The sequence below is a fragment of the Micromonospora noduli genome (assembly GCF_003264475.1).
Taxonomy (GTDB): domain Bacteria; phylum Actinomycetota; class Actinomycetes; order Mycobacteriales; family Micromonosporaceae; genus Micromonospora; species Micromonospora noduli.
In genome coordinates this window covers 170,307-227,977 of sequence record NZ_PYAC01000041.1, presented here as the reverse complement: position 1 = coordinate 227,977, position 57,671 = coordinate 170,307, and the positions used below count along the sequence as shown (strand labels likewise).

Genomic DNA, 57,671 nt, shown 5'->3' with positions numbered 1-57,671 from the left:
TGGTACGGGTGAACCGCGGGTCGACGTGGAAGACCTTCGCCCCGCGACGCTTGGCCTCCATCACCCACTGGAAACCCACCGGGTGCGCCTCGGCCATGTTCGAACCCTGAATGACGATGACGTCAGCGTTGGCGATGTCCTGCTGGAAATCCGTCGCACCGCCACGACCGAAGCTGGCCCCCAGACCGGGGACGGTAGCGGAGTGTCAAATACGGGCCTGGTTCTCGATCTGAAGAGCCCCCATCGCGGTGAACAACTTCTTGATGAGGTAGTTCTCCTCATTGTCCAGCGTCGCCCCACCCAGACTGGAGAAACCCAGCGTCCGGTTGAGCGGCCGGCCCTGCGTGTCGACGTCCTCCCAGGTCTGCTCACGAGCCGCGAGCATCCGGTCGGCGATCATGTCGAGCGCGGTGTCGAGCTCCAGATCCTCCCACTGCGTCGAGTACGGCCGGCGATAGCGGACCGTGGTCTGCCGCAGCGGACTGGTGACCAGGCTCTTGCTCGCCGAACCCTTCGGGCAGAGCCGACCCCGCGAGATCGGGCTGTCCGGATCACCCTCGATCTGACTGACCTGCCCGTCCTTCACGAACACCCGCTGACCACAACCAACAGCGCAGTACGGGCAGACCGAACGGGCGACGCTGTCGGCGTCCTCGGTACGGGCGGTGAGCGCGCGGGACCCGTCGGACTTCGCCGCGGCACCCCGGCCCAGCGGGTCCGTGCCGGTGAGCTGGCGGTAGACCGGCCAACCCTCGATAAAGGTCCGTAGACCCAACCCCGACACCCCCTCCCACGCGAGCGACCCTCTGAAGATAGGTCAACTGAGGCAGGTTCGCGAACCGAGGAGGCAAGACAGCGCCGCCCCCGGCCGGTGGGCTGGGGGCGGCGCTGGTGTCGGTGTGCAGGTCGCCTCTCGGCGAGTGGCACGACGCGGCTCCAGCCGAACGGTATTCCGCGAGGGCGATATTAGGTGAGGCCCGGGGACACTGAGTCACACCGACACTGTCCACAACCAGCCCGCACCCCGCGTTGTTCCCACGCCCGCCTTGCCCACCCATACGATCGCCGCCCGGCCACAACGGAAAGGCCGCTGGCCGGCACCCCGGGTTGGGGGTACCGGCCAGCGGTCGGTGTCGTGCTGTGGTGTTGCCGTGCGGTGGTCGTGCGGTGGTGCTGTGGTGCTGTGGTGCTGTGGTGTGGGTCAGCTGTTCCAGTGCTGGCCGACCAGGTCGGTGGCCTGCTGCTCCCACTGGGCGTAGGCGTCCGGGTAGGCCGATACCTGCACGGTCTGCGCGGCGTCGGTCAGCGGCATGTCCTGCCAGCCGTCAACCTGCTTCAGGCCCTTGAGGAACGCGGTCGTCGAGTACTCCGGGTTCGTGATCTGCTCCGGCGTGCCCCAACCCGAGCTGGGGCGCTGCTGGAACAGGCCCAGCGAGTCGTGGTCGTTCATGTCGCCCAGGTGGCCCAGGTTCTCCAGCTTCGACTCCTGCAGGCTCGTCGCGATCGAGATGACCGCGGCCCGCTCCGGCAGACCGGCCTTCTTCGTCGCGGCGATGATCGCCTTCACGTTGGCGGTCTGCTCATCGTTCAGGGTGATGTGGGACTGCTCGCCCTGCGGCTTCGGCGCCGACTGCACAGCTGCGGCGACCGGCTTGGCATCGACCGGGTTGGCGTGGGCGGCGATCGGACCGGCGAACACACCACCGGCGAACGCGAGACCAGCAACAGACAGCATGCTCTTACGGAAGATCGTGTTCATGAGGGGTAGCTCCTTCGGGGGTAGAACACCCACACACACCGATCGGGGGAACGGCAGTGAGGGTGTGAGCACCTCGTCCGGCGCTGCACAAACAAAGGGGAAAAGTTTGGGGGTGACGCCCTGTCGGGCGTCGGGGTCGGCGTACCTGCGAGCGGGGGCTCGTGGCGCCGGGTCCCTGTGTAACGACCGGCGGGCCGAAGTCATTCCGGGGTTGGCCCACCCGTCGGCACCCTCATCAAGGCGGTGCCTGCGGTCGTTCGTGGGGACTGCAACGACCGGGCGCGGGCTGGCATTCCGGCCTGCGCGACCAGCTCCCAGGGGTCGGGCGGCGGGTCGGTAGTACTGCGATCGTCAGGGTATGTAACGACCCCGACCCCGCCATGATTCCGGCCCACGGGTGCGCCCGGTCACCACCCACACACCCCCACCAACAGACAAACCGCCCACGCGACGCCGGGCTCGCAGCGCCGAACCGGGCCTCACCGGGTGATCGACTCGGGTTCACGGAAGTCGGGGCATCCCGGAGGCCCGGACACCCCGACTTCATGAAACCCGAGTCGATCACGACAGGCCGAGCGCACCACCTCGCCGCAAACCGGACAAACTCGGAGGTGATGAGGGCCAGGCCGGCGCGCCTGGAGCAGCGCTCCGGGATCGACCTGAGCGACACCGGCTCTGGTGGGCGTTACCCTGACACCATGCAGGCCGTCTCCCCCACCGCGACCGGCGTGGCCTATCTGGCCCGCCCGGGTCGCCCCGCTGTGGTGGCGCGGACGCTCGCCGAGCTGGCCGGCCCCACCCGAGGTGTGGTGGAACTGCCGGTACGGCTGATGTGGAACGCCGAGCGCACCTTCGACCTCGGCGACCCCGACCAACTGCTCTGGATGTACGAGAACGTGCTCCGCGAGACCACTCGGGCCGACGATCTGCGCGCTCTGATCAACGGGCGGACGCTGCGTCGGGTGTGGCGACTGCTCAACCTGCCTCGGGGCGTACGCCAGGCGTGGGAGAGCCGGCACCGCGGCCTGCGCGCGGCGTGATCGAACCTCATCTGCACGAGTTCTACCGGGAGGTGGCCCGGGTGGCGCTGGCCGCCGCCGGGCCGTACCGGTTCGTTCTGGGTGGTGGGGTGGCGTGGGCGGCGCACGGGCTGGTCGCCCGACCGACGGAGGACGTGGACCTCTTCGCGGACGTGGAGGGCGCTGCGGCGGCGGCGTCCGCCGGGGTGCGGGTTGCCCTGGAGCGGGCCGGGTTCATCGTCAGTGATGCCGACCCGGACAGTGAGCTGGCCGAGCTGTTCGACGGGTACGAGCAGGACATGAAGGACTTCGTGGTGAGCCGCGACGGACGACAGATCCGGCTCAGCCTCGCCCGGTTGGACCGCCAGCAGAGCCCCGTGGTGATGGACCTGGGCCCGGTGATGGACGTTCGTGACCTGGTAGCGAACAAGATCGCGGCGTTGGTCAACCGGCGGGAGGTTCGCGACTTCATCGACGTGGCAGCGGCCCTCGACCACTACGACGTGACCGAGTTGTTGGTGCTGGCACGGCAGGTCGACCCCGCGCTGGACCCGGACGACGTGCGCGCCGCCGGCCGCTACCTGGACCGGCTCTCCGACCAGCGCTTCGGCCGGTACGGCCTGGGCACCGCCGACGTCGCCGAGATCCGGCAACGCTTCGCCACCTGGCCACGCTGACCAGCGAGCCACGCGAACAGGCCGCACCAACAACGGGCCGCGCGAACAAGCTTCACCACCAACGGGCCACGCCAATAAGCCGCACCAACGCACGGCCGCGTGAACAGGCGACGCGAGCGGGCCACAGCGTCGGGTGGGCATCCCGCGCGGGCGCCCACCCGACGGCGGGTCACTTGGTTGGTCGACCGCCCGTGACCCCCAGGATCTCGCCCGTCACGTAGCTGGACTCCTGCGAGGCGAAGAAGACGTACGCGGGCGCCAGCTCAGCGGGCTGCCCGGGACGCCCCTCCGGGGTGTCGGTGCCGAACTGCTTCACCTTCTCCTCCGGCATCGTGGACGGGATCAGCGGCGTCCACACCGGTCCAGGTGCGACAGCGTTGACGCGGATGCCCTGCTCGGCCAGGTCGGCGGCGAGGGCCTTGGTGAAGTTGGCGATCCCCGCCTTGGTGGTCGCGTAGTCCAGCAGCTGCGGTGACGGGTCGAACGCCTGGATCGACGACGTGTTGATGATCGCCGACCCCTCGGCCAAGTGGGGAATGGCGGCCTTGCAGAGCCAGAACATCGCGTACAGGTTGGTCTTGAACACCCGGTCGAACTGCTCGGTGCTGATGCCGAGGATCCCCTTGTCCTGCGACATCTGGAACGCCGCGTTGTTGACCAGGATGTCGAGACCGCCCAGGTCGCGCACCGCCCGGTCGACCAGTTCCTGGCAGTGCGCCTCGTCGGTGATGTCACCGCGTACCGCGACGCCGCGCCGGCCGGCGGCCTCGACCAGCCGGATCGTCTCCCGGGCGTCGGCGTCCTCCTCCTCGCCGAGGTAGGAGATGAGCACGTCAGCGCCCTCCCGGGCGAAGGCGATCGCGACGGCCCGGCCGATCCCCGAGTCACCGCCGGTGATCAGCGCCCGCTTGCCGTCGAGCTTGCCGCTGCCCCGGTACGACTCCTCGCCGTGGTCCGGCTTCGGGGTCATCTCCCCGGTCGAGCCGGGCGCCGACTGCTGCTGTGCGGGCTGACCGGACTGCTGGCCGTACTGGCTGGTCGGGTCCTGCTGGGTGTGCTGGTCCTCGCTCACTGAAATCTCCTCGCTGCGCGCGGGAAGCGGGACTCTCCCGCGAATGCCGTCGCTGACCGCCCTACCCTGCGTCGGCCTGCGGAAACCGCTGCAACGATCGGGGCTGCCGTGGCAGCAGTGACTGATGCTGGTTATGGTGCGCAAGGCGCTCACGAGGCGCGTCCACCCCATGGAAAGGCACGTCATGACCTCTCCCTCCGGCCCGTCGCGCCGCCAGGTGCTCGTCGCCGCGGCGGCCGCGGCGACCACCCCGCTGATCGCCGCCGCGCCCGCGCAGGCGGCCGGCGCGGCGCGGCCGCGCACCTGGGACCTCACCCTCCTGGGCACGTCGGACACGCACGGCAACGTCTACAACTGGGACTACTACCGCGACGCCGAGTACGACGACAGCAAGCAGAACGACATCGGCGTGGCGAAGCTGGCGACCCTGATCAACCAGATCCGTCGGGAGCGGCGCGGCAAGGCGACGCTGGTGCTCGACGCCGGCGACACGATCCAGGGCACGCCGCTGGCCACGTACTACGCCAAGCAGGAGCCGATCACCGCCACCGGGGAGAAGCACCCGATGGCACGGGCCATGAACGTCATCGACTACGACGCGGTGACCCTGGGCAACCACGAGTTCAACTACGGCCTGCCGTTGCTGGACCTGTGGATCCGCCAGCTCGGCTTCCCGGCGCTCGCCGCGAACGCCGTCAACGCGAAGACCGGCAAGCCGGCCTTCCTGCCGTACGTCATCAAGAAGGTCTCCCTCGGTTTCGCCGCGCCGACCCTGCGGGTCGGCATCCTGGGGTTGACCAACCCCGGTGTGGCCATCTGGGACAAGGGCAACGTCGAGGGCAAGCTGCGCTTCGACGACATGATCGCGACCGCCGCGAAGTGGGTGCCGATCATGCGGGCCCGCGGCGCGGACCTCGTGCTGATCTCGGCGCACGGCGGTGACAGTGGCACCTCCAGCTACGGCCCGGAGCTGCCGAACGAGAACCCGGTGGCGCTGATCGCCCAGCAGGTGCCGGGGATCGACGCGATCCTCTTCGGTCACGCGCACAACGAGGTGGTCGAGCGGTTCGTCACCAACGAGCGCACCGGCACGCAGGTGCTGCTCTCCGAGCCGTCGAAGTGGGGCCAGCGGCTCACCCGGATGGACTTCACCCTCACCCGTGAGCATGGCCGGTGGACGATCACCAAGAAGGCCGCCACCATGCTGAACACCAACACGGTGGTCGAGGACCCGAAGGTGCTCGCCGCCGTGCGGGCCCAGCACCAGAAGACCATCGCGTACGTGAACCAGGTGGTGGCCCAGGCCACCGTCGAGATGTCCACCGTGGAATCCAGGTACAAGGACACCCCCATCCTGGACTTCATCAACCACGTCCAGGCCGAGACCGTCACGAAGGCGCTGGCCGGCACGCAGTACGCCGACCTGCCGGTGCTGTCGCAGGCGTCCCCGTTCAGCCGCACCGCGGTCTTCCCCGCCGGGGACGTGAAGATCCGTGACGTGGCAGGGCTCTACGTCTTCGACAACACGCTCGAGGCGGTCGTGCTCAGCGGCGCGGAGGTGCGCACCTACCTGGAGTACTCGGCGAAGTACTTCCGGACCCTCGCCCCGGGCGCCCCGGTCGACCCGGAGCAGATCAGCGACTCGCCGGCGGTGCCGGACTACAACTACGACGTGATCTCCGGCCTGGACTACGACATCGACATCTCCAAGCCGATCGGGCAGCGGATCACCCGCCTGGTGCTGGCCGGCACCGACACTCCGGTGGCCGACAACGCGCAGTTCGTGGTGGCGGTGAACAACTACCGGCGCAGCGGCGGCGGCAACTTCCCCGGCATCGTGAAGACCCAGGTCTACAACGCGCAGCAGGAGATCCGTCAGCTGCTCATCGACTGGGCGCAGGCCAAGGGGACGATCGATCCGGCCGACTTCTTCCAGCCCAACTGGCGTCTGGTCCGCGAGGGCGTGCCCGTCTTCTGACCGGAGCGCATCACGAACGGGCCGTGGGTGGCGACACCCGCGGCCCGTCGCGCGTTTCTCAGCCCTGCACGTTCCAGCGGATCGGGTCCTCGGACTCCTCCGGCCGGTCGCGCCCGGGGTCGGTCTCGGTCAGGGCCACCCGCTCGTCGGGACGGACGGCGGGCGGCAACTCCCCGAACCGCGCGTGGCGCAGAAACGCGTACTCGTCGTCGGTGAACGGCTGCTCGGTCATCAGCGCCTCCTCCTGCTCCACTGTGATTGTCCGGCGGCCAGGCCGGTCGACACCAGTAGCCGGGCGCACACCCTGTAAGGCATCCTAGGATCCTGGGTGAGCAGTGGTGGCCTGGCGCGACGAGTGGGACAACCGGTCGAGCACCGCAAGGGCGGCCCGGATGGGGCGGCGGCGCAGCATCTCGTCGAAGCTCGCCCGCCCCTGGCAGAACTGCACGAACATCCGCCAGCCCGGCGGGGTCGCCAACAGGGCGTGGAACACGTCCGGGCGACGGGTGAACACGTCGAGCAGCCGGAACCCCGCCCGCATCTCCGGCAGCAGACGCTCGGCCACCGCCCGCTCGTACCCGGCCAGGTCACCGTCCGCGACCGCAGCTCCGGCCAACTCGCCGGAGCGCAACGCGAAGCTGATGCCCTCCCGGCTCCACGGCTCCAGCAACCCCGCCGCATCCCCCACGACCAGCACCCGACCGTTGCGCAACGGTGAATCCTCCGCCCGACAACGGGTCAGGTGACCGGAGTCGTGCTCCGCCGGCAACCCGGTCAGACCCAACCGGTCGACGAACCGCCGCAGGTAGTCGCGGGTCCCCTCCCCCGCCCCCCGCGCGGCGATCACGCCGACGGTCAGCCGGTCACCCTTGGGAAAGACCCAGGCGTACGAGCCCGGCATGGCACCCCAGTCCAGCAGCAGCCGGCCCCGCCACCGCTCCTGCTCGACGGGCGGCACCGGAATCTCCAACTCCAGACCCAGATCCACCTGCCGGTAGCGAACCCCGACGTGCCGGCCGGTCACCCCCGACGAGCCGTCCGCCCCGATCACGGCACGAGCCGCGATCGTCGTACCGTCGGCCAGCCGCAGGCGTACCCCCTCGGGGTCCTGCTCGATCGCGCGGACCGCGACCCGCTCCCGCAGCTGCGCGCCGGCGGCGACCGCCGCCGCGCGCAGCCGGTCGTCGAACTCCTCGCGGCGCACCATCGTCACCACCGGACTGCCGTTGCGGCGGGTGAACTCCCGACGGCCGTCGCGTGTGAATGTCACCCGGTCCACCCGGTCGTGCGCGGGCACCTCGATCCGATCCTGAACGGCCGCCAGTGAGGTGCCGATCAGGCCACCGCCGCAGGTCTTGTACCGCGGGTGAACTGCTCGCTCGACGACAAGGGTGGAGACGCCCGCACGGGCAGCGGCGTGCGCCGCGGACAGCCCCGCGGGGCCAGCGCCGACAACGACGAGATCCCAAACGATCACGGAAGCAGCCTAGGGCACCTCCCCGGCCCGACCGCCGGACCCGCCCGCCGTCGCGACCGCCCGATCGGGTGTGCATCTTCGGGCACCGAGGGGGTAACCGGCGCACGGCAGCCGCCACCGCAGTGGCGGACGAGCAAGAGGAGGAACCATGCAGCAGGTGCAACTGTCGGAGGCCGAGCAACGGGTGTACCAGGCGGTCACCACCCTCGAAGCACGCGGGCAGGTGCCCTACCCGGACCTGATCGCCGAGGAATCCGGACTCACCCAGGAGCAGGTGGGCAGCCCCCTGCACCTGCTCACCGAGAAGGGCCTGCTGCACCGCGAGGACTCGCCGATGGCCGGCCTCGACTTCGGTCCCCGGTTCTGCGCCCGCCAGATGGCGTGACCCACGGAACCAACCGGTACGGTTCGCCCCCCGAAGACCCGGGTAGCGGTCAACCATGCATGACCGAGGGTCGACGGGGGGCACGATGAGCGCGGCGCAGACGCCGCAGCCGGTGACCGCGGCCGAGAACCGACGACGCTGGCAGGCGGTCGGGGTCGGACTCGTCGCCGCCTTCATGACGCTGCTCGACGTGAGCATCGTCAACGTGGCCGTGCCCTCCATCGACCGGGCGCTGCACGCGTCGTCGAGCGACCTGCAGTGGATTCTCTCCGGGTACGCGCTCACCTTCGGCCTGGCCCTGGTGCCCGCCGGCCGGTTCGGCGACGCCCGCGGGCGGCGCAACGCCTTCGTCTTCGGCATCGCGCTGTTCACCATCACCAGCGCGCTCGCCGGCCTCGCCACCTCCCCGACCTGGCTGGTCATCGCCCGACTGCTGCAGGGCGCCGCCGCCGGCGTCGTCAACCCCCAGGTCATCGGACTGATTCAGCAACTGTTCCGCGGGCCCGAACGCGCCCGCCCGTTCGGGCTGCTCGGCGCCACCATCGGCATCTCCACCGCCGTCGGGCCGCTGCTCGGCGGACTGCTCATCGCCATCGGCGGCGAGGAACACGGCTGGCGCTGGGTGTTCTTCGTCAACGTGCCGGTCGGTGTCCTCGCGGTGATCCTCGGCTGGCGACTGCTGCCCGGCCGCCCCACCGGTCAACCCGGCTGGCATCGACTCGACCCCGTCGGCGTCCTGTTGCTCGGCATCGGTGTCGTCCTCGTCCTGCTGCCACTGGTACAGGAGCAGCAGTGGCGGACCCCCTGGAAGTGGGCGCTCATCCCGGTCGGCCTGGCGGTGCTGGTCGCCTTCGGGCTCTGGGAACGACGGTACGCACGCCAGCACCAGCCCCTGTTCGACCTCCGACTGTTCAGCTTCCAGTCGTACACGCTGGGCTCGATCCTGGCGCTCGTCTACTTCGGCGGCTTCACCGCGATCTTCTTCATCTTCACCCTGTTCCTGCAGATGGGGCTCGGCTACAGCGCCCTCGTCGCCGGCCTGGCGATCACCCCCTTCGCCCTGGGTTCCGCGGCCGCCGCCGTGCTCGGTGGCCGCATCGTCAACCGCTTCGGTCGACCACTGGTCGCCATCGGACTGCTCACCGTGGTGGTCGGGCTGGCCGCCACGGTGATCGCACTGCGCCTCTTCCCGGACGCTCCGGCGCCCTGGGTCACCGCCGGCCCACTGCTCGTCGCCGGCATCGGCAGCGGACTGGTGATCGCCCCTAACCAGACGATCACCCTCTCCGAGGTGCCGGTCGATCAGGCGGGCAGCGGCGCCGGCATGCTTCAGACCGGCCAGCGGATCGGCGCCGCCGCCGGCATCGCCGCCGTCGGCTCGCTGTTCTTCTCCACGTTGGCCGACAGCCGCGGGGACTGGACCAAAGCCTTCGAACAGTCCCTCATGCTCGCCACCGTCATCATCGCGCTCGCGCTGATCACCGCGCTGATCGATATCTGGCGGAGCCACAACCACAAAACCTGACCGGGGTACGCCCGCTGGCCGGAACCCCGCGTGTGAGTGCCGGCCAGCAAGTCGGTGTCGTGGTGCGGTCTGTGCGGGGGGCAGGGCACGGAGATGCCGCTGGCCGGCACCCCGGGTTGGGGGTGCCGGCCAGCGGTCGGTGTCGTGCAGTGGTGCTTAGTGCGCTGGTTCTGCGATGTGGCGCGGGTCAGCTGTTCCAGTGCTGGCCGACCAGGTCGGTGGCCTGCTGCTCCCACTGGGCGTAGGCGTCCGGGTAGGCCGACACCTGCACCGTCTGCGCGGCGTCGGTCAGCGGCATGTCCTGCCACCCGTCAACCTGCTTCAAGCCCTTGAGGAACGCGGTCGTCGAGTACTCCGGGTTCGTGATCTGCTCCGGCGTACCCCAACCACTGGACGGGCGCTGCTGGAACAGGCCCAGCGAGTCGTGGTCGTTCATGTCGCCCAGGTGACCCAGGTTCTCCAGCTTCGACTCCTGCAGGCTCGTCGCGATCGAGATGACCGCGGCCCGCTCCGGCAGACCGGCCTTCTTCGTGGCGGCGATGATCGCCTTCACGTTGGCCGTCTGCTCATCGTTGAGGCTGATGTGGGACTGCTCGCCCTGCGGCTTCGGCGCCGCCGACTGCACAGCCACCGCGACCGGCTTGGCATCGACCGGGTTGGCGTGCGCGGCGATCGGACCGGCGAACACACCACCGGCGAACGCGAGACCAGCAACAGACAACATGCTCTTACGGAAGATCGTGTTCATGAGGGGTAGCTCCTTCGGGGGTAGAACACCCACACCGCCAAAGGGGGACGGCGGTGATGGGTGTGAGCACCTCGTCCGGCGCTGCACAAACAAAGGGAAAAGTTTGGGGGGTGGCGCCCGTGTTGGGCGCCGGGCGGCAACCTGCGAGCGGGGGCTCGTGGCGCCGGGTCCCTGTGTAACGACCGGCGGGCCGGGGTCATTCCGGGGTCGGCCCACCTGCCGGCACCGGCACCCTGATCGGGGCGGTACCAGGTGGTCGTTCGTGGGGACTGTAACGACCGGGGGGCCGAGGTCATTCCGGGTGGCCCAACCCGTCGGCACCCTCATCAAGGCGGTGCCTGCGGTCGTTCGCGGGGACTGTAACGACCGGGTGGAGGCTGGCATTCCACCCTGCGCGACCAGCCCCCAGGGGTCGGGCGGCGGGCCGGTGGTACTGCGATCGTCAGGGACTGCGATCGTCAGGATATGTAACGACCCCGACCCCGCCATGATTCCAGCCTGCGGGTGCGCCCAGTCACCTCCCACAAACCCCACCAACGGACAAAACACCCACACAACGCCGGGCTCGCAGCGCCGAACCGGCCCTCACCGGGTGATCCACTCGGGTTCACGGAAGTCGGGGCATCCCGGACGCCCGGACACCCCGACTTCATGAAACCCGAGTCGATCACCAACGGGCCGACCGCGCAAAGGCCGCAAGACGGACACGGCGCGCCGAAAGTCGTACCGGCGCATGTCGACCTCGCTATCGGCGGGCATGGCGGACCGACGACGACCCTAGGGACGGTGCCCAGGGCCGTCTCTCTGAACAGGCTGGCGCCCGTCGGAGTGTTCCGACGGGCGCCAGCTTCGGTGCTATCCGGGCGCAGCCCGGTGGTGTGGATTAGTGCGCCGCACCACCGAAGCGCTGGCGGCGACGCCAGGCCAGGGTCAGCAGCAGCATCACTGCTCCGGCGCCGACCAGGCCGCCACCGAGCTTCATGGGCGTGCCGAGGCTGTCGCCCGTGACGGGCAGCGGCTGCTTCTTGTGCAGCACCCGCAGCTCGGTGGTGGCGGTACGGCCGGACTCCCGGCCCGTGGCGGTGAAGGTCAGCAGACCCGTCACCGACGGCTTGTAGGTCTTGGTGAAGCGGCCCTGAGCGTCGGTGTACGCCGTGAAGTGCAGGGGCGCGCTCGCCTGGTAGGCCACCGGAGCCATGGCCACGGTGCTGCCGTCGCTGCGGCGAGCCGGAGCCGCGCCGCCGGCCGGAGCGGCCTGCGGAGTGACCGTCACGGTGATGTCGACGGTCTCGTTCGGGCCGAAGTTGGTACCCGTCAGCACCACCGTCTCGCCGAGGTAGATCGTCGGCCGGTTGACGGTCAGCGACGCGGCGGTCGGCGGGTACGGCGGCGGTTGCGGCGGGTCGGTGGTCGCGCTGGGCGTCGGCTGCGGCTGTGCCGCCCCCGCTGCCGTCGGCACGGCCACCACGGCCAGGCCGACCGTGAGCGCCATGATGATGCGGGATAGCCGCATGATTGGTTCCCTCCTACTGATCACAGCTTGGTGCGGAATGAACTTGGGTGGTCCAGGGGGTGGCGGTGGGGGTGAGCCACAGCTCGGCCTGCCCGACGCCGGTCTTGGCCGTCAGCACTGTGACCTCCAGTGCCCGCTCGGCGCCGGGGCCGACGTCGACGCTGGCCGTCGCCACGTGACGGCGGCGTTCGGTGCCGCTGCCAAGTGCCGTCTCGGCCCCGTCCAGCCGGGCCTCCAGCACCGCTCCACCAGCCGGGCTGAAGATCGACACCAACGTGCGGGCGGTGTACGGATCGCCAGCCAGACCGAGGCCGAGCACGGATTCGCTAAGTCCGGACTTCGGCGCCGTTGAGCGCAGAGTCACCCGCAGCCGGAGCTCGCGGCGGCCGTCCGACCGGCATTCGCCGACCGTCAGGTTCGCCGTCGGCCGCAGGTAGTAGCCGAGCTTCGCGCCGCTGCCGTCGTTGAGGAACACGCCGACAGTTGGCACGGTGTCCTGTTCCGGAAGCGTCCCGGCCATCCGGCTCTCGCCGAATGTCCGCTGTTCCTCAGGTCGGGCACTCCAGAACAATATCCGGCGTTCGGTGACAGCACGGTCAAATGCGGACAACAGCACCCGTGGGTTGACATTCTTCTTGAAGAAGGTGTCGAACACCGAGGCGGCGGACGCCGCGAAGAAGTCGTCCTGCTGTTTGACGTCGAGGCGCTGGTAGCTGTCGTTGAGCAGGGTCTGCACGACCTTCTCGCTGGCGAGCGGGACACCGCCGGGCACCAGCACCGGACCGGTCGCCTTGAGCAGGTACGACAGCACCACCGGATCAACGGCGAGCACGCCGTCGACAGTGGTGCCGGTCTTGCGCCGGAACATCTCGCGGTACAGCGCGGCGGCGGTCGGGAAGTGCGGAGACAGGTTGACGTCGGCGGGATAGATGCCCGGCAGGTCCGTCCAGAGGGCCCGGGTCTCGGCGGGCACCTTCAGCGCCGGGGTGAACCGGCCGAGCGAGGCACTGCTGCCCTGCTTGCCCATCTTCACCTTGCCGTTCTCCGCCTCGATCATCGCGTACGCGCCGAACATGCCGCCGGTGGCGCGCAACTCGGCGAGGTTCTGCGAGACGAGCAGGTAGCGGCGTGGGCCGTTCGCGCCGAGCAGCGGCGGGAGGAGGCGGGCTCCCTGGGCGGCGGCCGTGGTGAGGCTGGCCAGCCGGTCGATCTCGTCGCGCAGGTCGGTCAGCGCCTGCCGGATCTGGCTGACCAGGCTGTCGGCGGGCACCGCGGCCAGGTTCTGGCGGGTACGTTGCACCGACTCGTGGGCCGCGGTCAGCTGCGTGGAGACGGCGGCGAGTCGGGCGAGGTCCACCCGCCCGCCGGTCGGCACCAGGCTGGTCAGGTCCGCCCGGAGCAGGGTCGGAAATGCGTGTCGGGCCAGTTCGTCGATGGCGACGGCGATCTGCGCGACGGCGTCGAGGTCGTCGCCGGCGATCGGCGTACGTCGCCCGAGGTGCCATGTCGGATCGGCCGTCGCCGCGCGGGCCGCGCCGGCCTGCTCCTGAAGGGCGGCGAGCGTCCGCAGGGCGCGGCCGGTGTCCCCACCGACAGTCTGGGCGCTCAACTCTCGGGCCAGGCCAGCGGCGTTGAGCAGGTGGGTGCGCGCCTGCCAACCGCGGAAGCCGACCCACCCGGCGGTCGCCAGCAGCAGCGAGCCAACCACCAGGGCGCCAAGGAGGGCCCGTCGCAGTCGGGCACGCCGACGACGCCGGGACCGGCTCCGCCGCCGGATCGGTCGTTCGCTCACCGTCACACCACACTCCCATTCACGGAACCGGACAGAAGGTCGATTCCCTGACGTTCTTAGCACGCATCAGGGAAGTTCGTACCGTTATTGCGCTTGTCGTCCTTTAAGCGAATTTCCTTCGTGGTTCCGTGGCGGGCTGTGCGACCCGTCCGGCCGCCTCGTGCAACAGCCGTTCGATCTGGTCCACGCCGGCGGGCAGCGACATCTCTCGCAGGTACGCGGCCCGACCCCGGCGACCCATTTCGGTGCGGGTGGGCGGCGAGATGGTGGCGGCCAACCAGAACCGGTCGGCCAACGCCGCCCAGTCCTCCGGCGGGCAGGACAGCCCAGCCCGCGCCCGTTCGACCAGCTCGGCCGTGTCCCCGCCGGCCGACGCGATCACCGGCGCGGCGCAGGAGAGCGCGGCCTGGAGCTTGCCGGGCACCGTGCCGCGCAGCTCCGGAAGGTCGCGCAGCATGACCAGTTGGTAGTCGGCGGCGGCGTACAGCTCGGGCATGTCGACCGGCGACCGCCGCTCCAGGAAGCGGACGTTCTCCGCGCCCAGCTCGGCGGCGAGCCCCCGCACCCGCCGCTCCGCCGCGCCCGAACCGACCAGGACAAGATCCATCGTCCGGTCCAGCGCCGCCGCCGCCCGGACTGCGGTCTCCAGCCCCTGCCGCTCCCCAATGGTCCCGGCGTGCATCACCACGCACCGACCATCTCGACGGACCAGCTGGCGGGCCGCCGCACTGGGTGTCGCCGGGTGGAAGATCCGCTCGTCGGTCCAGTTCAGCACCAACCGGACCCGGGCCGGGTCGGCGCCAGCGGCGACCACCAGGTCCCGCATCGACGGCGCGGCGACCGCGATCCGCGCCGCGGTCCGGTAGATCCGGGTCATCGTGCTGCCCATCCGCGCCGCCCAGCGTCCCTCGCCCCCCTCGTCGGCGCCGTCGCGGGCCCAGACGTCCTGCACGTGCAGCACCGCCGGCACCCGCCCGAGCAACCGGATCACCCCGGCGGCGGCGAACGTCGTCGCCGGCAGTTGAAAGACGTAGAGCACGTCCACGTCGCCCAGGAACCGGCGCGCGACCAGCCCCGCGCTGCCGGCGAAGGAGAGGTAGCTGGCCATCCGGCCGCCGACCGACGCGGTGCCCCCCGGGTACCGGGGCACCCGTCGGACACTCAGCCGTTGGCTGTGCGTCTCGTGGTGCCACCGCTGTCGCCAGCCGGGATAGACGTGCCCGCCGGGGTAGTCCGGAAAGCCGGTGAGGACCCGTACCTCGTGCCCACGCGCGGCCAGCTCCTCGGCGAGGCTCCCCGGGATGAAGGCCGGCTCGGGCGGAAAGTGGTACGACAGGATGCCGATCTTCACCGGTACGCCCCCGTCCCACAGAGATCGCCGGCGGCCGGCGCGGCACCACGACCGGCGCGCGTGCGGCCCGCGTACGATGCCGACAACCCCTCCCCGCGCGGCCACCGGCGTCGACGCACCGCCCTCGCGGTGCGAGCGCCCGTGTCCGTACCGATGAGAGGGGCACCGATGGCTGATCGCGTGTTGTTCGTCTGCCACGCCAACCTGTGCCGGTCACCGATGGCCGAGTACCTGGCCCGTCGGCTGCTGGCCGACCGACCCGTCGAGGTGGCCAGCGCCGGCACCGACGCGATCGACGGGCTGGCCATGCACCCGTACGCCATGGAGGTCGCGACCGAGAACGGCGCGGACCCGGCCACGTTCCGGACCCGTGGGTTGCGGCCCGAGTACCTGGTCGAGGCGACGCTCGTGCTGACCGCGACCCGACGCCAACGCTCGGTCTGCACGGCGTTGACGCCGGGAGCGCTGCACCGGACGTTCACGCTGCGCCAGTTCGGGCGGCTCGCCGCGGCGGCCGAGCCGCCCGCCGACTCGGCCGACGACCCGTTGCGGGCGGCGATCGCCGCCGCCGCCCAGGCCCGGGGACGGCTGCAACCCGCCGCCCCGGACGAGGACGACCTTCGGGACCCGATCGGCGGTACCGCGGCCGACTTCCGACGCTGCGCGGAGGAGATCGAACGGTCGTTGCGACCCCTCGCCGCGCTCATCGGGGCAGCCGGGTGAGTTCCTGGGTGTGGTCGGGGACGCCGTTGACCCCGTCGGCGGTCGCGCTGTGCCGGCCGGACGCGGCCCGGTCGGCCGGCACCGACGCCTCGGGCGTCGAGGCGACCACCCGGTAGGCCTCGTACTGGTACGCCTCGGCCTTGGCCACCTTGGCCATGTTCAGCACACAGCCGAGCAACCGGACCGAGACCGAGTGCAGCGACCGGGCCGCCGCGGCGACCTGGGTCCGCGAGGTACGGCCCTGCTGGGTCACCAGCAGCGCGCCGTCGGCCTGCACGGCCACCACCACGCCGTCGGTCACCGCGAGCAGCGGCGCGGTGTCGATGATCACGATGTCCGCCGACTCGCGCAGCGCCAGCAGCAGGTCCGACATGGCCTTGGAGCCGAGCAGCTCGCTCGGGTTCGGCGGGGCCGACCCGCTGGGCAGCACCAGCAGTGACTTGTCGCCCCAGCGTTGCACGACGTCGCCCACCTTCACGTCGCCGACCAGCACGTCGGTCAGACCGACGCCGGCGTCCAGGCCCAGGTAGTCGTCGACCTTCGGTCGGCGCAGATCCGCGTCGACCAGCAGCACCCGCCAGCCGGCCTCGGCCAGTGCGATGGCCAGGTTGCAGGAGAGCGTGGTCTTGCCCTCGCCCTGCAGGGCGCTGGTCACCGCGATGACCCGGGCCGGCTCGTGGACGTCCACGAAGCGCAGGTTGGTCCGCAGCTTGCGGACCGCCTCGGCGCGCGCCGAGGTCGCGGCGTCGCCCACGATGAGAGGCGCACTGCGGGCGTTGGCCTCGAACGGAATCTCACCGAGCAGCGGGCTGCCGGTGGCGCGTTGCAGGCCGGCGGCGTCGCGGAGTCGGACGTCGGCGACGCCCCGCAGGATCGCCAGACCGATGCCGAGGATCAGGCCGACCAGACCACCGAGGGTGAGGTTGCGGGCCGGCTGTGGCGAGACGGGGTCGGCGCTGACCCGCGGGCCACTGACCACTTCGATCTTGATGGGCGCCTTGCCCTCCGGGGTCGTCTCGACCTTCTGGACGAGCTCGACGAACTTGTTGGCGAGGCTCTCCGTCACGCGCAACGCGCGGGTCTGGTCGGTGTCGGTCACCGACGCCCGCAGCAGAACGGTGCCGGTCTCGGTCGAGGTGCTCACCCTGCGCTGCACCTCGTCCGCGGTGAGGCCGACCGGAGTCTCGGCCACCACGCTCTGCGCCAGCCGATCGCTGCTGAGCAGGTCGGCGTACGACTTGACGCGCTGCTGGAGGAAGAGCCCGCCCTGGTAGGCGTCGCTGACGCCGGTGTTGGGGGTGGTGACGAAGAAGGTCACCGAGGCGACGTACCGGGGTTGGGCCCGTACGGTCAGGAACGCCGAGACGCCGAGAGCCACCATGACCGTGACCAGCGCGACCCACCAGTGCCGACGCACGTGGCGCAATTGGCGGAGCAGGTCCATCAGGAGTGCCCCCATGCCGGTCCGGTTACGGCAAAGAACTTCACGAAAACCCCCAAGGTCGTCTCTAAACTCGTGAAACCATTAAAGCGGCTCATGCGGCTTATGTCCGGAGTTATGTATTTTCCGGCGGCGAGATGTGCGCCCGCATGACCAACCCGACAAACGCCCATTCGGCTGCGGCGACAACGGGGAAAAAGTCGGAGGCCGATCGGATGGCGTCCGATCGGCCCAGCTGTCGCCGCCGACCGCGCCGCCGGATAGGGTCGACAGCGGTGTGCCGGGAAGTCTGGTCGGCGAGTGGATTCCTGCCGTCCCGACTCCTGTAGGTGAGCCCGAAGTTGACCTCCCCCACCCCGCCATCCGGCCCGCGTCCGCCGAAGATCCGGCTGTTCTCCCGATCGTCCTGGCCGCAGGCCCGGCACCTGGCCGACGTGCTGCGTACCGAAACCGTCGGCGGCGCGCTGCTGCTGTTCGGCGCTGTGATCGCGCTGGTTTGGGCCAACTCCCCGTGGTCCGACTCGTACACCCGGCTCGGCGACGTGGTGCCCTGGCCCGGCGCGCCCTGGCACCTCGACCTGGATCTGGCCACCTGGGCGGCGGACGGCCTGCTGGCCATCTTCTTCTTCGTGGTGGGCCTGGAGCTCAAACGGGAGTTCGTCGCCGGTGACCTCCGCGACCCGCGTCGGGCCGCGCTACCGATTGCGGCCGCACTCGGCGGGATGCTGCTGCCGGCGCTGATCTACGTGGCGGTGGTGCTGAGCGCGGGCGGGGACGGCCTGCGCGGGTGGGCCATTCCGACCGCCACCGACATCGCTTTCGCGCTCGCCGTGCTCGCGGTGGTCAGCTCACATCTGCCCCAGGGCCTACGCGCATTCCTGCTCACCCTCGCGGTGGTCGACGACCTGTTCGCGATCACCATCATCGCGATCTTCTACACCGCCGACTTCCAGCCCGTTCCACTGCTCGCCGCGTTGGTGCCGATCGGGCTCTTCGCGGTGCTGGTGCAGCGGGGGCGTACCTGGTGGTGGGCGCTGATCCCCCTCGCGATCGCCGCCTGGACACTGATGCACGCCTCGGGCGTGCACGCCACGGTGGCCGGTGTCCTGCTCGGCTTCACGGTCCCGGTGCTCGCCCGTCGACCGGCGGGCGGCAAGCAGCCGGCCACCGCCAGCGCGGAGGCGGGCGAAGGTGGGCTCGCCGCCCGCCTGGAGCACCGCTGGCGGCCGGTGTCGGCCGGCTTCGCGGTGCCGATCTTCGCCCTCTTCGCCGCCGGGGTCACCCTGCGCGGCACCGACCTGGGCGCCCTGCTGAGCGACCCGATCGTGATCGCCATCGTCGCCGCCCTGGTGTTCGGCAAGACCATCGGCATCTTCGGCTCGACGTACCTGCTGGCCCGGTTCACCCGCGCCGAGCTGGACGAGGACATCACCTGGGCCGACCTGCTCGGGATCGCCCTGCTGGCCGGCGTCGGCTTCACCGTCTCGCTGCTCATCGGCGACCTGGCCTTCGGGGCGGGCAGCACTGCCGACGACCGGGTCAAGGCGGCCGTGCTGCTCGGCTCGGTGATCTCCGCCGGGTTGGCCGCCACGGTGCTCAGCCGCCGCAACACGACGTACCGGAGGGTGGCGGAGAAGGAGCGGCTGGACGCCGACGGGGACGGCGTACCCGACGTCTACCAGCACCCCGACGCCCGCTGAACGCGCCGGTGCGGCCCGGCGAACGCGAAGCGCCGAGGGGCGGTGCGGCGAGCGCGGGTCCGCCGTCGTGCCGCGCCGCCGCACCCACCGCGCGGGCTTGCGCTCAGTGGCGACGATCGGCGGGCGGCAGGTCCTCGGTCTCCTCGACCAGCGCCTCGGCCGCCGGCCCGGTGAGGTCGTCGCCCGGCACCGCCACCGCCTCGACGCGATCCTGCTCATCGGGCTTCCCGCCGGGCGGCGGCTCCGGGGCGGTGGCACCGCCGGCGTAGCCGTACTCGTTCGGTTCGTCGTGCCGGCTCATGTGGTCATCCTCCCGCTTTTCCCGTTTCACCTGTCGAGGCCAACGGTAGGTGGTGATCGTCCTCAGCGCAGCGCGCCGGGGATTGTCGGCCGGACCATGCTGGTGGGCGGCTGAGCGCCACCCCGAGCAGCTGACGCAGGGCGATGATCGATACCGCGCCGGCCAGGCCGTTCCAATCCGGCTCGCCGGCGAGCCGGATCAGACCGGCCGCGGTGAGCAGGTCCAGCAGTATCCGGACGCCGCTGCGCACCGCCCCGGTGGTGAGCGTGGTGAGCACCCCGGCGAGCAGCGCCAGGGCGGTGACCGCCGTGACCAGGGTGGCCGTCACGGTCGACGCTCCCCCTCGGCCACCTGACGCTGCTCCTGCCGGATCTCGCGGCCCAGGAAGTAGTTCAACGCCGTTCGGATCGTCGCGATGGCGGCCAGTTGGCCGATCTGCGTGAACGACGGGGACACCGCCGTACGCAGCACGTCGGCCGCCAGCTGGAATTCCAGGCCGAGAGTCAGAAAGCGGCCCAGCGAGAGCCGGATCGGCGTGAAGCGGGCGGCGCTGCGGTGTCGCAGCCCCTCGACCACGAACCGCACCGCCGCCCACACCGCGCCAACGAAGATCACCAGCGCGCCGGCCACCTCCACCACGGCAACCAGCACCTGGTCGCCCTGGCGCAACAACTCGGCCGGCTCCACCCCGGGCCGTTACCCGCCCACGCTGCGGCTAGTCGGCGCTCAGGTCAGCTCGTTCACCGCCTCCAGGATCAGCCAGAGACCGGAGATGGCGAAGAGGATCGCGGCACCGTACCTGATGGTCTTCTCCGGCAGCCGCCGACCGAGCATCCGGCCGACCAGGATGGCCAGCGCATCCGCGGCCACCATGCCGATGGTGGAGCCGAGCCAGGTGCCGAACCAGCCGTACTTGGTGGCGAGCGTGATCGTGGCGAGCATCGTCTTGTCGCCCAGCTCGGCGAGGAAGAACGCCACCGACACCGCCACGATCGCGGTCTTGCTGGTCTTCTCCGCCTTGCGCTTCTCCTCCTCGGTGAGCTTGTCCCCGCGGAGCGTCCACGCGCCGAACCCGAGGAACGCCACACCGGCCACCAGGGAGATCCACTCGGTTGGCAGCACCGCCCCGAGACCCACGCCGATGGCGACCGACGCCAGGTGCACCACCGCGGTGGCGACCGTGATGCCGATCAGCACCGGGATCGGTTTGAACCGCGTGGCGAAGGTCAGCGCCATCAGCTGGGACTTGTCCCCCAGCTCGGCGACGAAGATGACGCCGAAGCTGATGACCAGCGCGGCGAAAAATCCCTCCATGACGTCCTTCCCATTCACGCCGGGAGGAGGTACAGGGGCGCCCTCGACCCGGCTGCAACAGCCTGAGTCGAAGGTCTCGCCCGCCCCGAGGGAACCGGGGCCGCGTGGCCGGATGCGGAACGCACCAGTATGTCGACCACGACATTGGGGGCTACTCCCCTTCGCGTGATCAGCCTATCGGATCACCGCCCGGCCCGGCCGCGCCGGGTGAACGGGCTCACCGCGCCCGCGCCAGCGTCACGCCGAAGAGCCCGTCCGGGTCGGTCCAGAACTCCGCCGTGGCGAAGCCGGCCGAGGCCAGCTCGGCGGCGACCCCCTCCCGGTGGAACTTTGCCGAAACCTCGGTACGCAGCTCCTCCCCCGCCGCGAAATCGACTGTCAGCCCCAGCACCCGCACGCTCATCGGCCGGGTCGCCCGCAACCGCATCTCGATCCACTCGTGGTCCGGATCCCAGACGGCGACGTGCTCGAAGGCGGCCGGGTCGAAGTCGGCGCCCAACTCCCGATTGATCACGTGCAGCACGTTGCGGTTGAACTCGGCGGTGACCCCGGCGGCGTCGTCGTACGCCGGCACGATCACCGACGGGTCCTTCACCAGGTCCGTGCCGACCAACAACCAGTCGCCGACCTCCAGCGCGGCGCGCATCGCCGTCAGGAACTCGGCCCGCTCGGCGGGCAACAGGTTGCCGATGGTGCCGCCGAGAAACACCACCAACCGCCGACCGCCGGTCGGCAGCCGGTCCAGCTGCCGGGTGAAGTCCCCCACGATGCCCCGAACCCGCAGGCGGGGATAGTCGGCCGCGATCTGGGCGGTGGACCCGCGCAGCGCACTGACCGACACATCCAGGGGGACGAACGTGCCCAGCCCACCCCGGCGGGTGAAGGCGTCCAGCAACAGCCGGGTCTTCTCCGACGAACCGGAGCCCAACTCGATGAGCGTCTTGGCCCCGGTCAGCGCCGCGATGTCGGGAGCGTGCGCCTCCAGCACGGCCCGCTCGGCCCGGGTCGGGTAGTACTCAGGCAGTCGGGTGATCTCCTCGAAGAGTTCGCTGCCCCGGGCGTCGTAGAACCACTTCGGCGGCAGCCACTTACGGCCGGCGCTCAGCCCGGCCCGGACGTCGTCACGCAGGCCACGCTCCAGGTCACCCTCTTCGAGGTAGATCTCCAGGGGTTCCGCGGTCATCGGTTCGCTCCTTTCGTTCGATCAACCGTTGCGTGCCTGCTCGGCGCGCCCACCGGGGCCGGCAGTGGACGTATCCGCACCTCACCCGCGGTGGCGACGACGAGGTGCCCCTCCGGCACCGACCGCCAACCGGGATCGTCGTCGTGCGGCTCGGAGGCGAGCAGCACCGAACCCGACGTCTCGCGGACCGACAACGCATGCCCCGCCACGCTGGCCACCACCCGGTGCCCATCGGTGAGCAGCAGGTTGAGCCGCGACCCGGGGGCGGCAGCGGCGACGTCGGTCACCGTCCGCCCGACCGCCTCGACCGGGTCGGCGCCAGCGCGCAACCGATGCCGCACCAGCGCCCAGAGCAGCGCCGAGTCGGTGGTGGCGTCCAGAGTGAGCAGGTCACGCACCGGGAGACCGGCGGCGAGCGGCACCACGGCGTCCGGCCAGCCGCGGATCACACCGTTGTGGCTGAACAGCCACCGCCCCTCGGCGAAGGGCGCCGCCGCGCCGTCGAGCACCGCCATCCCGACCGTGGCCGAACGCACCGCCGCCACCACCGCCGCGCTGCGGGTCACCGCCGCCAGTTGGGCGATGGTCGGGTCGCTCCAGATCGGCTGCGCCCGCCGGTACCGCACCGGCTCACCCTCACCCGGGTACCAGCCGACACCGAACCCGTCGGCGTTGATCGTGCCGCCGCCGCGCATGTCACGGGGCGCCCAGGACTGCCGCACCAGCGAGTGCGGAGGGTCGAACAACAGCTCGGCCAGGGTGACCGGCGGCCCCAGGTAGGCCAGGTGGCGACACATCAGCGCCCCCGGCCCGCCGCCGGGCCGCCGGTCGTGCGGCGACTCACCGGTACGACTCGTCCGGTCGCGCGTCCCGGGCGCAGCGGAAACCGCTGAAGATCTGCCGGCGGATCGGATAGTCCCAGTTGCGGAAGGTGCCCCGGCAGGCGGAGCGGTCAGTGCCGAACGAGCCACCGCGCAGCACCCGGTAGTCGCCGCCGAAGAACACCTCCGAATATTCGCGGTACGGGAACGCGGCGAACCCTGGATGCCCGTCGAACGCCGTCGAGGTCCACTCCCAGACATCGCCGATGAGCTGGTGCACACCCAAGGGCGAGGCCCCGGCCGGATACGCGCCCACCGGCGCCGGCCGCAGATGGCGCTGGTCGAGGTTGGCGTGCGTCTCGGTCGGGTCGTCGTCCCCCCAGGGGTAACGACGCGACCGCCCGGTCGTCGGATCCCACCGGGCCGCCTTCTCCCACTCCGCCTCGGTCGGCAGCCGCTTGCCGGCCCACGCCGCGTACGCCTGCGCCTCGTACCAGCACACGTGCACCACCGGCTCGTCGGCGCGGACCCGCGCCCACTGACCGAAGCGCCGATACGACCAGTCGTCGCCGTCGCAACGCCAGTGCATCGGGGCGCTCAGCTGCTCCCGAACCCGATGCTCCCAACCGGCCGCGCTCCACCAGCGCTGCTCGGTGTAGCCGCCGTCGGCGATGAAGGCCAAGTACTGGCCGTTGGTCACCGGGGCGGCGTCGATGACGTACGCCGGGAGGTCGACCCGGTGCGCCGGACGTTCGTTGTCCAACGCCCACGGATCGGTGTCGGTGCCCATGGTGAACTCGCCGGCCGGCACCAGTACCTCCGCGCCGACCTGGACCGACGGCTCGGGCGGCGCCGGAGCGTGCAGCACCGCCGGCCCCGAGCGCAGCTGGTGGGTGGCGAGCATGGTCTCGTCGTGCTGCTGCTCGTGCTGCACGATCATGCCGAAGGCGAACCCGTCGGCGACCAGCGGCCGCTCGGTGAAGGTCACCGCGTCGAGCAGGTCGTGCACCTTGTCCCGAACGGTGGCCAGGTAGGCGCGCGCCTCCGCGGGCGGCAACAGGGGCAGCGCGGGGCGGTCCCGGCGCGGCTGCTTGAACGCGTCGTACAACTCGTCGATGTCACACCGGACCGGCTCCCGGCCGCCGACGTCCCGGACCAACCAGAGCTCCTCCTGGTTACCGACATGGGCAAGGTCCCAGACCAACGGCGACATCAGGGGTGAGTGCTGGCGTGTCAGGTCGGCGTCGTCGACCACCTCGGTCAGCAACGCGGTGCGGGTGCGAGCCCGCGCCAACTCCGCCGCGATGTGGTCGCGCAACTGCTCGCCGTCGACCCGGCCCGCCCGCGAGGCTCGCACAACCGGCTCACTCCTCGCGCTCACTGAGCCGTCCTCCGTTCTCGACTGCGAGGCTCGCACAACCGGCTCACTCCTCGCGCTCACTGAGCCGTCCTCCGTTCGCGGCTGCGCGGGTCGCACAACCGGCTCGCTCCTCGCGCTCACTGGTCTCTCCTCTCTGCGGCTGCCAGCCGCTGGCGTATCCCTCGCCGGATCTCGTCATGGGTGCTGGCCGGCAGCTCCAGTCGGGGCAGGGTGGTCAGGGCCAGGTCGAGCAGGCCCGCCGCGGCGGCGGCCAGCGCCGGGTCGGCCAGGCCGTGCCGGGCGGCGGCCGACCAGCGGTGCGCCACCGGCGTGGCGATCGTGTACGCCTCGCGCACGGTGCCCTGGTCACCGAACAGGGCGGTCAGCACCGCCAGCGGCAGCCGCCAGCCGCGATCGGGTTGGGCGTCCAGGTAGCGCAGCTCCAGGTAGCCGCGCGGCCGCACCGGCGGAAAGAGGGTGCTGACGTGGTAGTCGAGGTCATCGGTGCTGGGCGGTTGTGGCAGCGCGCCGTCGAGCCAGTCGGCGAAGGTCACCCCGGGCGGCGCGGCCCAGTCAGCGCTGTGCCGGCGCAGACAGAGCAGCGGCGCGGCGAGCACGTAGCTGACCCAGGCGTCGGTCGGATCGTCCCCGGCCCGAGAGGGCGACCAGACCGGGCGGGTCCGGGCCGGGTCGATGGCCAGCCAGGCGGCCATCCGGGCGGAGGCCCAACCGGTGCGCCGCCCGGCGTGCCGAGCGGCGGAAGCGAACGCCGCGAGCAGTGGGGGCCCGACCGCGTGGGCCGCGGCCCAGCGGTCAGCGACCTGGTCCGGCTCACCGGCGTCGAGGCAGATCTGCAGGCCTGCGGTGCTGTACATCATCGTGCGGCCGGCCGGGCCGTGGCGGTCGAAGGCTCCGCGCATCGCGCGGTAACGGGGGGTTTCCACCACCGGGCGCGGCCGTCGGTGGGGGTCGATGCCGCTGCTGCCGAGGACCAGCCCGGCGGCGGCCAGCAGGTCGGTGACCTGGGCGATGTCGGCCTCGGTGGCACGGATCAACGCGGCGACCGAGGGGCGGGGCGGGGTGGAGATCTCCAACTGGCCACCCGGCTCCAGGGTGACCATGCCGCCGTGTCGCAGCGGCTCGGCCGGGCTGGTGGCATCCAGCGTGGCGGGGCTGTGCCGCCCCAGCGCCGCCCGCAGCCGCGTCGCGTCGACGGGGCGGGCGGGATCGGCGGCGTCGTGCACGGTCCATTCCAGTTCGACGCCGGTGTGGGTGGGTGGGCCGGTCTTGAAGCAGATCCGGGCGAGGTGTCGGACTGCGGCTGCGGACTCGCGCAGGATGGCGCTGCGGTCCAGGTCGGATGACGTCACCAAGGGTCGGGCCCCCTCTCCGTGCGCCGGGTCCGGCACACCGTGCCACCGTAAACCCACCCACCGACACCGTCGGGGGCGTGCACGGGCCACCAACCTCTGTCTAACAGACGAATTTCCGAAGCAGGGCGGAACAAACCGCTCCAACCGCCGACCGGTCAGCCGCCTACGGAGTGATCAGGTCGCGGCGGTGACGGCGGGGCTTTCCCCGATGGGGACTGCTTGCCCCTCGCCGAATCGGAGGGCGTGACCTTCGCCGGCTCGGACGGCTTCGCCTCGGGTACCAGCCTCTGGCAGTACGCCTCGACCTCGGCGGGGCCGCCGGCGGCGGTCACCAGCTTCTGGAAGGCCGACGTGCGTAGCGCCTTCTCCCGCTGCTCGGGCGCCTTCGCCCGCCACGCGCGGCACTGTCCGTGGATCTGGCCGGCGGTAGTGGGACTGGTCGGCGGCGTGGCGGTGACGGGCGGCGGCGCGCCCGGCGACGGGGCGCCGGGGCCCACCGACCGACCGGGCTCGGCTGACCGGGACACGCCCTGGTGCGGCGAGGGTGACGGGCGCGACGGTGCCGGTGCGACCGGGTCTGGCCCTCGGTCCCGGGTGACCGCGGCGAAGGCGGCCCCCGCGGTGGCGGTAGCTGCGACCGCTCCGATCCAGGCCACCGCGCCGGTGGTCATCCGGCGACGGCGTGGCCGCTGCGGCACTGCCGGCGCCGGGTTGGCCCGGGCGGCCCGGAACGCGGCCACCGCGGCGTCCTCCCCGGCCAACTCGCCCGGGCGAGCGGGGCCGGCCGCCGCGGCGAGCAACGCGGCCACCGGCTCGGCCGGGGGCACGTTCGGGGCGCTCAGGTGCACCCCGGGTGAGTTCGCGTCCACTTCCGTGGGCATGACGGAGGGGCCCTGATCCAGCGTGGCGTCCACCCGGGCAGAGGCCGAGTCGAGCAGCCGCTCGGTGTCGGCGCGGTCGGCCCGCCGGAACGAGTTCATCGGGAGTCCCCTCACGTCAGCCGTCCGCCGGTTCGACGTGCGATGCCCGCAGGGCGGGGCCGCTCCCCGCACGCGGCGGTGGCACCTCCTCGACCCCGACCGACGACTCGGCCGGGCTCTGCCGCTCCAGCAGGACCGCGAGCCGGCGTAGGCCACGGTGAGCGGCGGTCCGCACGGCACCGGCACGGCGGCCCAGCACCCGGCCGGCGGACCCCGCGTCCAGCCCGATCACGGCCCGCAGCAGGACCGCTTCGGCCTCCCGGGGCGGGAGGGTGGCGATCAGCGCGAGGGCGGTCTCGGTACCGATCGTCTCGCTGGCTCGCTCGGCGGTGTCCGCGTCGCTGGCGAGCTCGACGAGCGCCTGCACCGGGACCGGGAGCGAGGGGCGGCGGCGCAGCCGGCGCAGGTGGTCCATCGCGCGGTTACGGGCGATGGTGACCGCCCAGGCCCGAAACTCGCCCCCCGTGAAGCCGGGCAGGTCACGGGAGATCTGGAGCCAGGTCTCGGAGGCGACGTCTTCGGCGTCGCCTCCGACGAGCGCGGTCAGGTACCGCAGCAGCCCGGGCTGGAGGCTGCGGTAGAGAAAGCGGAACGCCTCCTCGTCCCCGGCCTGCGCGGCGGTCACCACCTCCGACAGGTCGGCGGTCATGCGCGCCCCACGCATCGTTCGGGGCGTGTCGGCCCGACCAACCGGGCTGGCGCACGCCACGCGGCACGAGTCGTCCGCCCGATCAGCACCAGCACCGCACCGCCCTCCACCGCTCTGATTGTGCCCGCGACCACGATTGTCCGGGGGGCGTGTCCGGCGGCCAACGCCAGGGTGGTCGATCGGCGCGCTGCCCGCCGAGGTGGCCGGGAGGGCCCGAGCCGGGCTAACGCTAAGAGGGCAGCAACGACCCGACAAGTCGGCCTCGTGTCACGGAAGAGTGACAATTATCAACCCTGCCCGACGGCGCGTCGTCGTAACGGTCAGTACGCAGCAGACGCCCACCACGCCTGTAGGCGGTTTCTTGCCCCCATCGTCGACCCGAGCGACGGAAATAGTCGCTTTTTGTGACACCACACATCCGCAGCGTCACGAAGGGCGAGCGTCCACACAGGTCAGGCCGGATCAGCCACTCTGAACCAGCCACCCGGCGGGCCTGCCACGGCGCGCCGCCCCGCGCCACTCTAGGTACGGTAATGCGGTGTTGTCATCGGAGGTCGTGCTCAGCGGTCGCTACCGCTTGGACGAACGTGTCGCCACGGGCGGCATGGGCGACGTTTGGCGTGCCTCCGACCTGATCCTCGGCCGGCAGGTCGCGGTCAAGGTCCTCCTGCCGGCGCTGGTCTCCGATCCCGATTTCATCGCCCGGTTCCGCGCCGAGGCCCGGATCATGGCGGCGCTGCGGCACCCCGGCATCGTGCAGGTCTTCGACTGCGGTGCGGACGACCTCCCCGACGGCGGGCGGGCGGACTACCTCGTCATGGAGTTCGTCGCCGGCGAGCCGTTGTCCAAGCGGATCGAGGCGGCCGGGCGGCTCGACGTGGCCGAGACGATGTCGATCGTGGCCCAGGCGGCCGCAGCGCTCAACGCGGCGCATCGCGGCGGCATCGTGCACCGCGACGTCAAGCCCAGCAACCTGCTGGTGCAGGAGGACGGCACCGTCGTCCTGGTGGACTTCGGCGTGGCCCGCTCCACCGACATCACCAGCATCACCAGCACCAACGCCGTGCCGGGCACCGCCCTCTACATGGCTCCCGAGCAGGCCGCCGGTCGGCCGGTCAGCGGTGCCACCGACATCTACGCCCTGGGCGCGGTCACCTACTGCTGCCTGACCGGCAGCCCGCCGTTCACCGGTGACAATCCGCTCCAGGTCGCCGTGCGGCACCTGGACGACGAGCCGCCGGAGCTGCCGCACGACATTCCGGAGGCGGTCCGCGCTCTGGTGTCTCGGGCCCTGGCCAAGGATCCGCTTGAGCGGTTCACCAGCGGAGCGGCGATGGCCGAGGCCGCTCGGACGGCGGTCACCGGCGGCGAGCCGCCGACGGCGATGGCCGGGCCGGTCGCGCTGCGCGACGCTGGGCCGGGCACCCGCACGGACGTGCCGGTCGGCGCGGCGGTGGCGGACGGGCGCCAGCGACGGCGGGGTCCGCTGGTCGGCGCGGCGGCGGCCATGCTGGTCGCGCTGGTCGGGCTCGGCGCGGCGCTGGCCGCGACGCGTAACGTCGGCGACGACCCGGCGGTCAATCTGCCGGCCACCTCGCCGACGGTGGCACCGAGCGGCCCCGTCGACCTGCCCGCGGCGAACGAGCAGATCACCAGCGTCGAGCCGGGCCGGCCGGACCGGCCGCACGTCACCGGCAACTCCCCGTCCGCGTCGGTCTCCGCCACGCCGAGCCTGCAGCCGAGCCAGACCGCCAACTCGCCGACGCCGACGGTGGGCGTCACCACGGCGCCGCCCACCAGCGCGGCGCCCACCACGGCCGCGCCGCCGACGACCAGCGCGCCTCCTGATCCACCCGCCACCTCCAGCCCGCCTGTCGATCCCGAGGTGCCGGCGGAAGGTTGAGCCGCGCGCTGTGGCCGACCCCCGTCAGTCCCACCAGCACCGATATCCCCAAAACGGACTTACGGCGCCGAAGACGCCTCTAGGCTCTCAGCAGGCTATTTACACCATCTGCTGCGGGAGCCTGGGTGAGCGCTGAAAAGCTGGTCGTGATCGGTCAGGGGTACGTCGGACTTCCGCTGGCCATGCGGGCCGTCGAGGCGGGGCTCGACGTGGTCGGTCTCGACGTCGACGCCGACCGGGTGAAGCGTCTCGCCTCCGGCGAGTCGTTCGTCGAGGACATTCGGGCCGACCAGCTGGGCCGCGCGTTGGGCAGCGGCCGCTACCACCCCAGCACGGAGTACACCGACGCTGACGGGTTCGACATCTGCGTCATCACGGTACCGACCCCGCTACGCGACGGGACCCCGGACCTGAGCTTCGTCGAGCAGGCCGGAATCGGTATCGGCCCATACGTACGCCCGGGCTGCACGGTGATCCTGGAATCGACCACCTACCCGGGCACCACTGAGGAGCTGCTGCGCCCGCTGTTGGAGTCGGCCAGCGGCCTGACCAGCCCCGGTGACTTCCACCTCGGCTACAGCCCCGAGCGGATCGACCCCGGCAACCCGACGTGGCGACTGGAGAACACCCCGAAGGTCGTCTCCGGTGTGGACCCGGCGGCGTTGGCCCGGGTGGACGAGTTCTACCAGCGCCTCGTGGAACGCACCGTACCGGTGGACTCCACCCGCGTCGCCGAGCTGACCAAGCTGATCGAGAACACCTTCCGCCAGGTCAACATCGCGCTGATCAACGAGCTGACCATGCTCTCGCACCACCTCGACATCGACGTCTGGCAGGCGATCGACGCCGCCTCGACCAAACCGTTCGGCTTCATGCCGTTCCGGCCCGGCCCCGGCGTCGGCGGGCACTGCCTGCCGATCGATCCGTGCTACCTGTCCTGGCAGGTCAAGCGCCGCCTCGGTCGGCAGTTCCGGTTCATCGAGCTGGCCAACGACGTCAACCACGAGATGCCCGAACACGTCGCGCAGCGGATCATGGGAGGGCTGAACCGGGACGGTCGTGCCGTCAGCGGTGCCCGGCTACTGCTGCTCGGTCTGGCGTACAAGAAGAACACCGGCGACATGCGCGACTCCCCCGCCGTGGACGTGGCCCGTCGGTTGCAGGCCCTCGGCGCCGAGGTGCACGCCGTCGAGCCGTACGCCGAGGCGCACCAGATCCCCGCCGGGGTCACAGTGGTCGGGCTCAGCGAGCGTGAGGTGCGTGCGGCCGACGCGGTGGTGGTGGTCACCGACCATGACACCTTCGACTACGACCTCGTGGTCAGGCACGCCCGCTACATCTTCGACACCCGTAACCGGTGCGTCGGCCCGATGGTCGAGCGCCTGTAGACCCGGCACCGCTGGCCGGTCCCGCCGCCGGGGAAGATGGCGGGGCCGGCCGGCGGATGTCCGTCCGGTCACCGGGGGGAGACCCGGCTGGTCCGGACCGCGACCGGCTCACTGGTCGGCGAGCGCCTCGACGACCGGGCGGGACAGCGCTCGGCGGGCCGGCAGCACCGAGGCGAGCAGGGCGGCGAGGACCGCGACACCGAGGATCAGCCCGAGCTGGCCGAGCGGCAGCACCACGTGGAAGTCGCCGCCGAGGCGGTCCAGCAGGGCCATGGTGGACGCGCTGACTCCGGTGCCGAGCCCGACCCCGAGCACCGCGCCGACCAGCGCCATCAGCACCGCCTCGACCGCCAGGACCGCCCGCATCCGCCCTCGGGTGAGCCCGACCGCCCGCAGCACGGCGTTCTCCCTGGTCCGTTCGACCACCGAGAGGCTCAGGGTGTTCGCCACGCCGACCAGGGCGATCACCACGGCCAGACCGAGCAGCGCGGTGACGAAGGCGAGCAGCATGTCCACAGTGCCGGTGAGCATCTTCTTGTAGGCGCCCTGGTCCATCAGGTTCACCGTCGGGTAGCGGCCCAGCACCGCGGTGATCGCGTCGCGGGCGCGCGCGGGGCCCACCCCGGCGGCGGGGTCGATCTCGGCCAGGTAGCCGCGCCGGGCGGGGAAGAGCGCGGTGAAGTCCTGGTCGGACAGGTCGATGACGTGACCCGCTGGCACCTCACCGCTGGGGCTGTCGTCGGTCACCACGGCGGCCACCCGGAACGACCTCCCCCCGACGGTCACCGGGGAGCCGACCTGCCAACCGCGGGCCCGCGCCAACTCGCGGTGCACCAGCACCTGCCCCGGCCCGACCCGCTCGGCGTCGCCGGACAGCACCCCGCTCAGCGTCCGGCCGACCAGCGCCGGGTGGGCCGCGCGGATCTCGACGTCGTCGACGACCGTGCTGCGCTGCTCGTGCACCACACCCAGCTCGGGACGGGAGGCGAGCTCACCGACGAGCGCGGCCGGCAGGTCCTGACCGATTCCGCTGACCACGAAGTCCGTCCCGATCTGGGCGTCCACGCTGCGCTCGATGCCGTCCTTGGTGCTGCGCGCGCCGACCATGAACGCCGAGACCAGTCCGATACCGATCACCAGCGCGGTGGCGGTCGCGGCGACCCGCCGCGGATTGCGCACCGTGTTGCTGACCGCCAGCTCACCGATGGTGCCGAGCACTCGTCGGACCGGCCAGCCGAACACCCGGGCCAGCGCGGGGACGAGCACCGGCCCGAACAGCACAATCCCGAAGAAGGTGAGCACCCCACCGACCGCCACCAGTAGCAGCTGACCGGCGCTGGCGGCGCCGGCCAGCGCGGCCACACCGACGGCGAGGACCACCACGCCGATGCTCAACCGAACCCGACCGGCACCCTGGCTGGGCTGCACCGCGGCGTCGGTGAGCGCGGCCACCGGGGCGATCCGCGTCCCCCGCCAGGCCGGCAGCAGGGCGGCGCACACGGTGAGCCCGGTGCCCAGCAGCAGGCCGGTGAGCACTGTCGAACCGTTCACGGTCAGCCCACCGGTGACCGGCACGTCCAGTCGGGACAGCAGCAGCCGCAATCCGGCGGCGAGGGCCACCCCGAGCAGCACCCCGAGCGCGGAGGCGACAAGCCCCAGCACCGCCGACTCCAGCAGCGTGGACCGGAAGACCTGTCCCCGGGTGGCACCGATCAGGCGCAGCAGCGCGGTCCGTCGGGTGCGCTGGGCCAGCACGATCGCGAAGGTGTTGGCGATCACGAAGCCGGCCACCACGACCGCGACCCCCACGAAGATCAACAGCAGCATGCGGAACTGTTCCACGTTGCGGACCGCGTCCTCCACGGCCTCGTCGAGGATCTGCTGGCGACTCTTCACTGTGGCTTCGGCGCCGGACGCGGCCCGAACCTTCTCGGTCAGCGCCGCGACGTCGGCGCCCGGTCGGGCCGCCACCATGATCCGGCCGTAGCCGCGCTCGCCGGTGAGGGCCAGGGCGTCCGGCCCGACCAGGCCGACGAACGGACCGCCGACGTCGCGGGCGGTGCCCGCCACGTCGACGGTGCCCACCAGGGTGTACGGGCGGGCGGCCCCGCCGGTGGCGCCGATCCGGACCGCCGCGCCGAGCCCGAAGCCCTGCTCGGCCGCCGTCGGCGCGTCGAGCACCACCTCCCCGGCCCGGTCGGGCAACCGGCCGGCCACCACGTCGTACGAGCGCAGCGCGTCCTCGGTGGGGATGGCGACGAGCATGGTGAAGCCGAGCACCGGCCGACCGTCGGCTCCGACGATCCCGGCGGTGTTGGTCAGCTCACCGGCGGCGGCGGCCACCCCGTCGACCGCCCGCACCCGGTCGACCAGTGCCGGGGGCAACACCTCTCGGCCGGCTGAGTAGACCCCCAGGTCGGTGTGGCGGTCGAAGGTGCCGGCCCGCTCGTACGCCCCGGCGCGCATCCCGTCCACGAAGATCATCGTGCCGGCGACGAACGCGACGCCGAGCACGACGGCGAGCGCCGAGAGCAGCATGCGCAGCGCCTCGGCGCGCAGCGAACGCAGGGTCAGGCGGATCATGCGGGGCTCCCGGTGCAGGTGGCGGATCGGACCCCTCCGACGCTATGGCCGGCACCGGTCTGTCGATCTCCACCTGCGCGCTCGACCTGCGTGCGCCCCGGGTCGCGGTGCGCCCTCCGGCCGCTACGACCCAGGTCGTACACGGTGTCATCCGCCGGGCGTGACCAGCCCGCTCTCGTACGCCAGGACCACCGCCTGGACCCGGTCGCGCAGCTGGAGTTTCGCCAGGATCCGCCCGACGTGGGTCTTCACCGTCGCCTCGGCCACATGCACCCGGGCGGCGATCTCCGCGTTGGACAGCCCCTGGGCGACCAGCAGCAGCACCTCCCGTTCTCGTTCGGTGAGCTGCGCGAGTCGAGGGTCGGCGCTCGGGGCGGCGCCGAGCTGCCCGGCGAACCGGTCCAGCAGGCGTCGGGTGATCGACGGAGCCACCACCGAGTCGCCCTGGGCCACCACCCGGATCGCCGCCAGCAGCTCCTCCGGCGGGACGTTCTTGAGCAGGAAACCACTCGCCCCGGCCTGCAACGCCGCGAACGCGTCCGCCTCGGTGTCGAAGGTGGTCAGCACCAGCACCCGAGGGCCACCCTCGGGCCGCTCGGCGCAGAGTCGACGGGTCGCCTCCACCCCGTCCATGGTGGGCATCCGGATGTCCATCACGACCACGTCGGCCTCGGTGCGGGCGAGCACCCGCAGGGCGTCCGCGCCGTCGATCGCCTCCCCGACGACCTCCAGGTCGGGCTGGGATTCCAGCACCATCCGGAAACCGGCGCGGACCAGCGCCTGGTCGTCCACGATCACTACCCGGACCGTCATGCCGCGATCACCTCCGTTGCCGGCTCTGACGGTAGCGGCAGCCGAACCTCGACCTGCCAGCCCCCGGTCAGCCGGGGACCGGCGGTGAGGCTGCCGTCGTACACCGTCACCCGCTCCCGCATGCCGAGCAGGCCGTGACCGCCGGACGGCGCCGGGCTGACCAGCGGGCGGCCGCGGCCGTCGTCGACCACCCGGACCATGACGGCCTCGGCGGTGTACGACAGGACGACCTCGACGCCGGCGCCGACGCCGGCGTGCTTGAGCGCGTTGGTCAACGCCTCCTGCACCACCCGGTAGACGGTCAGCTCCAGGCCCGGCGGCAGGGCCGGTGGCGCACCGGTGACGGTGCTGCGAACGTGCAGACCGGCGTCGTCGAACCGGGCCAGCAGGTCGGGCAGCTCGGCCAGCGCGAGGCGCCGGTGCTCGGGGTCGGCCGCCACCGCCAGCCCGTCGGCACCGTCCGCACCGGCCGGGCCGGCGTCGCGCAGAACGCCGACCAGGCGGCGCATCTCCTCCAGTGCCTGCCGGCCGGTGTCCGCGACCACCTTCACGGCGGTGCGCGCCTGGGCGGGGTCACGGTCAAGCATGAACCGGGCCCCGTCCGCCTGGACGATCATCACGGCCATGCTGTGGGCGACCACGTCGTGCAGCTCACGGGCGATCCGGGTGCGCTCCTCGGCGACCGCCGCCCGGGACTCGGCCTCTCGCTCGCGTTCCAGAGTGCTGGCCCGCTCCTCCAGGCTGAGCACGTAGAGCCGGCGGGTCCGCACGTTCAGCGCGACCAGCCACACCGCCCCGGTGACCAGCGCGTACCACAGCGCGGTCACCCACCACTGGATGACGTTGGGGGTCTGCGCTGCGGCCAGCAGCACGCCGACGGCCGCGACCGCGCCGGCCAGTACACCGTCGCGCAGCCGCCGGCCGTACTTCACCACGCTGTAGAGCGCGATCAGGACGGCCACGTCGTAGATGAGCGGACCCCAGCGGGCGATCACCTGGATCAGGGCGAGCACCGCGACCGCCACCGTCACCGCGCTCGGGTGGGTGCGACGGAACAGCAGCGCCACCGCCATCCCCACGCCGACCGCCGTGGCCGCCCAACCGCCCGGCTGGTTCACCGCCGCGGCCAGGGAGACGAGGACCACCAGCAGAGCGACGGCCACGTCGAAGGCGACGCCGCGCAGCGGGCGACCGAACACTGTGCGTCTCACGGTCACCCAGCGTACGTGCCGGGATGCTCGGGCCTCGCGCCCCGCGCCCGGGCTCAGCCGCCGAGGACCTCGCGCATGCGGTCGATCTCGACGGTCTGCTCGGTGGCGACGGAGTTGGCGAACTCGTTGAGCGTCAGGTCGGAGCCGACCGTGAGCAGGTTGGTGGCCATCTCGATGGCGCCCTGGTGGTGCTCGGTCATCATCCGGACGAAGAGCCGGTCGAAGTCCGCGCCACGGGCCGCGGCGAGCTGTCGCATCGCCTCGGGCGACTGCATGCCGCGCATGGTGCCGTGGTCGTGCCCCTGCACCTCCGCCGGAAGGCCACGGGTCTGCAACCAGCCGCGCATCATGCCCATCTCCGGCCCCTGGCTGGCCCGGATGCGCTCGGCGATGGCCCTGACGTCGGGGTCGGCGGCCCGGTCCGGGGCGAGCTCCGCCATCGCCAGGGCCTGCGCGTGGTGCGGGATCATCATCCGGACGAACCAGACGTCCAGCGAGTTGTGCGGGGCGGGACCGGCGTCGCGGACCTCGTGCGCCGGGCGGGTTGCCGCCGTCTCACCCGGACGGCCGGGCGCGATGACGGTCAGGTCGGTGGGGACGGGGCTGGCCGTGGGCGAGGCGGCGGAGGTGGCGGGCGCGGAGACCGGCTGTGGTGCGCTCGTACCGGTGTCGCCGTCGAGGCGGATCACCATGAACACCACCAGCGGCAACACGAGAGCCAGTGTGACGACCGCCAGGATGCGTGCGCGCCGGTTGGTCATGGGCCACTCCCTGCAGTCGAGGTCACCGCGATGCTATCCATTGAAGAACCCGCTTTCATGTGATCCAGCTCACATCGACGTTCTTCGTCGGGCGGTAACGTGTCAACCATCGTCTCCCCCTTGCGAAGGGCCCCGCCGATGATCAGATTCCACAAGCCACGGTTACGACAACTGCGTGTCGTGGCGCTCGCCACGACCGGCCTCCTCGTCGCCAGCGCCCTCGTCGCCCCGGCGAGCAACGCCCAGACGGTGGCGCAGGCGGCCGAGGCCCCGGCGCTCACCAACACGATCCCCGGCGTCGACGAGATCGTGAGCAGCCCCAACCTGCGCCAGATCGCGAACGTCCCCAAGGTCGCCCCACTGGACGCGACCAACAGCGACATCGCCTTCCAGGGCAGGTACGCGTTCGCCGGCAACTACAACGGCTTCGTCATCTACGACATCTCGCGGCCCAGCGCGCCGACGGTCAAGGCCCGGGTGCTCTGCCCGGGGTCGCAGAACGACATCTCCGTCCACGGTGACCTGCTCTTCCTCTCCACCGACTCGTCGCGCAGCGACGACTCCTGCAACAGCACCACGCAGGGAGCGGACGTGAAGGGCTCGTGGGAGGGCATCAAGGTCTTCGACATCAAGGACAAGGCCAACCCGCGCTACATCAAGTCCGTCGAGACGGCCTGCGGCTCCCACACCCACACCCTGGTGCCGGGCAAGGACCGCAAGGCCATCTACCTGTACGTCTCGTCGTACAGCCCGCGGGCCGAGTTCCCGGACTGCCAGCCGCCGCACGACTCCATCTCCATCATCAAGGTGCCGGTGAAGAAGCCGACCGACGCGGCAGTGGTCGCGACGCCGAACCTCTTCCCGGACGATGGCGGCTTCCCCGGCAGCCCGACCGGCTCGGCGACCACCGGTTGCCACGACATCACCGCCTACCCGTCGAAGGACCTGGCCGCCGGCGCCTGCATGGGTGACGGCATCCTGCTCGACATCAAGAACCGCGAGGCCCCCCGGGTCATCAACCGGGTCCGGGACGAGGTCAACTTCGCGTTCTGGCACTCGGCCACCTTCAACAACTCCGGCACCAAGGTGATCTTCACCGACGAGCTGGGTGGTGGCGGGGCGGCGACCTGCAACGAGACCGTCGGCCCGAACCGCGGCGCGGACGCCATCTACGACATCGCCGGCCGGGGCAACGCCCGGACGATGACCTTCCGTAGCTACTACAAGATCCCCCGGGCGAACGCCAACACCGAGAACTGCGTGGCGCACAACGGCTCGCTGATCCCGGTGCTCGGCAAGGACATCATGGTCCAGGCGTGGTACCAGGGTGGCATCTCGGTGTTCGACTTCACCGACTCGGCCAACCCGAAGGAGATCGCCTTCTGGGAGCGCGGCCCGCTCTCGGCCGACACGTTCGTCGGCGGCGGCACCTGGTCCGCGTACTACTACAACGGCCACATCTACTCCAACGACATGGTGAAGGGCCTGGACGTCCTGGAGCTGAACGACTGGCGTACCTGGTCGGCCAAGCTGACCCGCTACCAGGAGCTCAACGTGCAGACCCAGCCCAGCTACCTGGGCTGGTAGACACCACGCACCGCACCGGGCCCGGCCTCCGATCCTCGGGGGCCGGGCCCGGCCCGTTGCGACGCCAGGCCCGTTCGGGGGCGGGCACGGTGGGGCCCGTCACCAGGACGGGGGTTGCGAACCGGCTGGCCAGGCGCTGTGCCAACGTGAACAGACGTGACAGTTGCCGCCCCGCCCGAACCGGCCACGCGTCGGCGGCCCCACCCCCTGGACCTGGTGGCAGCCGTCCTCGCCGTGGTCGGGGCGGCCTGCGCGCTGAGCGGGCTGCTCCCCCGCGCGGACACCACCGCCACCCTGCACCGGATCCTGCCGCTGCTGCTGTTCCTCGGCACCGTGATCGTGCTCGCCGAGCTGACCGCCGTGGCCGGTGTCTTCGACGTGCTGGCCAGCCGACTGGCCATCGCCTCCCGGGGCAGGTGGGCCGCACTCTTCCTGCTCTGCGGTGGTCTCGCCACGCTGACCACCCTCGTGCTCAACCTCGACACCACCGCCGTGCTGCTCACCCCGGTGCTGCTCGCGCTGGCCCGGAACCTGCGGATCCCCGCCGCCCCGCTCGCCGTCACCACTGTCTGGCTGGCGAACACCGCGAGTCTGCTGCTGCCGGTGTCCAACCTGACCAACCTGCTCGCCGCCGACCGGGTCGGGCTGGCACCCCTGGCGTACGCGGCTCGGATGGCGTTGCCGCAGCTCGCCGCCGTGGCGGTCACCATGGCCCTGCTGTGGTTCGGGTGGTGGCGGCGGGAGCGACCCGCCGGTGGGCGCTTCGTCCCACCGACCCGGCACGTGCCGGCCGACCCGGTGCTGCACCGTACAGCGCTCGCCGGTTGCCTGATCTTCGTCGCCGGCATCCTCGCCGGCGTGGAGATCGAGATCGCCTCCACCGTCGGGCTCGCCCTGGTGCTGGTCGGGTTCCTGGTCCGCTCCCCCGACACGCTGCGCCCGGGTCTGGTCCCGGTGCGCCTGCTGTTCTTCGTCACCGGCCTGTTCCTGGTGGTGCAGACCCTCGGCCGGCACGGGTTGGACGACCTGGTCGGCACCCTGGTCGGCGCCGACGGTGGTGCGCTGGGTGCCCTGCGCGCCGGTGGCACCGGAGCGCTGCTCGCCAACGCGGTGAACAACCTGCCCGCCTACCTGGCCGGCGAGTCGGTACTGCCGACCGGTGACCACACCCGCCTGCTGGCCCTGCTGATCGGCACCAACGTCGGCCCGCTGGCCGCCCCCTGGGCGTCACTGGCCACCCTGCTGTGGTTCGAGCGCTGCCGGGCGGCCGGAGTGGCGGTGCCGCTGACCCGGTTCGTGCTGACCAGCGCCCTGCTCGCGGTCACCGCGACGCTCGCCGCGGTCGGCGCGCTGCTGGTGAGCTGAGCGCTCAGTCGCGGTACACGGCGACCTGAAGTTCGGTGACGCCCTTCTCCGGGGTGTCCGGGCAGTAGTCGAGGTATACCTCCCGGGCGAAGCCGTCGGTGCGGTAGCCGTTCTCCTCGATCCACCGGGCGAGCGCCTGCATGCTCGGCTCGACGTCGTCCATCGCACCGTGATGGATGATCGTCGCAGCGTTGCGCAGCTCCGGCAGGTCGCGGACCGTGACGTCGGGCGCCGCGGACGGCTCGGCGTCGACGAGCACACCGGCGTGTACGACGACAGCGTCGCCGCCCGGGTCCGCGGGCTCGTACCAGGCGATGGCCGGCCCCGTGGGCGTGATTCCGGCGGCGTCGAGCCGGCGGAACAGCTCAGGGTAGAGCGGCTGGATCACCGGGCCGATGTCCTCGCCCTGGTAGCTGGGCGCGACGGCGGTCAGCTCCGCGACGCGAACCGGCGCGATCTCCTTGAGGACGACGTCCTGGGTGGTCATCCGACCCTCCGACTCGATCATTCGGAGCCTCGCCTCGACGGCCGTGAGCCGGGCCGTGTCGGCGGCCAGCTGTTCCGCCAACTGGCTCCGGCGCAGCCGCAGCATGCCACGCAGCTCGGCCACGTCGACGGCGTCGTCGACGATCGCGCGCACCTGTTCGAGGGTGAGGCCCAACTCCTTCAGGGCGATCACCCGGTTGAGCCGGCGCAACTGGTCGGCCCGGTAGAAGCGGTAGCCGGTGTGCGGGTCGACGCTGGCGGGGGGCAGCAGACCGATGCTGTCGTAGTGGCGCAGCATCCGCACCGACACCCGGCCGAGTCTGGCGAATTCTCCGATGGTGAACATGGTCCCCTCACACTCGTCCCTGACACCGTGTCAGAGTCAAGCGTGGCGTGCGGGGCGGCCGTCACTGGCGGGCAGGGCGCGGGCCGACCAGCCGGCGGACCACCGGAGCGGCGTTCCACTTGGCCGCGCCGACCAGGTCGCGGGCGTGCTCCAGAACCGTGTAGTCGGGCCGGGTCAGCCCGTCGGCGATGGCCCGGTCCAGGTCGTTGCCGCAGCGGCTCAGCACGGTGTCGAAGTCCCGACGGACCGGCTCCTGCAGGTCGTAGCCGAAGGAGCGGTGCAGCCGGGCGAAGAGCGGCTTGTACAGCCGGACCCGCTCGTGCAGCCCCGACGAGTACGACATCGGGTTCTTCCGACGGCGGAGGATGTAGTCCGGCAGTACGTCGGCGAACGCCCGCCGGACGATCCACTTCTCCTGCCCGTGGCGCAGCTTCAGATCCACCGGCAACCGCATCGCCAGCTCCACCACGCTGAGGTCGAGGAAGGGCACCCGGGCCTCCACGCCGTATGCCATGGCGGCCCGGTCGACCCGCTGCAACTCGGTGCGGCACAGGTTGCGGATCCGGTGCAGGAACAGTCGGCGGGCCGCCGCCGGGGCGACCTGGTGGTACATCGGGTACCCGCCGAACAGCTCGTCGGAGCCGTCGCCGGTCAGCACCACCTTGATGCCCAGGTCGCGGAGCCGCCGGAAGATCGGCACCGATACGACCGCGTTGATGATGTCGCCGTACTCGGTCAGCTCGGAGATCCGGATGGCCTCGCGGACGTCGGCGAGCCGGATGTCACGCGGTCGCAGCTCGACCACCACGTGCGGCACGTCGAGGTCGGCGGCGAGCCGCCGGGCGTACGCCACGTCGGGGCTGTCGGCGACGCCCACGGTCACCGCGACGCAGTCCGGGTGGATGTCGCGCACCTGCCGCAGGGTCAACGAGCTGTCCAGCCCACCGGAGAGCACCACCCCGACGGTCAGGTCGGTCTCCACCCGCATCCGGATCGCGTCGCTGAGCGCGGCGCGTACCAGCAGCGCGGCCTCGTCCGGGTCGTCGATGACCGGCAGGCCGTCGCCGATGGTGAGCAGGTCGACGTACGGGCTCAGTCGCACGTGCCCGTCCGCGTCCGCCCAGCCGTGGTGCCCGGGCGGCACCTCGGCGATCGGGGCGCCGTGCCCGACGAGGGCCTTGACCTCGGAGGCGAGGTGCAGGCAGCCGGGTCGACGGGACCAGTACAGCGGCTTGACCCCGAGCGGGTCGCGGGCCAGGTACGCCCGGCCGGTGGCCCGTTCGACGACCGCGAAGGCGTACTCGCCGCGGAGTCGGGTCACCGCCGCCTCGCCCCACTGCTGGAACGCGGCGAGCAGCACCTCGGTGTCGCTCTCGGTGCGGAAGGCCTGCCCCAGGCGAGTCAGCTGCGCCCGCAACTCCCGGTAGTTGAAGATCTCGCCGTTGAAGCAGAGCAGCCAACGCTCGTCGGTCGACGTCCACGGTTGCACCGCCCGGTCCCGGTCGACGATCCGCAGGCGGCGGGTGCCGGCGAGCAGCCCGCTCTCGGACCGGGTCTCGGTGACCTCACCGCGCGGGGCCAGGGCGGCGAGCATCCGCCGGAAGGTCGCCGGGTCGGCCTCGGGGCCGATGCTCAACGCGATGCCGCACACCGGCTCAGACCCCCATCTCGGCCTCGTACGCCCGACGTAGGCGACGCCGGGCGGTCGGCGCGAGACACAGGTGCCAGGCCTGCCCCTCGTCGATCAGGTTCAGCTCACCGGCCTCCTGCCGGCTCAGCAGCAGCTCCGCCAGGGCCTCGCGCGCGCCGAACCGCTCGAACCAGGCCAGCTCGACGTCGGCCGAGTAGCCGAGGCAGTGCCCGCTGGGCAGCATCGCGGCGTAGCCCAGGCGGCGCAGCCGGTACTGGTGCTCGGCGCTGCGGACCAGGCTGGTCACCCAGAGCGGCGGGGTGGCCGGCGGCGCGACGGCGGTGAACTCCCGTCCGATGTCGTTGAGCAGCGCCACCACCTCGCGCCGGGCGCGGCGGAACAGCAGCCCCGCGGTGCGCGGGGTGGCATCGGGTCGCAGCCGGCGACGCAGCCCGCGGGCGGCCCGGCCCAGGATCGTGGCGGGCTGCTCCTGGTAGCGGAACCGCAGCAGGTCGCGGCGACGCAGCCACTCCAGGTCGACCAGCTCGGGGCTGCCGTTGACCTGGTCGTCGGTGACGAAGGTCGGCGCGTCCTGCCACCACAGCACGTCGATGCGGGAGAGCAGGTAGATCCGGACCAGTGCGCTGAGGTCAGTCGCCGAGGTGCGGTCGTTCGGTTGGTACCGGGCCATCTCCAGCAGCAACGTCTCGCGCGCGCCGATCAGCCCCTGCGGGGTGGCGTCGAGGACCGCGGCGAGCGCCGGCTCCCGCAGCCGCTCGTCGATGAGCACCTGCCGGGCCCGGGTGCTCGCCGCGTCGGCCAGGGCGCCGACCTCGACCAGCAGTTCGGCGACGGCGGCCCGATAAGCGGGCAGGTCGGGGGCAGGAGCGGGAACGCGGCGGGAGGTCGCACCGGAGGGTCTCCGGCGGGCCGGAGCGGTGGGCGACGGAGGCGAGCCGGGTTGCTGTCCCGGGCTACGGCTGGGCACTCGCATGACGGGTCCCTCTCTCCGGTCACGGCACTGGGTGGTTCGCCCTGAAACACACCGTAATCATCGGGAGCGGAACGGACCGAACAATCCTCCTATTTCCCCTCTAACGGAGCGTGGACGACGCACCGGGCTGATCCTTGGGTTTGGCGCTTTCGAGCTGATGTCGCCAACGAATCAACGCCGCCGGCTTCGCAAGCGGGGTCCTGATGTCCACAACAAGCGGGCCCTGATGTCACACAGGGCGGGCCCCTGATCTCACACAGGCGGGCCGTGATGCCACACAGGGCGGCCGCGTGATGTCACAAACGATTCAGCTCCAAAGGCAGCAACCAACACACCAACACCGACGCCAGCCGGCGGTCGGCCGGGCCACATTGAGCGAGCCGAGCACGGCACCCACCGACGGGCCGCCTGGCGCGGGCCAGAGCCGGCCCGGCAACCACCGCCGGAGCGCCGGCAGCCACCGTCAGTCGCCGTCCGTCGGCACCAGGGCCTGCACCTCGGCGTACGACGGCAGTCCCGCCGGTGTGGTGGGCCCGCCGTCGCGGACGGCGTCGGCGGCGGCGAACGCGGCACCCAGCGCGGCCCGGAACAGCAGCGATCCGGTGCTGACCCGGGCCACCCCGGCCCCTCCCAACTCAGCCAGCCCCGGCCCGCCCGGCTGGTACAGCGCGTTCACCGGAGCGTCGATCCGCTCGGTGAGGACGCGCAGGGTGGCCAGGTCGACGGTCCCGGGCACGAAGATCCCGTCCGCACCGGCCACCCGGTAGGCGCGAGCACGAGCGAGGGTCTGCGGCAGTGGGTCGTCCACTCCGAGCCACCAGGTGTCGGTGCGGGCGTTGACGAACAGCTCCGGCACCGCCGCCTTCACTGCCACAATCTTGGCAGCGGCGACCTCGGTGTCGGCGAGGGTGCCATCGGCGCGTCCGTCCTCCAGGTTGATCCCGACCACGCCGAACCCGGCCAACTCCGCCACGTACTCGGCGACCTCCGCCGGGTCGTCACTGAAGCCACCTTCCACGTCCACGCTGAGCAGCACCGGCAGCGGAGCCAGCCGGCGGGCCAGGGCGAGGGTCTCCGCCGCGGTGGCCGCGACGCCGTCGGGAAGGCCGGCGGTCGCGGCGACCCCGAGGCTGGTGGTGCCGATGGCCGGATGCCCACGCGCGGCGAGCGCCGCCGCCGAGGCGTGGTCCCACGCGTTGGGCAGCAGCAGGGGACGGCCGGCACGGTGCAGGGCGTGGAACGCGGCCCGACGTTCGCTCATCGGACGCTCACCTCCAGAGTTGTCGGCACCCGCAGGGTCGGGTGCGGTTCGTGGCGCACCGAGGTCGGGCCGCGCTGGCAGCGTTCTCGCAGCACGTCGAGCACCCCGCCGGCCAGCGCCAGGGCGTGCCGGTCGCCGGGGCAACCCCGCTCCCCCGCCCCGAAGGTCAACAGCCGGGCACCGGTTCGACCGGGCTGGAACGTCGCGGGCTCGGTGAACGCCTGCGGGTCACGGTTGGCCGCGTCGAAGCGCAGCAGCACTGGACTTCCGGCCGGCAGATCCTGCCCGCCCAGCCGTACCTCGTCGACGGTGACCCGTCGGGTGGCCCGGACCGGTGGGTCGAGGCGCAGCACCTCGGCCAGCAGGTCGGTGGTCCGTGCCGTGGCCGCCGCTCGCGGGCCGGCCGGGGGTAGCAGGTGATGGGCGGCGGCGCCGATCAGGCCGGCGGTCGCGTCGCACGCCTGGACCAGCAGACCGATCAGGTTCGCCTGTACCTCCGGCGGACCCTGCGGCGTGAGTGCCAGCAGCGCCGTCACCGCCCGGTCGGCCCGCGCTGTCAGGGCCGGGTCCACCCCCGGGTGGTACGCCGCCGCGACGACCGCGACCGCCGTCCCGGCGGCTGCCGGATCAGCGAAACCGAGGCGATCGGCCAACGCCCGCAGCGGAACCGGCCGGGCCAGTTCCCGCATCACGTCGACGCGGTCGCCGGCGCGGTCGAAGACGGCAACGGTCAGCCGCGCCGCGTCGTGTCGCAGGTCGTCCGGGTCCAGCGAGGCCAGCGCGCTCACCGCGACCGCCCGACGGTCGGCGTGCCGTCGCGGTGGACTGAACCGGCTGACCGTGGCGCGCAGCCAGGCGAGGGTGCCGGGCGAACCCGTGTCGACGGACGGTACCTGGAATGCCGGGTCGGTCAGCGCCGCGCTCACGTCGGCGTGCCGGGTCACCCACCAACCGCGTTCCGGCTCAAACGAGGGCGGCCCAGACGCCGGTGTTCCCGGGGCGGGCGCAATGTGCGGCCAGTTCTCAGTCACCGCCCGACCGTAGGGCGCTAACTGTTCGCCCCACACCGAACGATCCCGCCACGGTCGCCCGCTGCTCTCCGGTCAGGCGCGGCCGCTCGTGGGCGGCGGGGCTACCGGCGGGTCGAGGGTGTGTTCGGGGATGGACAGGGCCCCGGCCAGGCCGGGGCGGCCGGTGGGAGTGAGACGGACGGCACGGCCGGCGCCCTGGCTGATCCAGCCCAGGTCGGTGAAGCGGCGGCAGAGCGCCGCGCCGAGCGACCCGGCCAGGTGCGGGCGGCGTTCGGTCCAGTCCAGGCAGTCGCGGACCACCGGGCGGCGGGCGGCGCGCAGCACGTCCACGGGTACGCCCAACCCGGCCGCCCAGGCCCAGCCGTCGGATGTGAGCGCCAACCCGCTGGACCGGTCGAGCCGACGCTCGGTGAGCAGCGCGTCGTACATCAGCACGCCCAACCGTCCGGCCAGGTGGTCGTAGCAGGTCCTGGCGTACGCCAGGGAGGCGCTGGCGGTCACCGCGCGCAGCGACCCGGTCGGTGCGGGCGCGGCCGGAGCGTGCCCGGCCAGGTCCTCGATCAGCTGGGCCACCGACGGCCCGGCCAACCGCAGGTAGCGGTGCCGGCCCTGCCGTTCCTCGACGAGCAGCCCACCGCGGACGAGTCGGGTGAGGTGGTCGCTGGCCGTCGAGGGGGCGACACCGGCGCGCCGGGCCAGCTCACCGGCGGTCCACGCCCGCCCGTCGAGCAGCGCCAGGCACATTCCGGCGCGGGTGCCGTCGGCCAGCAGAGCCGCCAGCTCGGCCATCCCCCGACCGTCGGTGCCAATGCTCATCGCTTCAGTCTAGGAAGGCAGGCGCGCACCGGTGAACAGCGACCCGGGGGCCTCCGTCAGGTGGACGAAGACCCCCGGGGCTGATGGCGCCGAGGATCAGGCCGGCGGCGTCGGGATGAGGTGCGGGGTGAAGCTGACCGCCGACGGGCTCACCTTCGCTGCCGCCATCCCTCCGGGTGCGGCGAATCGACGGTCGAGCGCGATGGTGGTGTTGTTCCGATTGCGGTAGACCACCACGAACCCGGGCCCGCCGGAGTTCTGGATCGGCGCGATGGTGGGATCGGTGGCGGCGGTGGCAGCGGTCGGGTCGCTGGGGTTCTCGTACAGGCGCAGCCACTCACCCCAGGTGCCCGAGCCCTGCTCGGTCTCGTACACCCGGTAGACCTCGTTGTCAGGCCCACGGGCGACGACGGCGATACGGCCCAACGCCGGGTCGACAATCGCGGCCGGGGAACCGGCAGCGGTGAAGGTTCCCACCGTCTGCCAGGTCGTCGGCCAGGCCCCACCCAACTCCTGCTTCTTCATGACCAGCGAACCGTCGGCCGCACGCGCCACCACCGCGGTGCGGGGACCCTGGATGAGGAAGGCAGCCGGCACGCCGGTCACGTTTCCGCCCAGGTCGGTCCAGCCGGTGAGTGCCCCATCGGTCGAGTAGAACGCGGTCTTGATGGTGCCGGTGCTGGTCGTGGCGACCAACTGAATCCCGGTGTCAAGCGCGAGCGCGGCGAGGCCACCGGAGAGGTCGACGTCACCGAGGCTCTTCCACGACGCACCCGTCCCGGTCTGACGGTAGTGCCACAGGCGACCGTCGGCGTCCACCGCGAAGATCACGCTGCTGCCGTTGGCGAGAGTGACCGCGACGGGCGGGGCTGCCATGGTTCCGCCGTAGTTCCCGGTGGTGCCCCAGGTCGCGGCGTTCGCCACCGTCTGGGCACCGGCCCAGACCGTACCCGTGGTGTGCAGGGCGCTGATCTGCATCTGCTTGCTGGCGCCCAGCACGTTGAGTGCGGGCTGTCCGGTGAACGCCTCCGCGCCGAAGAGGGGGGTGTGCTGGACGCTGCCGAAGTCGTCGGGGTTCGCCTGGTGGACGACCCGCACCTGACCGGTGTTGTCAGTGTGCGCGTAAACGATGGTCCCGAGCGCGCTGCCGTCGCTCGGCTCTCCCTGCCTCGCCACCGACCGAGAGAAGGATTGCACCGGCAGGAACGGCATCGGGTCGGCGAACCATCCCTGCAGGTCGACCAGGATGTGCGCAGTACCGCCGCTGACGTTCTTGATCCGAACCTTCCCCTCGGTGCCCAGCTTGGTCACCACGAGGCTCGATCGTGTGTTGTTGAGCCCGGCGGGGAAGTCGGCAGTCGAGGCGGAGTTCGGAGTGCCGTCGAGCGGCGTGACGGTGAGATAACCGGCGGCCGCGGGACCGACCACGTGCACGTTGAGGACGGCGGCGGCGATGCCGCGAGTCGGCAGGCCGTTGGTGCCGCCAACCGCGACGTCGACGGAGCCGCCCGCGGGCACCGCCTGGGCGCCGGTGGGCAAGCGGCTGTCGTACAGCCTTGTCGCCGGGATCGGACGCAGACCCGCGCCGGTGGTCGGGCTGCTGGTCCAGTATCCCTGGACCGTGATGGCGACGTGCACGGCGGGCCCGCGAGCCTCCAGTTGCACGTTACGGCTGCCATCGGAGCTGAGCTTGATCGCCATCCCCATAGACGTGGTGGCCTTGACGTAGTCGATGCCGACCTTCGCGGTCGCGCTCGACCCGACCGTCACCCAACCGTTGCCGGTCGAACCCGTCACCACCACGTCGAGCATGACCGCCTTCGCGGTGCTCGGTACCAGCCCGCCACCGGAAAGGTTGGCAGTGCGGGTCCCGCTCGTGGGTAGGGTGCCGGTGGCGATCCCCAGCCCTACTCGGCTGTCGACCACACGCGTGTGGTTCACCGGCACGAAGCCCGAGCCGACGCTGCCCGTGGCGGTGGTGTAGTAGCCCGCCACGTCCACCTTGATGTGCAGACTGCCGGTCAGGTTGTAAACCGCAATCTTGCCGTTCGCGCCCGGCTTGACCACCGACGAGTTGGTGATCGTCTCGCCGACCGCGGCATTCAGCTCCGAGGTCGTCCGGCTCGTCTGGTCCGGGTAGACGGACAGGAACGTGTTGGCGGTCGGGCTGATCGCCGTCACGTCCACCATCAACGCGCTGACGCCGCTGGACGGGATACCGCCGATGCCGACGGCGTTGAACGTGGTGACGGACTTGGCGCCCCGAACACCGGTGGTGCCGCCGGTGCCGTTACGGGTGTCCAACAGGGTCACGCTGTCGATCGGTACGTAGTCACCACCCCTGCCCGCGGCGTCGGCGTGGGCTGGCGTCGGCGAGACAACCATTGCCAGCACGACACCAAGGGCAGCTAATCCACTACCGACACGGGCGCGCAAACGTGAAGTCAATAATTTTTTCATGCAAATTCCTTCTAGAGGAAGCAACTGGGACGCACGGGGGCCTCCGTCACGTGGTCGAAGGCCCCCGGGCTGGTGGTGCCGAGAATCAGGCCGACGGCGTCGGGATGAGATGCGCGGTGAAGCTGACCGCGGACGGGCTCACCTTCGCTGCCGCCATCCCTCCGGGGGCGGCGAAACGCCGGTCCAGCGCGATGGTGGTGTTGTTCCGGTTGCGGTAGACCACCACGAACCCGGGCCCGCCGGAGTTCTTGATCGGCGCGATGGCGGGGTCGGTGGCGGCGGTGGCGGCGGTCGGGTCGCCAGGGTTCTCGTACAGGCGCAACCACTCACCCCAGGCGCCCGAGCCCTGCTCGGTTTCGTACACCCGGTACATCTCGTTGTCGGTGCTTCGAGCGACGACGGCGATACGGCCCAACGCCGGGTCGACGATCGCGGCCGGGGAACCGGCAGCGGTGAACGTACCCACCGTCTGCCAGGTGGCCGGCCAGGCCCCACCCAGTTCCTGCTTCTTCATGACCAGCGAACCGTCGGCGGCACGGGCCACCACGGCCGTACGGTAGCCCTGGTTGATGAAGGCGGCCGGCACCCCGGTCACGTTCCCGCCCAGGTCGACCCAGGCGCTGAGGGTGCCGTCGGTGGAGTAGAGCGCGGTCTTGATGGTGCCGGTCATGGTGGTGGCAACCAGCCGGACACCGGCGGCGTCAACATTCACCAGAGTGATTCCGCCGGTGAGGTCGACGTCACCGAGGCTCTTCCACGCACTCGTCCCGGCCTGGCGGTAGTGCCACAGGCGACCGTCGACATCCACGGCGAAGACCACGCTGGTGCCGTCGGCGAGGGTGACCGTGACGGGCCGGCCCACCATGGTGCCGCCCAGGTCCCCGGTCGTTGCCCAGGTCGCGGCGTTCGCCGCCGTCTGGGCGCCGGTCCACACGGTGCCGGTGGTGTGTAGGGCGCTGATCTGCATCTGCTTGGTGCCGCTCTGCACGTTCAAGGAAGGTTGCCCGGTGAACGCCTCCGCGCCGAACTGGGGGATGTGCTGGACGCTGCTGAAATCGTCCGGGTTCTGCTGGTGGACGACCCGCACCTGCCCGGTGTTGTCGGTGTGCGCGTAGACGATGACCCCGAGCGAGCTGCCGTCGCTCGGCTCCCCCTGCAATGCCGTCGAGCGGGAGAAGGACTCGGTCGGCAGGAACGGCATCGGGTCGGCGTACCAGCCCTGCAGGTCGACGACGATGTGCACCGTACCGCCGCTGCTGTTCTTGATCCGGACCTTCCCCTCGGTGCCCAGCTTGGTCACCACGATGCTGGACCGGGCGACGTGCCCGGCGGGGAAGTTCGTCGTCGACGCGGTGTTCTCGACGCCGCCCAGGGGCGTGACGTTGAAGAACCCGTCCACCGTCGAGGCGACCGCGTGCACATTGAGGACGGCCGCGGCGATGCCACGGGTCGGCAGGCCGTTGGTGCCCGCGACAGCGACATCGACGGCGCCGAAGGCGGGCACCGGCTGGGCGCCACTGGGGAAACGGCTGTCGTACAGGGTGGTCGCCGGAACCGTGCGCAGGCCGGCGCCGGTGGTCGGGCTGCCGGTCCAGTAGCCCTGGACGGTGATGGCGACGTGCACGGCCGAACCGCGATTCTCCAACGTCACAGAGCTGGCACCGGGGTTCAGTTTGACGACCATCCCCAACGAGGTGGCGCCCTTGGTGTAGTCGATGCCGGTCTCCGCGGCCGTGCTCGACCCGACGGTCATCCAGCCGTTGCCGGTCGCGCCGATCACCACGACGTCCAGCATGACCGCCGTCGCGGAACTGGGCACCAGCCCACCGCCGTAGATATTGGCGGTACGCGTTCCACGGGTGGGCATGGTGCCGGCGGTGATCCCCTGTCCGGTCCGGCTGTCGACCACCCGGGTGTGGTCCACCGGCACGAAACCGGAACCGGTGCTGCCGGTGGCGGTGGTGAAGTAGCCCACCACGTCCACTCTGATGTGGACGTTGCCGCCCGCGTTGCGCACCGCGAGCTTGCCGTTCGTGCCGGGCTTGACCACCGCCGAGTTGGTCATGACCTCACCGACCGAGGCGTTCATGGCCGAAGCCTTCGGGTCCGTCAGGTCCGGGTAGATGGTCAGGAACGTGTTGGCGGTCGGGTAGATCGCCGTCACGTCCACCATCAACGCGCTGACCCCGCTGGTCGGGATACCGGCGATGCCGACGGCGTTGAACGTGGTGACGGACTTGGCGCCCCGAACCCCGGTGGTGCCGCCGGTGCCGTCGCGCGTGTCCAGAAGGGGGACGCTGTCGATCGGCACGAAGTCACCACCCCTACCGGCAGCGTCGGCGAGGGCCGGCGATTCCAATCTGACCAGCGATGTTCCCGCCGCCAGTACGATGAATACCAGCGCGCTAAAGACTCGACTTAGCTCCCACTTAGCTATTTTCAAAGAAATTCCCTCTCCCCACCAGGCAAGCAGATTTATTCTCGACGAGCCAGGCCAGCAGCAGCTCGCGGGATTTACGTATGGACAGCATCAATCGGAGGTTCTAGCGATTCACTAGGACCGCTTGATCAATTCGAGTGAAAGTGGCTCGCGCGTGTTCAGGTAATGCACGAAACCGGCTTCATCATCGTCGTCGTAATCCAGAGGCCGCAATTCCAGGACGAACTCCGGTCGTGGGAGGAACCCGAAGTCGGCCGCAGGGTCGTACTTCTCAATCCCGATCACACGTACAATTGTTGGCGGAATCACGACAGTGCAATACCCGCCCACCTCAAGCGAAAGGTCCGACGACTCAATCCGCCACGGCGTGTTTCGCCAATCGTGAGCGCTAGGGCTCGTCGGAATTCCGATGGTCCCATCCCAGTCGTTCTCGGACTCCTCATCGACCTGCCACCAGCTCCATTCCAGCACAATACGATGCAAAGACATCCCAACAATTCGAGTCCTCACCGGCTCGCTGGACATGCGGAGAACATCCCCGACGGCATACCCCAGGGCTTCGTTAAGCCGAACGCTTTCCACAACTACCAACCTCTCTGCCAGAAGTAGGAGAACGGCGTCTTGTCGGGCAGGCCACGGAAGTATCCAGACCCTCCAAACTTCATGCCATTTCCGTTCAACAACCTATAACAGACATCGCGGCAGATGTTGCGCGAGGTTCCACCGAACCCGATCACCTCGTCAGGCCCGAGACTTTCGATGATCGCCTCTTCAGCATGCCCAGCCCCTTGCACGAACTCTTCGCCCGCCCGGAGATTCCAACCCGACGGCATTTCACCATCGCCGTTAATTGCGATTCGATTAGACCACTTCCGCGTTGCCTTGTTGAAGACTCCCATCACTGCGGTGGTACCTTTCTCCGCTGCGTTAGGGTAGTCATTCCGAAGCCCTTGCAAGTCTACGGCGCGGTCCCGCGCCAGCTTCGCATCAAGCCTCGTCGGCCCACAGTTGTGGACAAGGATCTGCACATCGCCGGCGGCGACATAATACGTGTGGAGGACATCGACGCTAAGGTTGTAGACACGTCGTTGTTCGCTCCACTTCCGGGTCGAGACGGCTGAGGCTGGCTGATGGTCGGCGGTCTCGAAGACGTAACCGCTCGCCAGATCCTTTGCCTCGACCCAACGGTTCTGATCAGCGACCCAGAATGGGTGGCCAGCCGTAGCGGTCAGCTTCTCCGTCCGGTCACCCTGCTTGCCGTCGATGTCGATCGTGATCTCGACAAGATCCTTGCTACCGACGCCAACGATCAGCGCCGTAACCGCGCGTTCTTCGGTGCGGCCAGTCGTCGGATCGGTGGCGAGCACCTTCTCGCCGACCTGCACCTCGTCGATTCGCTTGGAGCTGCCATCCGCCATCAGCACGCGGGTCTCGCCCGTGAAGCTGTTGGGGCACCCTCCAAGAAGCTTTTTGCCGACGTTCTGCATGCCGCTGCCGATCGCCCGGGCCTCGCCGATGCCCGCGTTCAGCGCCTTGCCGCCGGCCGAGCGAAGCCCGCCGCTCAACCCGCGAATACCCGCGCCCAGCGCCTGGCCGCCGATGGACCCGAGCGCGCCACCGAGTGCACCGGTGAGGCCGCCCATGGCGGTGGCGCCGGCAAGGTCCCAACCGCGCTTGCCGTCCATGTAGCCGGTGACCGCCGAGCCGACCGCCCCGGCGAGCGCCCCGCAGGCCACCGCCCCGACACCGGTCCAGCCGATCGCCGCACCGCAGCCCAGGCCGACGACGGCACCGACGGCGAAGCCGGCGATCTCGGCCGCGTGGTCCTCGACAAACTGGGTCGCCTTGTCCCAAATCTTCTCGGCGCCCTCGACGAGCGGCGTCAACTTCTGCGCGGCGGCCAGCCAGAGGTTCTGTTTGAACTTCTGTGGATCCTGGATGGCCATTGTGGTGACCGCGACGACGCTCGCCGCCATCTTGAGGCCGGTGGACACCACCTTGCCGAGCGTGATGAGCGGCTTCGTCAGGGCAGGAATCACCGCCAGCTTGGTGAACTTGACCGCTTGTTTGATGGCCGACTTCGCGGCGGCTGTCACCGCGACCTTTGCCTGGTAGATGCGTTGCGCGACCATCTTGGCCTGTTGTTTGGCCCAGTCGGCGGCGCGGGCGACCTGGTTGAGTCCGGACTGGATCTTGTTGCCGACATACCGGACGGCGTTCATCGTCTTCTCGCCGAGCCACTTCGCGCTACTGGAGATCGCTCGGCCGACCGCTTTGATCCCGGACCAGGCGTAGTGAGCGACGGTGGACACGAAGTTCCTGGCGTAGTTGTACGCCGTGTACGCGCCACTGACGACGTTGGAGACGGTGTTGCTCACCACGCTCGCGGCACGCTTCATCCAGCGCGGCCAGTGGCCGTCCGGGTCGTCGAAGTCCAGCGGGGCGCCAGCACCGTAGGTATAGCGGTTGGCCAGGATCGAGTCGCCGGAGGTGTAGTTGACGCTGTCCCGCGAGGTGAACGTGCCGGTGCCGGGCTGGTACCAGCGGGCGCCCATGTCGACCTGACCGGTGTCCGGGTCGGTCCAGTCCCCCTGGAAGCCCAGCCGGCCGGTGCTGCCGGTGCTGGTCACCTTCTTGCCGAACGGGTCGTACGCGGTGGAGTCGTTCAGCGTGGACAGTTGGGTGTCGGCCGGGTTGATGGCCGCCACCACGTCACCGTGGGCGTCGGTGAGCGACAGCCGCTTGTCGGCGCCCTGGGCGGTGGCGAGCAGCTCGTCGTTCGGGCCGCGACCGTAGTACTCGTACCCGTCGTGCACCACCTCGTCGCCCAGACCGGCGTAGACGAACGAGTTGCCGGTACGGGAGGCCAGCCGGTCCAGGCCGTCGTAGGTGTAGGTCTGGTTCTGCGCCCCGGTGAGCCGGTCGAAGGCGTCGAACGAGAACTGTTCGGCCAGGCCCGAGCTGGTGCGGGTCCGCAGCGTGCCCCGCGGGGTGTACGCGTAGGTGTAGTCGCCGTCGGAGAGCAGACGGTTGCGTTCGTCGAAGGTCGCGGTCTTGGACCCGGCCCGAACCCGGTTGCCGCTGGCGTCCCAGGCGTACGTGACGGTCCCGGCCGGGCTGGTCCAGGAGATCAGCCGGCCGGCCTTGTCGTAGTCGTAGGTGTTGTTGCCAGCGCCAGCGGTGCCGGTGGTGTTCTTGCTGGTGAGGTGGCCGTTCAGGTCGAAGCCGTAGGTGACCGATGCCACCGTCTGGCCACCCGCGTTGCGCAGCACGTCGCTGGCGACCCGCCCGTAGTCGTCGTAACCGAAGGTGCGGACACGACCGGCGCCGTAGTCAACGGTCTTGACGTCACCGGCGGCGTCGTAGTCAAGCTTCTGCTGCTGGCCGGTGATGCTGTCGGTGAGCGTGTCGAGGCGACCCTTGACGTAGCCGAAGGTTGCCGTGCCGGTCAGGTCGGTGCGGCTGGTCACCCGGCCGTCGTCGTTGTAGTCGAAGCTCGCCGTGCCGGACGGGCCGGCGGTGGACAGCAGCCCACCCCTGTCGTTCCAGTTGTACGTGTTGCTGCCACCGGGGGCGTTGACGCTGGTCAGCCGGCCGTCCTGGTCGTAGTCCAGGGTTCGAGTCACGGTCGGGGTGTCACCCCCGGAACCGGTCTCCACTGTCAGTCGGCCGGCTGCGTCGTAGGTCCGCGTGCGGCTCACCCCACCCGGGGCGCTGAGCCGCACCGCGTTGCCGTCGGCGTCGTACGCGACGGTCCAGGTCCGGTCCGCTGCGGTCGGGTGGCTCGCCGTGGACGGCTCGATCGCCGACTCCGGCAGACCCAGCGTGTTGTACGTGTAGATGGTGGAGTTGTTGCGGCCGTCGGTGTAGCGGGTCCGGTTGCCGGCGGCGTCGTACCCGAACGTGGTGGTGATCGGGTCGGCGTCGGTCGGCTCGATCTGCTTGACGAGCTGGTCCGCCGCGTCGTACTCGTAGGTGGTGACGGTGTTGTAGGGGTCCTTCGACGAGGTCATGTTGCCGGCCACGTCGTAGCCGTAGCTCTGGGTGCGCAGGACCGTGCCGTCGGCCTTGAGGTTCATGGTGCTGACCCGGTTGCCGAACTGGTCGTACCCGACCCGGGTGGTGCGGCCGAGCCCGTCGGAGACCCGGACCTGGCGGCCCGCGAAGTCGTATCCGAAGATCATGGCCTCGCCGGTCGGCGCGGTGCTGCGGGTGATGTCGCCGGCCCCGTTGAAGGTGTTGACAGTCGTCGCCCCGGTCGGGGACGACGACGAGGTCAGGTTGCCCGCGTCGTCGTAGGCGAGCTTGCTGACCAGGTTGCGGGTGGTCGGCCGGCGCTCGACGACGGTCTGGGTGACCTGCCGGTCGAGATCGTCGTAGGTCGACTCCACCCGCGCGCCGGTCGGGCCGGTGACCGACAGGACCTCGCCGGTGCGGGTGTAGGTGTAGCGGGTGAGCGCCCGGTCGTCATTGGTCTTCGACGGTTCGTCCCGCACGGTCAACCGGTTGAGCTGGTCGTACGTGTAGCTGGTGGTGCCGGCCGGGTCGGTCTCCTCCAGCACGTTGCCCAGGGCGTCGTAGCGGCGCTTGTGCTCCGGGGTGACCGGCTGGGTCGCCCCGGGCGCCTGGTACGTCGGCGCGAGGCTGCGCACCACCCGGCCCAGCTTGTCGTACTCCGAGGTGGAGACCCGCCCGAGCGGGTCCTTGACCGCGACCTGCTCGCCGAAGGTGTTGTAGCCCACCGAGCTGCTCGGGTTGGTGGAGACGGCCGTGTTGCCGTCGCTCTCGGCCAGGACGGTCGGGCCGCTCTGCCCGATCTGACGGCCGAGCTCGTCGTAGCGGAAGGTGCTGGTGTACTTCGCCTTGTCGGCGCCGCTCACATTGCCCCGCGGGTCGGTGACCGAGGTGCGCAGGCCGCGCCTGTCGTACGTGTAGCTGGTCACCCGGGTGCTGCTGCCGGCGGTGACCTTCTCGGTGAGCACGTTGCCGGCGTCGTCGTAGGTGTAGTCGACGACCTCGGAGGTGGCCAGCACCTCCCAGTTCAGGTTCGACGGGTTGCCGGTCCGGACGGTCTGCTTGACGTTGCCGTTGTAGTCGTAGGTGAAGGTGTTGGTCCGGCGCACCCCCGTCGGGTCCAGCACGGTGCTCGCCACCTTGCCGGCCTTGTCCGGCTTGTGCTCGGTGATCTGGGTGCCGTTGGCCCCGACCTTGCGGGTGACGTTGCCGGCCCCGTCGTAGGTGTTCTCCTCCACGACGTAGTCCCGCTTGGAGCCGTCAGGGTTACGGAAGTCCTTGAGGGTGATCTTCTCCAACAGGTCGTCGCGGTAGTACTTGTACTCCAGTCGCCGACCCATGGCGTCGGTGTCGCTGGCCAGCCGCCCGGCGAAGTCGTACGAGTAGGAGTGCAGGACCAGGTAGTCGCCGGTGCCGGTGGCGGGGGTACCGGCCGGGTCGCTGCGCCAGTCCCGCAGTCGCACCTCGGCCACCTTGTTCTGGGCGGTGTACGCCCAGTCGTAGCGGTTGCCGTTGGCGTCGGTCATGGTCGTCTTGTTGCCGAACCGGTCGTACCCGTAGCTGGTTTCGTTGCCCTCCGGGTCGACGACCCGGACCGGCCGTCCCTCGTCGTCGTACTCGGTGCTGGTGACCCGCTCGGGGTCACCACCGAGCAGGTCGGTGACGGTGGCCTTGGTGGGGTTGCCGTCGGCGTCGTACTCGTTGACCGTCCGGCTCTGGTGCTGCTTGCCGGTGACGGCGTCGGTGGTGACCGGGCCGGTGACGGTGGCGACCCGCGAGTGCCCGTCGTAGGTGATCGTGGTGGTGACGCCCGCGGGATAGGTGTCGGAGATGACCTTCTCGGTGATCCGTCGGCCGAGCGCGTCGTAGGTGTACTCGGTGACCAGTCCGGACGGCTCGGTCACCTTGTACAGGTCACCGTTGGCGTAGTACGCGTAGGTGGTGGGCTTGGTCTGCCCGTTGGTGATGCTGCTGGCCAGCAACCCGGACGGGGGGATGCCGTTGACACCGGCCTCGCCGCCGCTGGTGTAGGTGTGGGTGACCTTGCTGAGGTCCGGGTTGGTCTGGGTGAGGAGCTGACCGGTGCGCTCTCGGTACGTGAAGGTGGTCAGGAACCCGTTGTCGGTCGGGCCGCTGGAGCGACCGTCGCGCTGCTCCACCGCCAGGTCGATGCGCGGGTCGAACGGATCGGTGATGGAGGCCGGGTACGTGTAGTAGTTCGTGAAGCACTGGGTGGACGTACGGCAGCTCTTGCGGGTGGCGAGACGACCCCTGCTGTCGTACGTCATCTCCACCGTGTCACCGTTCTCATTGGTGACCTTGCTCTGCTGGCCGTCCTCGTTGTAGGAGAACGAGCGGATGGCCATGCCGTCCAGCGGGTGCCGCACGAAGATCGGCCCACCGGCGTCGCCGGGGATCACCGTGCAGAAGGCCGGGTCGTTCGGGTCGGGCTGGGTGCAGACCTCGGTGGGCGGCGGGCTCGGCGGCGGGCTGGTCTGCCCGGGCCGGTCCTCCTCGCGGGTCTCCAGCCCGAGCGGGGTGCCGGAGCGCAGCAGTCGACCGGCGAGCGCGTCGTACTCGTACAGGTAGGGGCGGTTGGCCGGGTCGAGGACCTGGACGCTGCGCCGCAGGTCGGTGTCGCCGCCGTAGACAGTGGGCTGGCCCACCTTCCAGGTGCCGCCGTTGTCGTCGGTGTACTCCTTGACCCGGTCGGTGGCCGTGTCGTACTCGACCTCGGTGGCGACCCGGCCGCTGGGCAGGGTGACCCGGGTCAGCTGCTGGGCGGCCGGCTTCGCGTACTGGAAGTGCGCCTTGGCCGTGTCCGGGCCGATCGGGCGCGAGTAGACGGCGACCTCGTCGATCGTGCCGGCGAAGTAACGCTGGGCGGTGCCGCCCCAGGCCGGCCAGGAATTGGGTGTGGTCGCCGAGGCGAGGCCGACCTGGTTGAAGGTCAGCAGCGAGTGCTCGATCGGCTGCCCGGTCAGGTCACCGACCTTGACCCCGTCGAGGTACATGGTCTGGGTGTTGGCCATCGCGGAGAGCACCACGTGGTGCCACTTGTTGTCGTTGACCGTGATGCCCGAGGTGATCGGTGCGATCGTGCCGGTGGCGAACTGGCCGCGCAGTTTGCCGTCGGTGCCGGTGTAGAGCAGCGGGACGCCGCTGGTGGCGGCGGTGCCGACGGCCTTGTCCTGGTAGCCGATGAGAGGGCCGCCGGTCTGGGTCAGGCCGATCTTGAACCACAGCTCGACGGAGACGTCGCGGCTCTTCTTGACCAGACCCTTGGGCAGTTCGAGGTAGGCCGAGGTGCCGTTGAAGGCGGCGGCGGTGCCGTTGGTGCCCTCCAGCACGCCGGGCTGGCCCAACGTGACGTTGTTGCGGTACGTGCCGGCGTCCTTGCCCAGGTTGATCGCCACGTCGCTGGCCGCGCCGGTGCCCTCG

At 70.9% G+C, this 57,671-nt stretch carries 45 protein-coding genes (2 of these 45 cut by a window edge); 11 read left to right on the top strand and 34 right to left on the bottom strand.

All coding sequences use genetic code 11. From position 1 onward, the window contains the following. A protein-coding gene (gene fdh, locus MED15_RS28540) for a formate dehydrogenase (RefSeq protein WP_279636261.1) crosses the window boundary here: on the bottom strand, window positions 1–775 show its 5' end (the start). The gene continues 2,498 nt to the left of window position 1, outside the view; only the first 775 of its 3,273 coding nucleotides appear in the window; its start codon is at window positions 773–775; its stop codon lies beyond the left edge, outside the window. 426 nt (window positions 776–1,201) lie between these two features. Next, the gene (locus MED15_RS28530; protein WP_112737409.1) at window positions 1,202–1,759 is read right to left on the bottom strand and encodes a hypothetical protein; all 558 of its coding nucleotides are present in this window, start codon (window positions 1,757–1,759) and stop codon (window positions 1,202–1,204) included. Window positions 1,760–2,457: 698 nt separating this feature from the next. On the opposite strand from MED15_RS28530, the gene MED15_RS28525 reads away from it, so the two are divergent. Both MED15_RS28525 and MED15_RS28520 read left to right on the top strand, forming a co-directional pair. After that, window positions 2,458–2,799, top strand: a complete 342-nt coding sequence (locus tag MED15_RS28525; RefSeq protein ID WP_112737467.1) for a hypothetical protein — start codon at window positions 2,458–2,460, stop codon at window positions 2,797–2,799. Next, complete coding sequence (locus MED15_RS28520) at window positions 2,796–3,455, top strand: nucleotidyl transferase AbiEii/AbiGii toxin family protein (protein ID WP_112698988.1); 660 nt, start codon at window positions 2,796–2,798, stop codon at window positions 3,453–3,455. Before MED15_RS28525 ends, MED15_RS28520 begins: the two co-directional genes overlap by 4 nt. A gap of 169 nt (window positions 3,456–3,624) precedes the next feature. On the opposite strand, the gene MED15_RS28515 is transcribed toward MED15_RS28520, so the two are convergent. Next, entirely contained in the window at window positions 3,625–4,527 is a 903-nt protein-coding gene (locus MED15_RS28515) for an SDR family oxidoreductase (RefSeq protein WP_112698987.1), read from the bottom strand. Window positions 4,528–4,711: 184 nt separating this feature from the next. Here MED15_RS28515 and MED15_RS28510 point away from each other — a divergent pair, with 184 nt between their 5' ends. Beyond that, a complete protein-coding gene (locus tag MED15_RS28510) occupies window positions 4,712–6,505 on the top strand; it encodes a bifunctional metallophosphatase/5'-nucleotidase (protein WP_112737407.1) in 1,794 nt (597 codons plus the stop codon). 58 nt (window positions 6,506–6,563) lie between these two features. On the opposite strand, the gene MED15_RS33665 is transcribed toward MED15_RS28510, so the two are convergent. Both MED15_RS33665 and MED15_RS28500 read right to left on the bottom strand, forming a co-directional pair. After that, entirely contained in the window at window positions 6,564–6,737 is a 174-nt protein-coding gene (locus MED15_RS33665; protein ID WP_167362358.1) for a hypothetical protein, read from the bottom strand. 84 nt (window positions 6,738–6,821) lie between these two features. Beyond that, the gene (locus tag MED15_RS28500) at window positions 6,822–7,982 is read right to left on the bottom strand and encodes a geranylgeranyl reductase family protein (RefSeq protein ID WP_112731145.1); all 1,161 of its coding nucleotides are present in this window, start codon (window positions 7,980–7,982) and stop codon (window positions 6,822–6,824) included. 148 nt (window positions 7,983–8,130) lie between these two features. On the opposite strand from MED15_RS28500, the gene MED15_RS28495 reads away from it, so the two are divergent. Both MED15_RS28495 and MED15_RS28490 read left to right on the top strand, forming a co-directional pair. Continuing rightward, complete coding sequence (locus MED15_RS28495; protein ID WP_112587077.1) at window positions 8,131–8,367, top strand: hypothetical protein; 237 nt, start codon at window positions 8,131–8,133, stop codon at window positions 8,365–8,367. 85 nt (window positions 8,368–8,452) lie between these two features. After that, window positions 8,453–9,892: an MFS transporter gene (locus MED15_RS28490; protein ID WP_112700341.1), complete on the top strand. Its 1,440-nt coding sequence runs from the start codon at window positions 8,453–8,455 to the stop codon at window positions 9,890–9,892. Window positions 9,893–10,079: 187 nt separating this feature from the next. Here MED15_RS28490 and MED15_RS28485 read toward each other — a convergent pair whose 3' ends face one another. The 4 genes from MED15_RS28485 to MED15_RS28470 all read right to left on the bottom strand — a co-directional run bounded on the left by MED15_RS28485 (window position 10,080) and on the right by MED15_RS28470 (window position 15,296). Then, window positions 10,080–10,640 carry a hypothetical protein gene (locus MED15_RS28485; RefSeq protein WP_112700172.1) on the bottom strand — a complete coding sequence of 187 codons (561 nt, stop codon included), beginning with the start codon at window positions 10,638–10,640 and terminating at the stop codon, window positions 10,080–10,082. Between the two features lie 883 nt (window positions 10,641–11,523). Beyond that, the gene (locus tag MED15_RS28480) at window positions 11,524–12,153 is read right to left on the bottom strand and encodes a hypothetical protein (RefSeq protein WP_112587085.1); all 630 of its coding nucleotides are present in this window, start codon (window positions 12,151–12,153) and stop codon (window positions 11,524–11,526) included. 13 nt (window positions 12,154–12,166) lie between these two features. Further along, a complete protein-coding gene (locus MED15_RS28475) occupies window positions 12,167–13,945 on the bottom strand; it encodes a DUF4012 domain-containing protein (protein ID WP_244220625.1) in 1,779 nt (592 codons plus the stop codon). 103 nt (window positions 13,946–14,048) lie between these two features. Further along, window positions 14,049–15,296 carry a glycosyltransferase family 4 protein gene (locus tag MED15_RS28470; RefSeq protein ID WP_112587090.1) on the bottom strand — a complete coding sequence of 416 codons (1,248 nt, stop codon included), beginning with the start codon at window positions 15,294–15,296 and terminating at the stop codon, window positions 14,049–14,051. Between the two features lie 168 nt (window positions 15,297–15,464). On the opposite strand from MED15_RS28470, the gene MED15_RS28465 reads away from it, so the two are divergent. Next, window positions 15,465–16,019, top strand: a complete 555-nt coding sequence (locus MED15_RS28465; protein ID WP_112587092.1) for an arsenate reductase/protein-tyrosine-phosphatase family protein — start codon at window positions 15,465–15,467, stop codon at window positions 16,017–16,019. Here MED15_RS28465 and MED15_RS28460 read toward each other — a convergent pair. After that, window positions 16,000–17,478, bottom strand: a complete 1,479-nt coding sequence (locus MED15_RS28460; RefSeq protein ID WP_244220624.1) for a tyrosine-protein kinase domain-containing protein — start codon at window positions 17,476–17,478, stop codon at window positions 16,000–16,002. The two genes, MED15_RS28465 and MED15_RS28460, sit on opposite strands and share 20 nt — an antisense overlap. A 323-nt stretch (window positions 17,479–17,801) precedes the next feature. Between MED15_RS28460 and nhaA the strand changes: the two genes are divergently transcribed. Beyond that, window positions 17,802–19,160, top strand: coding sequence for a Na+/H+ antiporter NhaA (nhaA, locus tag MED15_RS28455; RefSeq protein ID WP_112587860.1), 1,359 nt, complete (start codon window positions 17,802–17,804; stop codon window positions 19,158–19,160). 103 nt (window positions 19,161–19,263) lie between these two features. On the opposite strand, the gene MED15_RS28450 is transcribed toward nhaA, so the two are convergent. From MED15_RS28450 to MED15_RS28405, 10 genes are all read right to left on the bottom strand, one after another. Beyond that, on the bottom strand, window positions 19,264–19,461 hold the full coding sequence (locus MED15_RS28450) for a hypothetical protein (protein WP_112587094.1): 198 nt from the start codon (window positions 19,459–19,461) through the stop codon (window positions 19,264–19,266). 4 nt (window positions 19,462–19,465) lie between these two features. After that, on the bottom strand, window positions 19,466–19,789 hold the full coding sequence (locus tag MED15_RS28445) for a hypothetical protein (protein WP_112737403.1): 324 nt from the start codon (window positions 19,787–19,789) through the stop codon (window positions 19,466–19,468). Continuing rightward, on the bottom strand, window positions 19,786–20,148 hold the full coding sequence (locus tag MED15_RS28440) for a DUF1622 domain-containing protein (RefSeq protein ID WP_112587098.1): 363 nt from the start codon (window positions 20,146–20,148) through the stop codon (window positions 19,786–19,788). Before MED15_RS28440 ends, MED15_RS28445 begins: the two co-directional genes overlap by 4 nt. 39 nt (window positions 20,149–20,187) lie before the next feature. Beyond that, the gene (locus MED15_RS28435) at window positions 20,188–20,775 is read right to left on the bottom strand and encodes a TMEM165/GDT1 family protein (RefSeq protein WP_112587100.1); all 588 of its coding nucleotides are present in this window, start codon (window positions 20,773–20,775) and stop codon (window positions 20,188–20,190) included. A gap of 217 nt (window positions 20,776–20,992) precedes the next feature. Continuing rightward, window positions 20,993–21,958, bottom strand: a complete 966-nt coding sequence (egtD, locus tag MED15_RS28430) for an L-histidine N(alpha)-methyltransferase (protein ID WP_112700345.1) — start codon at window positions 21,956–21,958, stop codon at window positions 20,993–20,995. After that, window positions 21,955–22,755: an ergothioneine biosynthesis protein EgtC gene (gene egtC / locus MED15_RS28425; protein ID WP_112731903.1), complete on the bottom strand. Its 801-nt coding sequence runs from the start codon at window positions 22,753–22,755 to the stop codon at window positions 21,955–21,957. The genes egtD and egtC overlap by 4 nt, the downstream gene beginning before the upstream one ends. A 43-nt stretch (window positions 22,756–22,798) precedes the next feature. Then, a complete protein-coding gene (gene egtB / locus MED15_RS28420; protein WP_112731905.1) occupies window positions 22,799–24,136 on the bottom strand; it encodes an ergothioneine biosynthesis protein EgtB in 1,338 nt (445 codons plus the stop codon). A gap of 140 nt (window positions 24,137–24,276) precedes the next feature. After that, on the bottom strand, window positions 24,277–25,512 hold the full coding sequence (gene egtA / locus MED15_RS28415; protein WP_112587108.1) for an ergothioneine biosynthesis glutamate--cysteine ligase EgtA: 1,236 nt from the start codon (window positions 25,510–25,512) through the stop codon (window positions 24,277–24,279). Between the two features lie 155 nt (window positions 25,513–25,667). After that, window positions 25,668–26,492: a hypothetical protein gene (locus tag MED15_RS28410; RefSeq protein WP_112737402.1), complete on the bottom strand. Its 825-nt coding sequence runs from the start codon at window positions 26,490–26,492 to the stop codon at window positions 25,668–25,670. Between the two features lie 16 nt (window positions 26,493–26,508). After that, window positions 26,509–27,141 carry an RNA polymerase sigma factor gene (locus MED15_RS28405; RefSeq protein ID WP_112587112.1) on the bottom strand — a complete coding sequence of 211 codons (633 nt, stop codon included), beginning with the start codon at window positions 27,139–27,141 and terminating at the stop codon, window positions 26,509–26,511. Between the two features lie 538 nt (window positions 27,142–27,679). On the opposite strand from MED15_RS28405, the gene MED15_RS28400 reads away from it, so the two are divergent. Both MED15_RS28400 and MED15_RS28395 read left to right on the top strand, forming a co-directional pair. Beyond that, window positions 27,680–29,044, top strand: coding sequence for a serine/threonine-protein kinase (locus MED15_RS28400; RefSeq protein WP_112737401.1), 1,365 nt, complete (start codon window positions 27,680–27,682; stop codon window positions 29,042–29,044). 125 nt (window positions 29,045–29,169) lie between these two features. Further along, entirely contained in the window at window positions 29,170–30,432 is a 1,263-nt protein-coding gene (locus MED15_RS28395) for a nucleotide sugar dehydrogenase (protein ID WP_112587116.1), read from the top strand. Between the two features lie 108 nt (window positions 30,433–30,540). Here MED15_RS28395 and MED15_RS28390 read toward each other — a convergent pair whose 3' ends face one another. From MED15_RS28390 to MED15_RS28375, 4 genes are all read right to left on the bottom strand, one after another. Beyond that, entirely contained in the window at window positions 30,541–33,015 is a 2,475-nt protein-coding gene (locus tag MED15_RS28390) for an ABC transporter permease (RefSeq protein WP_112737400.1), read from the bottom strand. A 147-nt stretch (window positions 33,016–33,162) separates the two neighbouring features. Then, complete coding sequence (locus MED15_RS28385) at window positions 33,163–33,828, bottom strand: response regulator (RefSeq protein WP_112587120.1); 666 nt, start codon at window positions 33,826–33,828, stop codon at window positions 33,163–33,165. After that, the gene (locus MED15_RS28380) at window positions 33,825–35,045 is read right to left on the bottom strand and encodes a sensor histidine kinase (protein ID WP_112737399.1); all 1,221 of its coding nucleotides are present in this window, start codon (window positions 35,043–35,045) and stop codon (window positions 33,825–33,827) included. The genes MED15_RS28385 and MED15_RS28380 overlap by 4 nt, the downstream gene beginning before the upstream one ends. Window positions 35,046–35,092: 47 nt before the next feature. Next, a complete protein-coding gene (locus tag MED15_RS28375) occupies window positions 35,093–35,800 on the bottom strand; it encodes a DUF305 domain-containing protein (protein WP_112587124.1) in 708 nt (235 codons plus the stop codon). Between the two features lie 138 nt (window positions 35,801–35,938). Between MED15_RS28375 and MED15_RS28370 the strand changes: the two genes are divergently transcribed. Next, entirely contained in the window at window positions 35,939–37,387 is a 1,449-nt protein-coding gene (locus MED15_RS28370; protein ID WP_112737398.1) for an LVIVD repeat-containing protein, read from the top strand. 156 nt (window positions 37,388–37,543) lie between these two features. Continuing rightward, window positions 37,544–38,752 (top strand): ArsB/NhaD family transporter, encoded by a 1,209-nt coding sequence (locus tag MED15_RS28365; RefSeq protein ID WP_112737397.1) that lies wholly within the window; start codon window positions 37,544–37,546, stop codon window positions 38,750–38,752. A 4-nt stretch (window positions 38,753–38,756) separates the two neighbouring features. On the opposite strand, the gene MED15_RS28360 is transcribed toward MED15_RS28365, so the two are convergent. The 10 genes from MED15_RS28360 to MED15_RS28315 all read right to left on the bottom strand — a co-directional run. Continuing rightward, a complete protein-coding gene (locus MED15_RS28360) occupies window positions 38,757–39,584 on the bottom strand; it encodes a MerR family transcriptional regulator (RefSeq protein ID WP_112737396.1) in 828 nt (275 codons plus the stop codon). Window positions 39,585–39,645: 61 nt separating this feature from the next. Beyond that, window positions 39,646–41,235 (bottom strand): asparagine synthetase B family protein, encoded by a 1,590-nt coding sequence (locus tag MED15_RS28355; protein ID WP_112700163.1) that lies wholly within the window; start codon window positions 41,233–41,235, stop codon window positions 39,646–39,648. Window positions 41,236–41,239: 4 nt separating this feature from the next. Further along, window positions 41,240–42,208 carry a DUF5715 family protein gene (locus MED15_RS28350; protein WP_112587134.1) on the bottom strand — a complete coding sequence of 323 codons (969 nt, stop codon included), beginning with the start codon at window positions 42,206–42,208 and terminating at the stop codon, window positions 41,240–41,242. 463 nt (window positions 42,209–42,671) lie between these two features. After that, entirely contained in the window at window positions 42,672–43,469 is a 798-nt protein-coding gene (locus MED15_RS28345; RefSeq protein WP_112731376.1) for an isocitrate lyase/PEP mutase family protein, read from the bottom strand. Then, entirely contained in the window at window positions 43,466–44,413 is a 948-nt protein-coding gene (locus MED15_RS28340; protein ID WP_167457754.1) for a cytochrome P450, read from the bottom strand. Before MED15_RS28340 ends, MED15_RS28345 begins: the two co-directional genes overlap by 4 nt. Before the next feature lie 159 nt (window positions 44,414–44,572). Beyond that, entirely contained in the window at window positions 44,573–45,316 is a 744-nt protein-coding gene (locus tag MED15_RS28335) for an ArsR/SmtB family transcription factor (RefSeq protein WP_112737394.1), read from the bottom strand. 96 nt (window positions 45,317–45,412) lie between these two features. Next, complete coding sequence (locus MED15_RS28330; RefSeq protein WP_146766753.1) at window positions 45,413–47,776, bottom strand: DUF8189 domain-containing protein; 2,364 nt, start codon at window positions 47,774–47,776, stop codon at window positions 45,413–45,415. Window positions 47,777–47,861: 85 nt separating this feature from the next. Beyond that, window positions 47,862–50,087: a DUF8189 domain-containing protein gene (locus MED15_RS28325; RefSeq protein ID WP_112737391.1), complete on the bottom strand. Its 2,226-nt coding sequence runs from the start codon at window positions 50,085–50,087 to the stop codon at window positions 47,862–47,864. Between the two features lie 243 nt (window positions 50,088–50,330). After that, entirely contained in the window at window positions 50,331–50,741 is a 411-nt protein-coding gene (locus tag MED15_RS28320) for a hypothetical protein (protein WP_146766752.1), read from the bottom strand. 59 nt (window positions 50,742–50,800) lie between these two features. Then, a protein-coding gene (locus MED15_RS28315; protein WP_112737463.1) for a LamG-like jellyroll fold domain-containing protein crosses the window boundary here: on the bottom strand, window positions 50,801–57,671 show its 3' portion. Its footprint extends 3,074 nt past the window's final position; only the last 6,871 of its 9,945 coding nucleotides appear in the window; the start codon falls outside the window, past its right edge; its stop codon occupies window positions 50,801–50,803.

Excerpts from the sequence above, each read along its gene's own strand:
- MED15_RS28530 (WP_112737409.1), bottom strand. The coding sequence starts at position 1,759 with ATGAACACGATCTTCCGTAAGAGCATGCTGTCTGTTGCTGGTCTCGCG.
- MED15_RS28525 (WP_112737467.1), top strand. The coding sequence starts at position 2,458 with ATGCAGGCCGTCTCCCCCACCGCGACCGGCGTGGCCTATCTGGCCCGC.
- MED15_RS28510 (WP_112737407.1), top strand. The coding sequence starts at position 4,712 with ATGACCTCTCCCTCCGGCCCGTCGCGCCGCCAGGTGCTCGTCGCCGCG.
- MED15_RS33665 (WP_167362358.1), bottom strand. The coding sequence starts at position 6,737 with ATGACCGAGCAGCCGTTCACCGACGACGAGTACGCGTTTCTGCGCCAC.
- MED15_RS28495 (WP_112587077.1), top strand. The coding sequence starts at position 8,131 with ATGCAGCAGGTGCAACTGTCGGAGGCCGAGCAACGGGTGTACCAGGCG.
- MED15_RS28490 (WP_112700341.1), top strand. The coding sequence starts at position 8,453 with ATGAGCGCGGCGCAGACGCCGCAGCCGGTGACCGCGGCCGAGAACCGA.
- MED15_RS28485 (WP_112700172.1), bottom strand. The coding sequence starts at position 10,640 with ATGAACACGATCTTCCGTAAGAGCATGTTGTCTGTTGCTGGTCTCGCG.
- MED15_RS28480 (WP_112587085.1), bottom strand. The coding sequence starts at position 12,153 with ATGCGGCTATCCCGCATCATCATGGCGCTCACGGTCGGCCTGGCCGTG.
- MED15_RS28465 (WP_112587092.1), top strand. The coding sequence starts at position 15,465 with ATGGCTGATCGCGTGTTGTTCGTCTGCCACGCCAACCTGTGCCGGTCA.
- MED15_RS28460 (WP_244220624.1), bottom strand. The coding sequence starts at position 17,478 with ATGGGGGCACTCCTGATGGACCTGCTCCGCCAATTGCGCCACGTGCGT.
- MED15_RS28450 (WP_112587094.1), bottom strand. The coding sequence starts at position 19,461 with ATGAGCCGGCACGACGAACCGAACGAGTACGGCTACGCCGGCGGTGCC.
- MED15_RS28435 (WP_112587100.1), bottom strand. The coding sequence starts at position 20,775 with ATGGAGGGATTTTTCGCCGCGCTGGTCATCAGCTTCGGCGTCATCTTC.
- egtD (WP_112700345.1), bottom strand. The coding sequence starts at position 21,958 with ATGACCGCGGAACCCCTGGAGATCTACCTCGAAGAGGGTGACCTGGAG.
- egtC (WP_112731903.1), bottom strand. The coding sequence starts at position 22,755 with ATGTGTCGCCACCTGGCCTACCTGGGGCCGCCGGTCACCCTGGCCGAG.
- MED15_RS28410 (WP_112737402.1), bottom strand. The coding sequence starts at position 26,492 with ATGAACTCGTTCCGGCGGGCCGACCGCGCCGACACCGAGCGGCTGCTC.
- MED15_RS28405 (WP_112587112.1), bottom strand. The coding sequence starts at position 27,141 with ATGACCGCCGACCTGTCGGAGGTGGTGACCGCCGCGCAGGCCGGGGAC.
- MED15_RS28390 (WP_112737400.1), bottom strand. The coding sequence starts at position 33,015 with ATGATCCGCCTGACCCTGCGTTCGCTGCGCGCCGAGGCGCTGCGCATG.
- MED15_RS28385 (WP_112587120.1), bottom strand. The coding sequence starts at position 33,828 with ATGACGGTCCGGGTAGTGATCGTGGACGACCAGGCGCTGGTCCGCGCC.
- MED15_RS28375 (WP_112587124.1), bottom strand. The coding sequence starts at position 35,800 with ATGACCAACCGGCGCGCACGCATCCTGGCGGTCGTCACACTGGCTCTC.
- MED15_RS28370 (WP_112737398.1), top strand. The coding sequence starts at position 35,939 with ATGATCAGATTCCACAAGCCACGGTTACGACAACTGCGTGTCGTGGCG.
- MED15_RS28360 (WP_112737396.1), bottom strand. The coding sequence starts at position 39,584 with ATGTTCACCATCGGAGAATTCGCCAGACTCGGCCGGGTGTCGGTGCGG.
- MED15_RS28350 (WP_112587134.1), bottom strand. The coding sequence starts at position 42,208 with ATGCGAGTGCCCAGCCGTAGCCCGGGACAGCAACCCGGCTCGCCTCCG.
- MED15_RS28345 (WP_112731376.1), bottom strand. The coding sequence starts at position 43,469 with ATGAGCGAACGTCGGGCCGCGTTCCACGCCCTGCACCGTGCCGGCCGT.
- MED15_RS28335 (WP_112737394.1), bottom strand. The coding sequence starts at position 45,316 with ATGAGCATTGGCACCGACGGTCGGGGGATGGCCGAGCTGGCGGCTCTG.
- MED15_RS28330 (WP_146766753.1), bottom strand. The coding sequence starts at position 47,776 with ATGAAAAAATTATTGACTTCACGTTTGCGCGCCCGTGTCGGTAGTGGA.
- MED15_RS28320 (WP_146766752.1), bottom strand. The coding sequence starts at position 50,741 with ATGTCCAGCGAGCCGGTGAGGACTCGAATTGTTGGGATGTCTTTGCAT.